This is a genomic window from Pseudomonas graminis (assembly GCF_001705435.1).
GTDB lineage: Bacteria > Pseudomonadota > Gammaproteobacteria > Pseudomonadales > Pseudomonadaceae > Aquipseudomonas > Aquipseudomonas graminis_B.
In genome coordinates this window covers 1-57,671 of sequence record NZ_MDEN01000053.1, presented here as the reverse complement: position 1 = coordinate 57,671, position 57,671 = coordinate 1, and the positions used below count along the sequence as shown (strand labels likewise).

Below are 57,671 nucleotides of genomic sequence, written 5' to 3'. Positions count from 1 at the left end.
TTTTGAGGTATGCTGGGGTGTTTTATGGTAATGAGATGTTCGTTGCATTGGAAGGAAATATCAGGATCGAATACCGTGAAGTACGCATTAAATCTAAATCTGGCCGACTCATTGTCAAGACCTACCTATATCACCACTCGTTTTCCTCTGGCAGCAGTGTCAAACGTCGCGATCCGATCCCTTCCGCTCATATCTCTAGCCTACGTCAAGCAGTTGATGAGCTTGAGAGTTCAAGGTTCGTGAACAGGCGGCGCAGTATCATGTTGTCCTTGCTAGAATCCATTGGCTGTCGTCGAGGCGAGCTCGCCGATGTCCTAGTTGACGATATTTTTGCCGCTGCTGAGCAGAAAGAGCCGATGTTGACCCTTACAAACCTCAAACAGGGAGACGGCAGTCAGCGCTCAGTCCCTATATCGAAGATGCTACTTCAGGAGGTAAAAACGTACATTCGATATTTTCGCCGTCCGATTATCGACAATAAGATTGGATTAAAAAACGATCATGGGTATCTATTAATCTCTGAAACGACTGGAAGGCGCCTGGATGACAATACGATAACCAGCGAAATTTCGACACTTCGAAAACAAGCGAAGATTCCGGAAAAAGCATGCCCTCATATGTTTCGGCACGCATATATCACACGCCTGTTTATTACAATGATCCAACGCCACAGGTTTGAAAACGAGGATAAGTTTCGTTTTGCGTTGCTGACATGGGATAAATTTGCGGCGGACATCATGCAGTGGACTGGCCACACGGACGTCATGTCATTATTTCGGTACATTCATATCGCATTTGCTGAGATTTCGGGATACGCGAGTATCGTCTCGAGCGTTCACCTCGTCGAAGTCATACATGCCTACGATTCTCAGCTGGATAATCTCATCACCAGGATGCTCGAAGGCCCTGCTGTTGAACTATTCAAGGATGAGCTTGAAAAGCTTCGCATGCTTCGCAACGAGGATATATCCATAGCTTACCGACGCGCCGGCGTGCCAGAGCATGCGGCCGATGCGGATGGTAGCGTCAGCAGTCCAGACTAGAGCGCCAACATCTCTCAACCCCGAGGCGCACGTGCGCGCCGCGGCCGACAGCGCAGCCTTTTTTAGGCCACCTGTTTGCCTGCACCAGCTGTGGAACGTTCATTCAATCTCGGCATAATTCCTAGAGACCAAGGAACAGAGGTACAGAGGTACAGATACCTTTATATACCTCTCCTCAGGGGCAACACATTGCGACAAGTTGGGACACCCAGCGCTCCTCGCATGCGGCCCATTTGCCATCGAGCCTCCGTTCCATGCTACCCAAAAAAAGGTCGCTCAGTGGGTATGGTCGACTACGAACAGCCTGCGCTCCTGAGCTTCAAGTTCACCAGCGCTTACCCAAGCCCACGATCCTGGTCGGTCATCGTGCTGGAGCACGCCAAGGCTGGACAAGGTCAGATGTCGCTCCACGCGGACTAGTTCGTAAGGCAGCAGGCCATCGGCCGCTGAAGTCATATTAGCCTCTGCACGACAACTTCAGCAGCAGATACAAACCAAGTGAAAGGACTATCCGATACCACACCTGTTGCTTTGAGCACGTATCCGATGACGGCAAAGTCGTAGTGCTTCCACGCTCCAAGTCCAACATCCCAACATCCCAACGCCCAACGCCCAACACACAACGCCCAATGCCAATGTCCAAAGTCCAAGTCCCAAGCCCCGTGAGCGCCGATGGCGCCCACTCAAAGCTGATCGAGTTGCCCGCTATCCGCTTTCCTGCAAAGACGTTTGTTTTGCCCCCGCTCGACGGTAGATCACGAAGTCTCAAAGCGACGTTCCGAGACAGTGAGTGAGGCTCGCCATGGGTACAATCACCGGGGGTTACCCGAATTACTCCGCGATCAGCCCGTGCGTTCTCCACCGCCTACGAACGAAGGTCTCGAACACATAGTTGCCCTTCAAAGGCAAATTATCGGCGTGATCGCATACGATGATCTGCGGAATCACCCCTGTTTCCTTAAAAGTGACATCACAGAACTTTGCGAGGTTACTAAACATTCTCGAAACAGCGCTCACGTCCTCGTCGACTGTTTTGGTGGTCTTCCTATCCCCACGCAGCTCGTCAGCGACGAACGCGTTAGCATCGTCGGTGGATGGAAAATACACCTGCGTAGGTTGATCGAGAAACAGGATCGGTGGCACCTTGCATTTTGGGTGTGCAGCAAACTGGTAATGTAAGGCCATAAAAAGGGTCAGATGCGAGTACAGCCAATTGGCGCCACTTCCCATCGACCGTAAATAAACTTTTTTCACGCGCCCACCTTCGATCGGCCTTTCATGCCAAAGGTCGAAGGTTTCCACGTCAAATTTCAATGAACCAGATTTATACGAGTCTTCGAAATCGAAGTCTTTCCCCAAGTACTTCATCGTTCTGTTGATGTCGTTCTGCAGCGCCCAAAGCTTCGATTCAACGTCATACTGGGCCATCTGCTCGTCAAATCGTTCAACTTCTTTCTGCCAAAACTCGACCATTCCTCGGGCTTCGGAAGGAGGATTAGCGATACACCGCTCTATTGCCAGCTCAAGCTTGAGCTTTGCTTTCTGCGCTGCAGCATCGACAGACTTTGATCTCAATAGTCGATCCGCTTCATCGTCTAGAGGCTTCAGTGCGATCTCAATCGCCGCTAGCTCCTTCCGGTGCCCTTTGAGTTCACTGTCAATCTTGCGCCGTTCTTCACCAAAGCCTTCCCGGGCGTAGCTTGAAACTTTGAGCTCCCCGTTCAACCAGTGGATCGCTGCCGACAACTTGTTGGCCTCGTCCTCAGCAACATCAGACTGGGAAGCGCACACGGGGCACGCCGCATGCTCCAGATTTGTCGCTGAAGGAATGGGCAATGCGGTCAGGGATTCAGCGAAACCAGATGCTTGTTCGGTAGAAACCTTTAGCAGGTAACGGGTGTTGAGCGCCTTCTGAATGATGGACATCAGCTCAGCTTTCTGGGCACGCAGGTGAGTCCGTCTGTCATCAAATGCATTTGAAAGCCCATCGACTCTCACAGATATGCCGGTGAGGTGTTCAAGGGCTGATTTAGGCTTCGTCCAGATCTGCCCAGGCTTGAGCTCGGTCAGTGGCTGGCCCGCCAGAGCTTCGTACTCTTTAAGCAAGAGCGCAAACTCGGCCAGGTACCCTTCCTTGATCTTATCTTGCTTGGGTATCTGCGCCTCCGCCCGTTTGAGTTCATACAGCGCCTCGGTGCGCAGCTTCGCAAGGTCGAAGTAATCCTCCCCAACGATATCCATGAAGATCTTAAACTGATCAATCGCCTGATCGCGTTTGCGCTTCTCCTCGAACCGGTAGAAGACCGCGTGCCGGTTAGCGACCAAATTCTGATGCTGCAACATGAATGATGCGAAGCTGCGTACTGAAGGCGTTGCACTCCACTTGCCAGTCATTTCCTTGTGAAGAGGATCAGTGTCGATGTTTTGCAACGTCACACCGAAATAGCGTCCAAGGCTCTTGAGAAAGGCATCCTTGTGCTGGAAGAAATTCTGAGCGAAGAAGGTATCCACGTCCTCGATCAGCTCTAGCATATCGTCCACCGCGGGCCCGGAAACCTCACGCAGGAAGCAGGTATTGCCTGCTGCCATCCGTCCAGTCACGACAGAGACCGTTGGAAAACGCAGCACTGTAAAGAAATACTTTGCACGATCCGTGATGATGCCTTCGGGGATCGTGTCCTCGGAGCTGCCCAGGCAGTAATCAAAGATGTCGAGGATCGCGCTCTTACCCTTGGACGATCTGCCCGTGACAATGTTAAGACCAGGCTTGAAAGGGACGTGATGGACGTCGTGCTTTTTATCTACAACGCCGATGTACTCTACATAACACTTCATAGCGATTTGAGTCCCAACATCCTGTAAATGGAAACAACATTTTCACCGGACAGCACCATGGCCAGCTTTTGGCTGTACTTCACCAGCGACTTGTCTGCATTGATTGAGCGAGGTTTCGCAAGTGAGTGAATTGACAGCTCGCTTGTAATCTCCAAGCTTTTCTCGGCAGCCAGGATAAGCAATGCGGCATTGGTGATTGGCTTAAATTCTTCTACACGCATGGCGAGGCCCACTAGCCTCGCAGGATCTGAGGCCATGGTTCGGACACTGCTGTCTCGCTTAGCCCACTTGAGAAACCCATGCATGGGCTTGTAGGTGACCAAGGGAAGAATTAGATAACTGAGCAGAATATCCTTCTCGATCGGCTCCCAATGCTCGTAAAAGCTCTGGATCACGGGCGACAGCGCAAAGGGAGTGCGGTGCAAGGTGTACAGGTGATCGGAGACCTGAGAGCCCATTACCAAAGCCTCCAGTGAAACTCTTCATCCTTGTCTTCCGGCTGTTCTCCTGCAAGCATGTGGTAAACGCCATTGCGAAATTCGGGCATTGTGTTTTCTAAGCCACAAAACGGCTCAACTGGCAGGCTGTTTCGCTCCAGAAAGAACTTCATGGAGTGGGTACTGAGGGCGGTTGCGCAAGTCACCCCCTTACAACTGAGCATTGCCAGTTCACGGCCATATTGGTGCTGTGTCAGGTGGTTGCCCAAGTAAAGATCCACCATCGACTTGAACAGCACGCCATCTGCGTAGAGATCCGAGATCGTGGTGTGGGCAACCACCCGATGCAGCGCGGCTCTTCTCAGGGTGCTTTCCCCGCCTATCTCCACGATCTTTTGAGCAAATGGCATGGGGCGAATTTCCTCGATATCGATGCTATTTTTCAGCACATTTATATCGACTGCCGGGAAGGTTTTAGGGTGCCTCATGTATCGATGAGTAAGCTCCGACAGTTTGTCAGTAAATGCTTGGTGCGTGATCCTCCACCCACCGATCAAAAGGTCAGGGCTGCCCATGAACCCTAACAGTTCGTAGATGAACTGCTGACACTTGGAAGGGCGGATAGGCTTGAGATGCCGAGTCTCGTATGCCTGAAGACGTTTCTCGAATGAGTCGGCCCCTGTCGTAATGTGCATCCGCTCCAGCACCTCCATCAATGCGGGACGCCGCTCTGAAGCCATTACATACTGTTGGAGAGATTTTGATTTCGAGACCCCGTCAGCGCTTGATTCGGCGACGGATTCGTTTTCTGCCTTCGTATCCGTACCCTGCTGGGACGGCGCCACGATACTTTCCATGATAACTAACCGCGCTGCTGCATTAGCCGTGTTCCAGTCCTTGAGCAGCGTGAGAGCTCCGAATTCCTGAGTCGTCAGCAATATCAGGCTTTTGAAAGAGGTTCGGTCAAAGTTTTCATGGAGCCAATTTTTGACGGTGTTCCAGAAGTTGACATGGCCGTCAGTAAGTTTCTGGGTGTGCAGCTTCACCTCTGTCTGGACTCGGCCAGGAACTGTGACGTCTCCCATCATCTCAAGCCACAGAGATTCTTCAGGCGCCAAGTCGTAACAGTATTCAACCGCTACAAGCAGTTGGTACTGAAGCGCTTTGAACAGGAGCGTTGCATCGAACGGCAGGGGCGCGTCGCCGGTAAGCGGCCGACTCTCAGGCTTCATCGTGTCCATACACATTCCAATGTTGAGTTTGCATCCCTGATCGGCGGCTCCTCTAGCACGACGAGCTCTTGCTTAACCGAAAACCCCGACGCATAGCACTAGATGGCTGAGCTAGAAGGTCTAAACCATTATTGCGACACTGTATATACAGACAGCTCCTGTCCGATCAGGAAGGGTATGCTAACACCAACTTGATTAATGGTCGCAAAAAGCCATCGCTATAATCTAGTCGATGCGAGTTTATAAGATGGCGCTGAATCGTCCGGGGTATAGTCCTTAGCCGATGAACAAGACAGCGAGAACATGGCAGTCAAGGCAGCCGGAAGATTGTCTTGAGTATTGCCTTAGACGGTGCAACGGGCCGATCCGAGTCGCCAGCCGCCAGCCGCCACCGACACCGCACTAGCACCGTGGAGCCATGCCCTCCCCTCATAGCACCTCACCGTCAACAATCTGCATGGTTCAGACGCTTGCCGGCAGGAGCTGACAGATCATCAATGACCGGCGGATCTGGGTATGAAATGGTTTGATCTACAGATTAGGCCACGCTTTGAGGGGTTGCGCGATTGCCAGATTGGGACAATTGGAGCTCCGCGGGGCGGGGCTTGCTAAGACAGGCTAGTGGAAACCTAGGCGACGATGAGGTCTGCGCCGACCACTGCCTTTTGCCCGCCGTTTCGTCTGCTGGAGCTGCGCGTGCTAAGTCGGCACGCGCTGGCACACTGGTCATCCACAGCGCCTCCCCTCCTGATTCCGGGCCCGCAGGCGCTTGCTGGCATGCAGATCGCTGACCGGCGATTGATCAGACGTACACACTTTTAAGTCGAGATCACGTATACTGTGCCCAGGTTATCTACCAACCTCTTCGCCCCGACTGGGGACTCCATGAAAAACTGGACTCTGGTTAGGCATTGTGATCGTCCGTAGCTGGGAACGTCGCCAGAACCTTTAGGTATCAGAGCGGCTATCACTTTCTACTGCGTTCAGCGATGGGTAAGCATGGTGAGATAACGCGAGAAAAGCGGGTCTCGGTCAGTGTGCCGAGCCCGCTTTTTCGTATCAGGCGACCTCATCCATAGTAGTCGTTAGGAAACATGTTTAGGTGTGATCGCTCCTTCACCTCAGCAAGGACGTCATGACAGTCCAAAAACATCCCCGATATTTTGGTAAACACCCCCGCCTCTTTCGTGACGTTGTAATGCTGGTCGGTAGGGATTCTCCATCCAAACCTAAAGTGCCCGTTCAGGACACATAGAGAGTTGTGTGGCTCGCCAGTCGCCACTTTGGAGTGCCGCTCCATTCCGTAATCGAAAAGCCTTTCCTGGTCGTCGATGAAGTAGGTTTTTTCATCGTTGATGCGCCGGCGCGGTCGTTTGCGGGCATTGATTCTGGCGATTAACAGCTCCAGGTCTATCAGAAAATCAGAATCTAGCGCGCGCGCCCGGAAAATCTCCTGGAGCTCGTCAATTTCATCCGCAATAAAATTGCGAAGCGGCAGCAGAAGTGCGTTGCGACTACCTGCTTTTGACATGAGGGTCGCCAGCAGGGCCAAGTGCCTGACGAGCTTGGTGAGCTTCGCCTGTATCAGGTTTTTGTAATTGGTCGCGTGTGGATTGAAATCTACATGACCCACAAAGCAGGATATCGTCGCGTGGGATATCTTGGCCTGCCACGCCGTATCGACGAGCAGCGCAACGATGTCAGATTTTTTTGAGACGCGCAGTACGTGATCTTGAATTTGAACGGTCGCCCGCGTCGGATTAAAGACGCTCATGACGAATTCAAATCCCCAGTCCCTGACACGCTCATGCTTGCGCAAGCTCTGCGGTATCAGTGCCTCTTGATGCTTGTTGAAGAGGTCACAGGCGTTTTGGTCGTCACTAACCAAGACAACGGTCACCCGCATGTTATTTCAGCAGCTTAACGAGGACAGCAACCGGAATATTTACCTTCTCTAGCTCTTCGGGCGACAACCGCGCAAGCGCGCGTAACAACAACAGCACCGGTTCATCTTCCCGAGGTTTGGAGGTGTCAGAGTCTTTCGCGGGCGCCGGTCGCGCCTCCTCTTCAAACTCGTATACGGCTGAAGTAGGCACAACGCCGACCTTGGCTTTGTGGGTTGGATGCATCACAAGCCTTACCTGGCCTTCAGCTGCGACCTCCTTGATCACGCTTTTGAGGGTGCGCTTTTCCAGCATATTCTTGTAGTTCGTTACTTGGGCTTCAACCAACGGGGGCAGATTGCTGAGCAAAAGCGGTCGGCTGTGAGCAGCCCAGTACTCCAAGGTGATGCTATGGATCGCGTCTTTGATTTCCTGTGAAATCGCCATTTGTATTTTCCTTCAAAATGCCTGTGAACCGAGACCACATGGAATGGACGGCACCACACCGAGTCCAGCCGAAAATTATGGCACAGTACCGTCGCAAAAACAGGCTGTCGGCAGGCACAAACTAGGCGACTGCGGATCGCGCATCGCGCATCGCGCATGCGAGCAAGAGGCGCAGTCAACAATCAACCTGCGGTACCCGCTTTACGTTGAAGTCGTCACGCAAATAGATAGCGAGCCGATATTGTTCTTTAACAGAAGCCCCGATCCGAAACGACCGGGACGGCCGTATGCCCACAGATGCTGGGTTACCAGGAATGAATGGCGTCAGACCGCCGACTCTCCGACAATTGACGCAACTTTTCCATGTTCTGACCGGGCATGCAGAACGCCATTAGACGTGTTGGCTAAACACTGCGGTGTCTCTCCCCTACCCCAGCTATGCGATCGTAATTCAGGTTTTCATCAGCCATGCGCCTGGCGGAGCCGCGGTGATAGGAACGATCGCCGACCTCACTTGAGCAGTTGGTGTCTTTCGCACACTGGGCTAGAGTCCCCTAACCCGAGCTGGCGCCCTGCCAGCGGATGCCCATCAAGGACGAAACTATGCGTATCCAGCACTTGGAACTTGCGAACTTCCGCAAGCTGATGTCCGTTCGAATTGACCTTGCCGCCGAAACGACTTTGTTAGTTGGGGCAAACAACAGCGGCAAATCCTCCGCGATGCTGGCCTTGCGTAAATTCCTTGTGAAGCCTTCCACATTCCGGCTCCAAGATTTGACTCTGTGCCACATCGCCACTTTGGACGCGATCGGGCGCGGTTGGGAGGATGCCGATGAAAGCTTCGCGATCCCTGAAGGCAACGAATGGGCGAGCTGGCTTCCGACACTCGACGTCTGGATACAAGCATCACCTGGCGAACTTCACCATATCCGCGACCTCATCCCCAATTTTTCCTGGTCTGGGGGCATGGTGGGGATGAGGTTTCGGTTGGAACCCGATGACCTCCCCACGCTCTATTCCGACTACAGGAAAGAACGCGCCCGTGTCGCAACGCTGCTTCAGGAAATACACATCCAATCTGCAGATGGGCAAATACGACCGACACTGCAGCTTTGGCCGCAAAATCTTCATGATTATCTCAACAGGCGCCTGGTTAAGGCTTTCAAGGTGCGCTGGTACAGGCTTGACCCAAGTAGGCTTTCGCCGCCGAATGCCCAGACCAAAACAGCCAGCCTCCAGCCGTTGACGGACACTGCAGTCCCGCTTGAACGAAACCCGCTTCTAAACCTCATCCGCGTGCACGAAATCAACGCGCAGCGAGGATTCGGAGACAGCGCAGATGAAGGTCAGGACGAAAGCAAGCCTGGCGGCGGCAGAAAGCTTTCTGAGCAGCTACGTACTTACTACCGTCGCCACCTCGACCCGGGTGATAGCCCGGATGTCTCGGATCTAGAAGCGTTAAGGGCAATTGAAGCCGCTCAGAGTGCTTTTGACATGAGGCTTACTACGAGCTTTGCCCCAGCGCTGAGGGAGGTTGCGGGCCTTGGATATCCAAACAACAGTGACCCAAGTATCAAAGTTGCCACACGCCTCGCGCCAACCGACGGCCTGGATCACGAGGCGGCCGTACTCTTTGAGCTGGATTCGGTAGCCGGCGCGCCAAATGAGCCGCGCCTCAGCCTTCCCGAAACCTCGAATGGGCTTGGTTACCAAAACCTCATCTCCATGATCTTTAGGCTAATGGCGTTCCGTGACGACTGGTTGAAAAAATACCGCACTCCTGATGAGCGAAGTAGCGTCGGAGTCGAGCCCATTCATCTGGTGCTGGTTGAGGAGCCGGAGGCGCACCTTCACGTGCAGGTGCAGCAGGCTTTCATAAAACATGCGTACCACGTGCTGTGCAACGATCCCCTGCTTGAAGAATTCCCCAATCTTAGAACTCAGCTCGTCGTTAGCTCGCACTCAAGCCACGTCGCGCACGAGATAGAGTACGAGCATCTGCGGTACTTCCGGCGCCTGCCCTCAGGTATGGCGGACATTCCAATCCCCGTGTCGACGGTCTCCAACCTAAGCACCGTGTTCGGCCAAGCGGGGAAAACAAAGGAATTCGTCACACGGTACTTGCGGGCACACCATGCAGATCTTTTTTTTGCTGATGCCGTAATTCTGGTGGAAGGGGCTGCGGAACGGATGATCCTGCCTCACTTTCTGCGCAAACATTTCAAGTTTTTAGACCAGTGCTACATCACCATTCTCGACATAGGAGGTAGCCACGCCCATCGCCTGAGACCTTTGATCGACGCTTTGGGTATTGCAACGCTGGTAATCACTGATCTGGACGCCGGCAAAGCAAGAGCGGCCCTTCCAGTGGCAAGGGGTAATGAACAGATCACTAATAATCCCACCATACGCCACTGGATGAGGGTTGCGGGTCTTGGGCACGACGTGGACACGTTGCTCGACTTGGACATCGAGCAAAAGGTGCAAGAGATTGATGTTCTGTACTCGATCAGAATTGCCTACCAAACCCCTGTGATGATCCGCCTCCCCAGAACAGCGGAAGAATCCGAAGCGTTGCCCAATACCTTTGAGGACAGCCTGGTGCTCAGCAACATTGAGCATTTCGCTGGGAAGCCAGGACGGGGGCTGCTGCGGGCGTTCAGAGAAGCCATACAAAATGCCGACTCGTCCGAAGCCCTGGGGGCAGTGCTTTTCGAAAAGCTTCGAACTGGCGATAAGGCTGAGTTCGCCCTAGAAGTGCTGGGTGACCCGCAATTTTCTCAGCTAGTGGTGCCTGCTTACATTCACGAAGGTCTGACATGGTTGCAATCCAAGCTAGAGCTAAAACGCAGGGATCTTCTGGTCGTTCCGGCTGCGATCGTTGAGGTCACGCTAACATGAGTCCGACGACGCAGGGCCCCATTGAACATGCCCGCGACGCGGATGAGGTGATCCGCGATTGCCTGAATCTGGATAGCCCAAGAAGCTTTTTTCTTTACGCGGGTGCAGGGTCAGGAAAAACGCATTCGTTAGTTACAGCTGTTAGCGAACTTAAAACGCGTGAGCAAAAGCGGCTGACTTTCGAAGGGCGGCAAATTGCGATCATTACTTACACCAATGCGGCGTGTGAGGAGATAGCTCGCCGACTCGAACATGACCCGTTGGTGGTAGTGTCAACCATTCATGCGTTTTCGTGGCGGATGATTCAAGGTTTCAATGACGATATTCGCGAATGGCTTCGGGTTAAGCTCGCTCAAGACATGGACGAGCTGCGAGACAAGCTTGGTAGAGCTAGAGGCGTCAACAAGACCTCTCGTGCGAACCAAGCTTCTCTAGAAAGCAAAATGCGCCGGCTGTCAGCATTGGACGATGTCACCAGCTTCACCTACAGCCCCACCGGAGAAAACAGAGGACGCCAAGCGCTTAACCATAGCGAGGTCGTTCAGATGGCAGCGGCATTTATCCAGCGCCCTCCCTTACTCGATGTGATGGCTGATCAATACCCGGTGCTTCTAATCGACGAAAGCCAGGATACCTACGGCCCTCTCATGGACGCATTCCTTCTCGCCCAATCCTTGATCCCCACCCGGTTTTGCCTAGGATTGCTAGGCGACACCATGCAGCGAATTTACAACGACGGGAAAGAACATCTGGAGCGTGCAATCCCTCGGGACTGGGCGACCCCCGAAAAACCAGTAAACCGGCGCTGCCCGACGCGGATCGTTGAGTTGATTAACAGGATCCGGCTAGGAGCGGATGCTCACCAACAAACGCCAAAGCCAGGGGCGACTAGGGGCGCTATCCGAATGGTCTGTACTCGACAGGGCGCAGCTAATGGCTTTGAGATTGAAGCCCAGGTAGCTAACCAAATGGCGGAAATCAGCGGCGATGAGCAGTGGTCTGCAGGGCCCTCAGCTCGTAAAACTCTGATTCTGGAACATAAGATGGCCGGCCGACGCCTAGGCTTTGAGCGTATTTTCACCCCGCTTTACGCAGTGGAGCACCTACGAACAAGCCTGTTGGACGGAACGCTGCCAGTACTCAGGCTTTTCTTCGAAAGCATCATGCCGATCCTGGAGGCAGCCAAGACCACTGACTTCAACTTGATGGAAGCCGTTCGATCTAGGTCACCCCTCCTTGATCCGCAGTACATGAAAGAGGCTTCCAATCAGCTGTCGTTGCTTGAACATGTGGGCGCAGCTTGCGAAAGGTTATGCCAGCAGTTCAGCGATCACGATCCATCTTTGGAAAATGTTCTACGCGTGTTTCTGGAGACCGGGCTTCTAGAAGTGCCCGATCGTCTCAGAGCGGCCTTGGAATTAGGTGTGACCAACGAAGATGCGCCAGATACCGTAGACCGTGAAGCCTTGGAGATACATGCCTACCAAGTATTGCTCGAACGACCCTATTCTGAGATGGCCGCATTCGCAGGTTATGCCCAAGGGCTCTCCCCCTTTGATACCCATCAAGGGGTGAAGGGCCTGGAATTTCCGAGGGTCATGGTGATTCTCAACGATGAAGAGGCTGGGGGCTTTCTGTTCAGCTATGAGAAGCTTCTGGGCGTAAAGCCAGCCTCAGACAGCGACATCAAAAACCAACGCGCCGGTAAGGATGACGCGCTGTCCCGTACTCGACGCTTGCTGTACGTCACATGTAGCAGAGCGGAGCAAAGTCTCGTCATCATTGTTTATACCGCCCAACCAGAGGTCGCAAAGCGACAGGTCATTGAGGCGGGCTGGTTTACTGTCGATGAAGTCGATGTGATCTAAGACTAGGCGGTTAACCCCGAGTACTGGCGTCCAGTGCTTCGGCGACAGGGTGAACCTTGGTGAGCCCTGCCGGCGAAGCAACCTCTCGGAAAGCTGAAGCCTGGGATGGTTATACACCGGCACCACACCTTTCAGTATTTGCACCTGCTTCATGTCGCTGATGTACTGCTAAAAATTATGTCCCGATCCATCTTTGCTCGACATGCGGATGCGTACGAGCAGTAGATGAATCCCTCAATGGTAATGCTCAGGCAGCTCAGTACGCTTTCAACGGGCCAGCAATAGCCCCCCAAACAACCGAAGATTAAAGCAGGCCAGCGGCGACAAGCGTCCAACGCGTGTCCTTAACGCCATGCGGGGGGCCGTCACCGCTATTTAGGGGGGTTCCATCATTGAGGCAAAGTAAGTACCTCATTTGACGGGGTAGTACGCTTCGGTTGAGGAGCGCAAGACACCTGCGGAAACTCCTCTGGAATAGCCACAGGCTGTAGCCATGTAGCTTTAGCAGTGGAATAGAGTGACACGTTGGCGATCTTCGGAGCAGTGATGACCTGGCTACGGTCTGGGTTGACAAACAACACCCTCACTTTTGCTTCATCCAAACCAGCACATCTGAATGACGAGTTGAAGTCCGCAAAGTGGGCAATGCGATAGATGGTTGCGGTTTTTTGATTACTGGATTCTACCCAGCCCCAGACGAGCCCAGCGAAAAACAACTGCGCCACAACACTCATGATCAGAGTGAGGAGGATAACTATGCCATCATTTGACCCCGCGAAATCCTGGCGCCACCAGTAAGCGATCCCAACTAATAGGACAGAGATTATCACGACCGGCCAGAAAAGCATGCTCATCACCTGCAGGACAGTTACAGCTATAACCGTCATGGGCAGCAATGATGGATCGACATGAAATATTTCGTTAATTTCACCTATCGCGCGGGATTTTGCTACCCATGCAAAATAAGCAATAATAGTCACCCATCCTACCAGTGAAGCCCGCAAACCGACCAAGTTGCGCAGTAAGGTGGTTTCCAGTGTTCCTACGAAAACATATAGCCCCAAAAAAACGAAACCTACAACTAAGAAAAGCGCAGTATCCGGGTGACTCTCTGCAGCAAAAAAACCTGCTCCTAACAACAACAGGGATACCCAAGCTGTATTTAGCAGCGCAGACCTCGTCTCACTTAATTTAGTTTGCAGCGGTGTTCGACCATGAGATGGGGTGATCGAAGTGGTACCAGGTGTATTTGAGTTAGACATTAGTGACCTTCATTCCTTTGTTAGCGTTGGAGATGCTGTAGCTTGACTATAGCTGTAGCTTGAAAGCTATCAGCCCAGATGTCGACACTACGTCGGCCGACATAGGTTAAACTTGAGCAGCTTTTCTAAATCTCTCTCCAAAACCTCGAGCCCGCATAGCTTTAGTAAGCGCGCCGATCAATAAGAGCTCGAGATTAATATGCTAGACTTATCAACGCTTCCAATAGACGAGCACGACTACGACCTAGCAACCAACATGCCTCATCAGCTAGCGGGCCCACGCAATTCGGGAGGACACCGACGACTAGCACATGGGTGGTAATCTCTCAAACTTAGCAACCGCATCTTCAATCAAAGATCCGGCCTTTACTGGGCTATCCTCTCTAGCTCGCTATGGCGAAATTGATAAAATCTGTCGCTTACTTTGGCAGCGTCCAACTGGCGAGAGATCGCCCTTTGGCAGGTGGTTGTAGTAGCTGCTACGTGAGGAGCCTGGACTGGTTATCATCCAACCAATGCATTTCATGACTGAAGCGTTTATGGCCATCTCCAACGGCTCATCCATGTGCCCAAACACTCAGTGCTATTACAACGTTCGGTCTGGGGCCGGAAACAAGGGCGGCTGGATGCCCAAGCATGGTTCCCTGGAGAACCTGAGAGCCATGAAATCAAAGAACACGCATTGTGGTTGAAGGGATGCGAGAATAAAACGACGATAAACTTCGCCTCGAGCACCCACGCCCCTGCGCTGACCACATCCTGAGGGCAACCCAATGATTCCCCATTGCTTGTTATTCTGCCGATGAGCCTCTACCGCCGGGAACAACCATCCACCGTCACGATTACCCCAGCGCGACTTATACTCTTGGGCGAAGAGCTATGGCGGAAGACGGCAGGGCTCCAGGGTCGGCTTGCTCCTGAGACCACTTCGAGCCTCAGCATGGCGCTCATACAATTAGAACAATATTGCCCAAAACCCGCGGCACGCCTGCCGCAAATCAAATTCAGCCCCAGCGTCATCAGCACAGAACCTGACTATCGACATCGAACCGTCGAAGCCCTGCGCGATTACTGTCGTAGCCTTCTAAATACCGTCGAGGCGAATCCCTCCGCATCAAGCCAAACAGCCACTCGACAAAAACTCGACGAGCTCGGTTTGCGTACAAATCTCTGGTCTCTCGACAGAGCCTTGACCCGTGCCATTGTTGGCTATGAAAAGCTTTCCCGAGCAGATTCCTCCTTGGCACAGCAGCGCTCAGCTGAGCAGGAGCTTGAATTCCTTCAGCTCCTGCTCAGTGCGTGCATCGACGAAGTCAGTCTTACCCTGGATGCGTTCCTCCCAGCGGTTCTACGCACCCGGGTATTCAAGGCATTTGAAAGCAACGGGCGATTTCTAGAGGCGGAAGTCCACAGAGCTGTTGGGCCGGCGCTGCTCTGCTTGATCGTGCAGGGCTCTATGCCTCAAAACGAGTTCGAGATGTTCGTTGGGCTTAATTCGGAATCGTCGAAAATCGAGGTGGTTAAGCTGAAGGCGCTTGGGATTTTAGCGGTGTCGAATGCTAAGCGCGGCTGGGTCGAACCAGCTCTACCGGGCTGGCTCGCGGTTTGCCTAATTCCCCATCTCCAGACGCCATCTGGCAGCTTGAGGCAGTGAATCGCGCTTAGTGCCGCTTGCCCGGCCTCTAGCTTAATTAACCAATGTGTCGGGGCAAGGCAGTGCTATTCACGACGACGGGCGCATGGGTTAGGCATCGTTTACTCTGCATCTCTGACAGACACCGTAACGACGTGTTAGAGGCAGAGCGGCACAGAAGGACGGTTCCAACTAGATCACATCAATCTTGGAAACCCTGATCACCATTTCTTCTTGTGCAAAGCACCTTTCTAGATCGGCTATATAACTTTCCCACCATGGTCGATCCAACTGCTGCACCATTACTTCGTAGATCACAAGGGCGTCGTGACTCCTGCCCGCCTGAGGCGTATTCCAGAGCTCCTCGACTGGCACCCGCGTGAATGCCGTCATTCCGCCAAAGCGTTCCAATAACTCTTCGCGAACGTAGGAAAATAGGTCAGGGCAAAGCTCCTGACCTTCGTTGTCGCGCTGAGGAAGAAAAATTTCCACTAAATACATTTTGCGCTCGTTGAATGAGTGATGAGGTGTCAGGGGTGGCCAACCGTTGATAACTGGAGAGCCCTGCGTCGTCATCACTCTGGGAGGCGATTGAGGAGTCGGCTCAAACGCCCGTGTCGGTAACTCCGATACCTACCCACCGAAGGAGACAGTTGGTGTTCCAATTTTAGATCGTCTTAATCGTCTGGCCTGTCGACGCTGGCGCTTGGCTGAGGGTCGGCCTCGCCTTCGACATTTTTAGAAGCTGCGTCAGGAAACCTTTCCTCGACATGGGCGGGTGCGGAGCTATTTTCGGTTTCGGCCAGCTTGCGCCCCATCTCCCAGTGCCGCGCGTCTTCTCCCTCAGGTTCGCCTTCGGACTGCCAGATGTAGTACGCGAAGTCACTGATGCGCTTTTCGTCTAAGTTCATGTTCAGTTCCTTTGTAGTGGAATCAGCCAAGGTGCTGGTGCTGCTAAGTGTTCATCTGGACGCTCTCATGCTTCGAGGGTAGTCCGCGTGCCGCATAATCCGAGGGTGTCAACGTAGGGACAAGAGGCCACGCGGTCGAGTTCGATAGATAGGCGCAATGCTTTCTGTGATGGTTCCTGCGACTGGGCATGCTTCCGGCATGACATCGCGAGAACCCATGCACCTTGGCAAACCTTCAGACAGGTCGTGCTCTCACGCGGCGTCTTTAAAACGCCAGATCTTCATGGCGGATCACTTTCGCGCCACTGGTTACATGATGTTGAGTGAGCCAAAAGGCTTTCAAACCACTGCAATGTAGAGCTACACGAGTGGTTTCCAGATGCTGAGGACATGACCCGAGCGGCCGACGTTCTTAAAACCGCTTTCGCTAAGCTGGACGAGAGCGCGCGTGCTCGGCTGGACAAATGGCTTGGGTCGCAGCTTCGTAAGCGCTCCATAAACCCATCTAGCCAAAGATGGGTGGCGCGCTTACGAATGCAATTGAGGGGTGCAGTTCAACGGCAGCAAGGCTTCGTAATCTTAAACCGACGTCGCCAGTGGCAGTCGTTCTTATGCGTGGCGCAGCCACGCATAGGGCTCTTGGCCGTTGGCTTTAGCCGTCTCGACCAAACTGTACAGTTGAGCGCTGGCCGTTGCGCCTTTGGGCGTGTCGCTAAACAGCCAGTTCTTGCGCCCTGTTAAGAACGGTCTGATCGAACGCTCAGCCGCATTGTTGTCGATGCGCGAAAATCCGCCTTCGGTATAGCGCACCAGCTTGTGCCAGTTGCTCGGCAGCCTTACCCAGCGCGTTTTGCGCGGTCACTTGAGGCTGTGTTTTCTGCATCCATGCGTGCAACTGAGTCAGCACCGGCAAGCTGTTTTGCTGGCGAGCCTCGTAACGTTGTTCATCGCTACCTTCTTTCACATCCCGCTCGAAGCCGTAGAGCTTGTTGATCAAATTCAAGGAGGTATCAGCCCGTCCGCTCTTGCCCTTGGGTTGCACATTCTGCGCCTCAACAAACATGCGACGTGCATGCGCCCAGCAGCCTAAACGCTCGACACCCGGCTGAGCGCCCAATGCGTTGTAACCGGCATAATCATCAGTCCTCAAGTAGCCGCGCTAAGCTGGTGTTCCATGACAAGAATTGACACTTACCGTTTTCTTCTCGCAAGCCCTTGCATGAGCCCACCAGAGCTGGATCGTTTACAGGCTGGTTAGCCGCGCAGCCGCCGAGCACTGCTGCGACGGCGCCGATGCCGAATGAGATACTTCGTTTCACCTTCATCTTCCTCGGAAGCGCAACGCTTGGCATCAAACCAGATAACGTAAACGTCTGTGGAGAGTGGAGACGATTCTCGCCCGTGCAAATAGTCCCAAACCGCGTGTCGATCGAAACCCGCTCCGATTTAGCAATTTGGCAGTTCGAGAGAGCGCACCATTTCAAGTAACCGCGACCGAATGGGGTCATCTGAAATAATCGCTTGGATTGTTGAAACATTGTCCATCAAAGCCCACTTATCCAAGCTAGTCAGGCATCCACAGATGCGGCAGCAACTAATCGATTTCACACGCCGCCGATCTAGCAGGCCAGTGAGATGTCCAAGTCACTACCGGACAGACGGACGCGCGTAATCAAAACAGCCTGACGCTACGCGGCAAGCTGACCGTAGCTAGACTCCCCACCTCGAGTCGTGCCCGAGAACCAACCCCATGCGAATATCAGAGTGGTACGTCCTGCGTCATAACGCCTACCGTGCCACTAGACCAGCCAGCTAGAATTTCACCATCCGTAGTTAGGCAATGATGAAGAAGCTCCATGGTATCGGGGGCTAGTTACCTGTTCTACTTGATGCCCCGTGCGGATCCGGCCTCCTTGGTAAGTACCCCAAATGAAAACTTGTTCGACATGGTAGCGAAATACCGCGCCGGCACCGGGCAGCCTGTGGGTAGAGCGGCGAACATGGCGGTGCGTGCCACCAGGTGGCGATTCCCGATCATGCCCACCTGCAGACAAATCATCTATGTTGGCGTGCATCTATTACGGCCAAAATATGATTAGCAAAGTCGAGAAGCGTGGGGTTAGCACTAACCTCCGCCTCCAATGCCAGAAGACTATCCATTGGGACGCACATTTCGTTTGTATCACTCCCAATCCATTGAGGGTCTGGCATAAATCGAGAAAGCATCATATCCAGCGCGATTAAGTCATAACTAATAGGATGCGGACGGAAAAGTTCACGAAGTTGCTCGGCGGAAATAAGATTCGACGGAATGATGTGAAATTTACCCTTCAAGTCAAGCGCATACAAATGGTCATCTCGTCGTTCGTAGCGTATAACTTCGGACATTGATGCTGCGTAAAACGTTGGGCGACTAAATGGCGGCTTTACGGATATGTAGAGAAATCCGGAAGTGTGCTCCACAAGTTCTCGTATGCAAATTTTTAGCGATTCCCGTGGCACATGGTTTAGCACAGTATGAAGACATAGTGTCAGGTCGTATCTCCTGCTCCGATGGCTGTCCCCTAATCCGTCAATGATATTGCACTTTGTGTATGTGACACGTAAGTCTGGCGAAGCTTTTAGAGAGTCGCAATATGCTAAAAATAACATTTCGGCACGTTGCAGCATGTTATCAGACAGGTCGACGCAATCCACGTCAACGGCAATATTATTACTCAAGCAATAGTTGGCGATGCGGATGGCCCATACGCCGTCGCCACAACCTACATCAAGTAAAGTAAGTGGGGCAGTATCTTTCCGACGTTTCTTCTCGCTTATCAATGCGTCAATGGAGTTTTGAATCGCCTGCCACGTCTTCAAGTCACTCCTGGAGAACGGATGTGAATCGATATTGGAACCCAGGTCGATGATTTCTCCAAGCGCTGCCGATCCATTGGCATAGGATGTGTAGTTTTCTGAAAAAAAATTATAGAAGCTAGCAACGTCGTTACTGATGGAACTCATAAGTGCTACCTGCTGAAATTAACGTAGATGCTAATGAACGATAAATTGGGTTGCGATCGTTATTCGGATAAAAATAAACGTAACGAATTCCAGACGCAACAAGGTGCGCTCCAAACTAATGAAGCGCTTCTCCAAAAGCTTTACAGCTCAACAGAGAGGACTGCTATCTCCAGATTGCAATGGGGTCATCCGCTCGCCATGGCAGTGCAGTGACATTGCACTCGACGCTCTGACCTTTGGGATAGCTTTTATAGAATACATCCTTATAATATTCCTCAATTCCCAAGATTCGAGCGTGCGACTCTTGGTTATCTTGCGTGCCAAGACGTCGGCGAATTTCCTTATCAAAGATATTCTCAAAGTTTTCACCAGCGCCATGTGTCATGCCAAGTTTTTTGCGCCAGACAACCGCTGCGGGGAGAAGATTTTCCATGGCTAATCGGAGGATACGTTTCTCGTAACCATAAACCTGCACGAATTTTTGCTCCGGCGGGATTTGGTTTAGGAGAGTGGTCACTCGTGTGTCCAAATACGGATAACGCATCTCAAGTCCGAAGTAAGAGACCACCCGATCTCCGAGCAATTCAGTCCTATGCATTTCAGCGAGCTGTTTAACTGTTTCTGACTCAAAATCATCAATGGTTGGCGCGTCTCGAAAAAACCAATAGCCACCGAGCATTTCGTCGGGGCCAGTGCCATCGAGCAGTACTTTAATGTCAGTATTCTGTCGTACATACCGCGCAACTAGGTAGACTAGTATCAGGTTAGGTAGCATTTCGAAATTAAATGTTTCAGAGATTTCAATTACCTCGTCAATGAGAGAAAAAATCTCATCCAGATCAGTAACGATTTCATAGTGAACGGAGCCAATATGCGACGCGACCTCCTTGGCATAAGTCGCATCTTCGTTGGGCAGCCCTTCAATCCGAAGTGTAAAGGTGGAAATGGGCTTCCCATAATATTTTGCGGCCAATGCCGCTACAGCACTTGAGTCAATTCCGCCGGACAGAAAACACCCGACTGGAACATCAGCATGCAGCCGAGAAATAACTGATTGCTCAACTGTTGCTCTTAGCGCTTCGGCAGAATCCTCAATACTGAGTGCACTTTTAGGCAGCAAGTGGCTAGACATGTTGCTAAACGGACGGGTTTCTACCTGAGTGAGAGACCAAGACGTCACCTGTCCAGGTGGAAAGTGACGGGCGTCCCCATGGGTTATACCCTTGAGTTCAGAAGAGATAGTCAGACCTTGTATAGACTCATGCGTTGACACGTATAACGGACGCACCCCCACACTATCCCTGGCCGCGATGATTTGAGATGTACTCGCATCAAAAATTACCAGTGCAAACTCACCTTCAAGATGATCTACGAACTCAATACCCAGTTTTTTATAAAGTGGTAGAAGTACCTCGCAATCGGAGCCTGACAAAAATGAGGTGCCAGCAAGAAACGTTTCTTTTAGGGCGGCATGATTGTAGATTTCGCCGTTGCAAATTACAAAGGATCCATCATCGAAGTAAAAAGGTTGATCGCCTTTGTGCGTGCGGTCGTTGATCGCAAGGCGATGGAAGCCATAAGCAATTGAAAATTCCCGGGCTAGGGGAAAAGGAATGTTTTTGAAGGTACTCGAGTCAGGCCCTCGGTGCCTCAAATTTTGGAAATTAGCGTAAGCGGTGCCTATATTATTGTGGGGTGTTACTGATAGAAATATACCGCACATTTTTACTCTCCTTAGTCTGATATTATAAAAAATCCATGTCTCTCAAGTGTCCGAAAGGTATCGTAATCGGCACGTATTTGGTCTGAATCATCGTTTGAAAGCATAAGGAGCCCAGGCTGAGATGCAATGTCGCGGGTAATGCTCAGCTTGCTCCCTATAGCGGGTAGTCCAGTAAGCGTTTTGAATGATGCCAACCCTTTTACGGTATCAAGATTTTTATACCCTTTCAGATAACCATCGACGTCACTTACAAGCGCTACGGCGTAGACAGCTTTCGTCGTAGCCTGATGAGTAAGATCTATCCACTCCAAATCACCTACCAGTACGCTAATCGTGGCATCCACATGTGAAAAGCCTTGGGCATCGGTCATAACGTCGTGCTGGATGCCACCGGCGGGACGGGTACCAAGCTCAATTAAGGTAGGTATGCCTTGGTCAACCATTAATTCAATGTGCGCCGGGCCATAAGTGATATCAAGAGCATCTAGCACTTGTTTGCAATAATCGACTACCTCCTGTTCATGACCCAGTCGAGGCTGAAGCTCCTCACGGTCGTAAACATAAGCCGAGCCTTTATCAAATCTGTGATCTTTCCAGATTTCCACTATGTTGTGTTGCCCGGCGGAACTGGCAGTATTCACCACGTATTGGGTACCGCGCAAAAGCTGTTGTACCAATGCGGTGGAATTAAAAATTCCAAGCACATTTCTTTTTCCAAGAATTCGGCTTAATGCCGCTCGTGCTTCGTCGGGCGAATGGCAAATATAAACATCATCAGAGGCAGCGCTCGAAAGCGGCTTGACCACTAAAGGATACCCAAGGGTGTTTTCTATATTTAGCAATTCATCGATAGACGATACTTCGAACGATTGAGCCGCACGGACACCCTTTGCCAATAGGGCCTGAGCCATCAGCAATTTATTGCGCCGCGCGGTACTGAGCTCGCAACCATTCCCAACTAAGCCTAATGCAGAACTCATGATGTCCGCGAGCTCAACCCCGGTTTCACACCCCGCTACGATATAGCGTAGACCTTCGATGCAAGATATTTGGCTGAGTATTTGATCAACATCACCATTATGATAAAAGGTGCGATCATAATCATCAGCTACAAAAGTGCTAGTTAAACGATCAGCGTGTTCGCTTCGTTCCGTGGAGGATAAATGATAAACATTGTAGCCTTTTTTTCTCAAAAGCGGAGCATAGAGCGCCCCACTTGAGTAACCGTCCACCACCAGCCAACTTTCAATCTGGATCGTATCTAAGTCAGAACAACTATTATTCATGTCTTTATCATCATGTTGGAACGCGCTTTATAGAAAGCATTGGTCATGGATATCAACGTAACGGCCGCTGCCGCAAAATAGGTGCTAATTGATAGGCTTGATCCCCCTGAAAGAATAGGATACATGGCCAACGTAATGACAGGCCCTGCGGATATAATCAAGTTAGTAGTCATGGGGTCAGTTTTTTCGATCCCTTTTTGTAAAGCCCACAAACTGACAACTGTTCCTCCCACAGCTACGAACAACACTACCAAAATATTGTCAAAGAGCACGCGTATAATGGATGAAATAGGCGAGGCCAGTGCAAGAGCGACTAGAAGCAATATATAAAATCTATGCGCCATGACTACCGCGGTAGGTACTTGAGCGTCAGACAATTTTTTTGAGAGAACAGTAGTTGAAGCAATTGTACATGCAGACCCTATCAAGAAAGTTAATCCCAGTACAGTATTTTGGTAAGCTGTAACTGACAAGCTTTCCGCAAACCAATAAAATGCAATTAAAAACAGCCCCCCTGCGCAGAGAAGCTCACGTCGGGGTGCGATAGTTTTTCTGATCGCAGCGTTGATGATGAGAGTCGCAACAGGAATGACCCCTGCATAAAGCACTGAAACTGCTGGGGCTGATAGATATTTTAATGAATAATAAAGCCCGAACCAATTTCCCAGCGTCACGATATTGAGCGCTAGCATCGCAGGCAAAACTGCCTGTGTCGAAAAGCGCTTGGGCGGTACGTAAGGTGTAACTTTACCTACCAGCCAGTAAATTACGGTTGCGATGCCAAAAACTATCACCAAATAATCAGCCGGATTGGAAATGCTGAGAATTCTTTCTAGAATTATATCTTTGGTTGACGATAAAATGACGTACGAAAGCACTAATAGCAGTCCCAGTGACTCGCCTTGAAAAATTCTGATGCGTGTCATACATATATGCTCGGCTAAAATAAACGATGCGTCGCGCAGCCAAATGCTTAAAGCTCAGAATGCATTCTTAGAGTAATTCAGCATTCGAGGAATTTGCTATGGAGCCCCGATAAAGTCGGAATCTCTAACCCGATCATTGCTTGTAATGCAATGCAATTAAGGTATCTGAGATGACACTCGATGAGGTGCACGATCCGAGATCATGAGCCAAATTATTAAGATGTGTGATGTGGGAATGGAAGGGTATAGACATTTTCAGCCGTCCTTTTGCTAAAATAAATCGACTGCCACGCTATCAGCACGCGCGCCGGTCGTCAAGCGCTTGTTCAGCGGCGCAAGTAGGCAGACGGTCGAATAAGACTGACGGCCGCATTTCCCCCTTCGCCATAACCTGCTGGTATAACCATTCCTGGCTTAAGCTTGGAAGTCCTAGTGACCTAGGCGCGGCCCACACCCTTTTTGCTACTTGAAGCACTGGTGAGGGCAATCTAGCAAGTACTGCGCATTGACGAGCCTCAACGGATCTGTCACAGCATGGCACCGATAGCGGACATCTCGGCTACCAGTGTGGATAACTTTTGGTTCTTAACGACTAGATGGATATCAAACACACGCCATTAAACTCCCCAGTAATGCGCGCTACCTGGAGAAACGTATGAGGTTCACCGGCATGTATATCTAACTCTGCCATTGAAGAACTTTATTTCCGTGTTGCAATTAATGAGTTCAATGCAAGCGTTTGAAATATTCAGCGCGGCTCTGTTACGGAGAACTGCTGGATCCGCAAGGGTGCGCACCGCGCCGTCTCTGTTCAGATCATGACGGCAAGCAGCAAGGCAAGCAGGCATCACTCTGAACACAAACCGCCGCTTGAGATCGCTACTCTAGGCTAGAGCTGTCTGCCATTTATACAATTTAGAGAGTTTAATGTATTATTTTTCGCTACCACATAATCTCTTTAGACGAAAAAAAATAAGGAGTTGGTGGCGGTTAATCAGCCCAATCGAAACCCCAAAAATTACAAGCGCCATTGATGTAACCTGCCCGGAGCTTATACTTTCATCGAGTATAATCACCGATAGCAATAAAGTGAAAATTGGTATTAAATTAAAATACATTCCGCCTTGCGTAGCGGTAACAGAGGTCATGCCGATGTTAAAAAGAATGTAGGCTCCCGCTGTGACTATCACCCCAAGATAAACAACTGCTACAACACTTTGCAAGCCGATTTCGCCGGAAGCATCAGAATCCAACCATGCAAAGGGAAGAAAAAATATTGTACCAATAAAGCTCTGAACACCAGCAAGAAAAAATGGAGAATAATCACCGGACAGCTTTTTCAGCATTATTGTATATCCTGCAGCGCAAGCTATTGCGAACAGCTCTAGCAGATTGCCTTTTACAGGATTCACTCCATGCTCACTTTGAGCACCGTACAGGTTTAAGACAATTACTCCTAAAATTGCTAGCCCCCCCCCCACACATTGGAACAGTGTCGGCCTTTCACCAAAGAACATTAGGCTAAAAATTATTATGAAAATAGGCAGGAATGCGAAAACGATTCCCGCCTGCGATGCTGTTGTGTATTGAAGCGCGGTAGTTTCGCACATAAAATATAAACATGGTTCAAACAGCCCCATTAGCAACAATAGAAAAATATCCTTTCGCGCAATGCGGGCACATCCTTTGAACCTCCAAAATATCAAAAAGAAAATGCTTCCCAACACCAATCGAGAGAATATTAATAAAAAAGGCGTTATTTCCAGTAAAGCTATTTTTACAGCAATAAAAGCACTTGACCACAGCATCATTGCCAATATTAAACAGACACAACCCTTCAAACCTTTGATTGTCAACTTCATAAGCTTCATCCTTGTATCAACAGTAATCGACGACAAAACATCGATTCAATCCAAATTTGTGACTTCATGCACGGCCTTGCCGAATCCTATCTAACTAACCTCATTGGCGATATTCGCGTAGGATACATGCACGTCAAAAATACTAGCAGCTGAAGTTGTTTTTCACAAGCCTCGATCGGCGCCTGATCTAAAGAATCGCGCGGAACATGTCGGTTAGCAATATTAAGTTTTCTCGAGTTACCACTTTGAAATCTGCGCCTTTCTCATCTCATAGCAAAAAAGGGGCACTGATCGCAATATATTTAAGTTACTTTCCGATTATTATAGCTAACTCCAATGTTGGTTGGTAATAGAAAAGGGCGCCCCGATAAAATTGAAGGCCAAATTCTCCTGCCGCAAGGTGATTGGACAGTGTTCGCGCGCGTTGTCTCGCGTCCGTTACTAACCAAGGCCCACTCTGTAAGATCGAGGCAGCGGCGCACGCTCGGGTTGCTGCGCGCTCCAGCGTGGGGTACGGGAGAGTTTTACTCAGAAATAGATCATAAGCGGCCCGTTGCCTAGAGCCAGCTTAAGACCGTGTTTATCGAGATCCTTGACGTTATTGTACGATGAGCCATTAGCCCTAAACTCCTAAATTGCGATCTCCAGGCACAACATTCGCTGGCCGGTAAGACGGGTGGGCAGATCTCTGATGTTCGACAAGCTCACATATCGGCGCGGGCAAATGTCCTAGCTGCCGATATCAGCTCAGCCCGGAAATCACGGAAAATTACCGAAGCTGAGACTGAGCAGATAACCAACCGTGTCAAGGATATGCAGCTGCAGAATCAAAGCTTGGTGACCCAGCAGGGATTCTTGAACGCCTCAGTGAAAGCAAGTTTCGATCGAGATTTCGACCCTATTGCAATTCGGTGATGTCGATGACGACAAGTGGACGATGTCGTACGTCGCGAGTGCTAGCAGCTTGGTAATCCCCCGGTGCGATAGCTCGACAGGGCCCACGTGAACTGCCACGCGCGTTCAGTTACGGGGGGGCGCTTGATATACTTCCGGTTTGAAGGGCGCATCTCGGATGATCGCCGCTGTGCTTTCCTCTTATTGGGTTAAAAGAAATTGGAGATCGAAAAAAACCGTCTTATGACGGCTGATTCAAAATCAATAGCTCACCTGACGAGCCAATTCTCGACCTCATCGCCGAACTGGCCTTTCCAAGCTTTCAGAAGCTTGTGGTTGCCGCCCTTGGTTTGAACGACCTCACCTGTCAGCGGGTTTTTATAAACCTTCATTTCGCGGGCCTTGTGAGTCTTTTTCTCGGCAGCGACTGGAGCAGATTCCCGACCACTAGCTGCCTGCGGATCGAGAATGCCGACAACTTCTCTCATGCTGAAACCGTATTCACCCAGCAGGCCGCGCAGTTTGCTTTCAAACTCGATTTCTTTCTTCAAACCACTGTCGTTTTTCATCGTTTCAAGCTCGGCGAGCTGAGCTGCGAGCTGTTGTTCCAGTTTGCGGAATTCGGCAAGACGCGACATGTATAGCTCCCAGGATGTTATGACATCACCGATGTTAGCCGTTCGCGTGTGAGCAGTCACTTGCTCAGTTTGCTACGGTCGCGCAGCTAGCGCACTTGGTTGACCTCGATCACGTAGGGTTCTCAAGGTACGGATCGAAACTAGATTATCAGCGCCAGGTGAGCAATTGTTCTTAAAGCCAGCCCAGTAGCGCGTCGACTTCAATACGCTCATCTGCACCGCTTTTTTTATAAACAGAAATTGCATGCGGGAGATGAACACTTTCTTCACAAGGTTGCATCAAAGCCCCCTCTTGAATAAGCTTCCCGGCAGTTCGACGCCATCCTAATGCAATCCCATGCCCTGCGGCTGCCGCCTGAAGCATCAGCGGCTAGCTCGAGAACCTGTGGCACGATCATATCCAATTAGGCAGCTCGACCGTTGGTGCGATAGACAAAACCAGGTCGTTGGCCCCGTTACGCCGAAGACTGAGCGGGTCGAGCTGATAGCCAGTCTGCGACAGCTCGCATTGATAGGTATCATTCTCAGGGCGAAGTTCGCGCAGGTCCAGGGATGAGATGGGCCTCCAGTGAGGAGCATGCGCAGCAAGCCAAGCGCCCAGCTTTCTGGCTGTGGTATCGGCGGCGCCGTGAGGCGTCAAGCACAGCACTCATACGTCAGATAATCATGTGCGCCGGTACCTGTGCATACAAAGCCAAAGCGCTCATACATGAACCTCGCAGGGTTGTCTGCTCGCACAATCAGGCGCAATCGACTAAAACCCTGATTCTTGGCATCTAGCGCAGAAGCTGACAACAGCGCTGTTCCAACACCGCTACGCCTGTAGCTTGGGTCTACATTGATTGTGCAAATCTCGGCGCAATTGTCCTCCTGAGTCCTAAGTGAATACCCTGCAAAATGATCGCCCATGACCGCTACGTTTAGACGATGGAAATTATCCACCCAGCGTGTCAGGTGCTTCTCAACTTGGGAATTCCAGGAAGCCTCGTGGTCGGGCTCCCAAGAACGGATATAGCTCTGCTCTCCTCGGTAGATGGCCGGGAGATCGGCGACAACTGCTTGTCTGAGTATGAGTGTCATTTCCAGCTCTTGATCCAGCGTGAGTGGAGCATCGCCCGTTTGATCTCTCAAGCTAAACTCGCTTTGAGCCTGAGCTCACTTAAACCCGCGGCGTGCCGTGAGAAGCGCAGTCGCCCGCTATACCGCTCAATGCCCACATACGAAGGCCGCCCCCTTCCCGTTAAAGAACATCTGTGCAAAAGCAACGACGGCAAATACATGCTTTGAGAGAGCTCACCCCCAAGCAGAAGCCACTTCATTGATTTCGAGCGCTGTTGACGCAATCAGAACAAACCACTGATTCCTATCAATGTCGGGCTAGCTGCTAGAATGCACATTGCTCCATGACTACCGAGACGCTATATGAATCAAGAATTGACCGAAGAAGACATGCGTCGCGCGCTGTTCGGGGATCCGATCACCCCTCCTCCGCAACCGCAACCCATTGAGGAAGAAATCGTCCCGGATACCGGGACAATTTCCCCGCTCAAGCCACCATCAAAGAAGAAGGCCGCCAAAGCGTTTACGCCAAGGCTTAGGGTTACACTGCGGGCGGGCAATGAGTTCGAAGGCGAAACGTTCGAGCTAACCCATGACGCCGACACACTGAGCACCCTCCTCGCCGAACAGGAGGCGACGAAAGCTGCTCGAAAAAAATACAGGTATGTCGAAGTCATCTCTGTCAAACCTGTGTAGCTCAGACACCTCGATCACGCCCGAGACTTGAGAATACCACTAGGGTTCATTGGTAATTTCCCGGTATCGATACTGGTATTCCTCATAGCTAATCCCTCCATTCTGCTGGAGCTCGTAGATTTGCTCATCTTTGCTTTTGGGGCCCAGCATCGTTGAAGAAGCGGGAACTGGGGCACCGGGGGGCGGGATGTACACCGACGCTGAAGATGACGTGCATTTGGTAGAACGAAGCTTGTCCAGCTCCGCCAGCCGTGTAGTGGCACTGGCCAGCGCATTGTGCTTCTCCATGGTGTTTCCGATACCGAAGTCACCAAGAAAAGACAGAACCGACCGACCGTCAAACCCGCTCTCCTGGTTGACGTGCTGGATAAAGCCCTTAACCTTTGCCTGCTCCAAATCGATTTCCCTGCAGCTCAGCGAAGTCTTTTCGAAGCTTGTCAGATCAGGCTGCCGTCCATAGTTCTTTGTAGAGCATCCGGCCAAAGCGACTGCGGCGACAATGACGCCCAGAATTGCCAAGCTCCTTGAATACATATCGATTCCCTGCGGCAAAAAGTGGGTTGAATGTTCATGGCCTAAAATCAGCACCATCGGCTGGCAGCGTCGTCTTCAAGTTTGGCAGCCTGGCAAATTAGCATTGCCCACCTGAGCAACCACAGCACAGTGCGACGACTTCCTCGTCTGATCGTTTCACGTTTCCCCAATCCAGTGAAGCTATTGCACAGACAGACATGGGCAGATCACGATCATGCAGTCATCGAGCAGGAAGGCGCTAGGTGGCGCGTCATGCTGAGCCCTAAGGCAATCCATAGGCACGGCGGTAGGCGGGCCCATCTAATCGCACTCCTTGATATCTCCCTTGTGGTAGCGTTTAGGAGCGAATGCCTAGGTAAACGCAGGACAAATAAGCAAAGGCCAGCGCGTCTTCACTCCTGTCAGGCTTAGAACGGGAGCGATATAGACGTGACCCCAAAAGCATCGTTAGAACATGGATAGGTATGAGCCAGTGAACAAATCAGGAATCACGAACGCTCCGACTGAAGAGCTTATCAAGAGCATGAGCCAGGTCGCAGCGACACTGCGTAGCTCTTTCACTTTGCTACTGAGCGCAGCGGTAAGACTTGCTGAGGCTGGACAGGACGAAGAAGCCAGCGGGCTGGTTAAGCTGGCCAAGGTTATTGAGGACGCCGAAGACACAATGCGCATCCACACCAAAGATGCAAGTGAAGGGAAGATCGTAAAGCTCAATCTGCATTGAAGGACAGGTTTGAACACAGCCTGAATACGATTCACATCAGCCTGTACCTCAAGGGTAGGGCCTCCTCAACGCATGGAGCATGAAATATGGCACCAAGAGCCGCTTTTACAACCTCATACCCACCGCTGATGCTTTGTTCCCCCGTGCCGCTTCAGCTTTAGAGGATTTTTCCTAATGTCTGCCACAGCATGTATTACGTGGTTGCAATGGATTTTGGGGATGATCGCTACGGTCGTGCTGGTTCCTAACATCATGCTTCCTCCCGCATCTAAAAACGTGGATCACCCCTCAAAATACTGGCGGCTCTTCTTCCGGGTCATGGCGGTCTTGGCGAGTAATTTCTTCTCGTGGTGGGTGACTTTCCTTTGCCTATTCGCGTGGTTTGGGGATCTGGATACCGGTGACATGGATGAAACTGCACGTGCACTCCTGGCATTGATCATTCCAATACCATTGCTTGTGCCTTTCTACTGGCTCCTCGTTAAAGCGGCGCGTAAGGCTGAGCGCGATCGATCTAAAGCTTGATGTCAACGGACGCAGACTAGCCGAGCGAGCTCAAAGTCCGCGCATGTTCATCGTAGTCCTCGCTGAGCTGTCAGACGGTATGTCCGCACCAGAGGATGCCGAGCGAGCACACGGAGGCGATTCGTCGAGCTGTTCAGTCGCTTGCATCCAAGTTCCAAACAGCTTTCGCTGACTCAACGGCAGTAGCTAGCACTTCAAAGGAGAGCTGATCGTCCAGCACGCCCGGCAGCCACGGCATCAACGCCAATGTCATTCGCAAATGGTTGCCGCTTTATCGAGACCGGCCCGCAGCAACTTCACTACCGGCATTTATCCCGCTAAAAGCCGCACCTAAACGGCCAGTCGAAGCGTCAGTGATCATTGAGATGCCCATGGCCGGCCAATTGATAACGGTGAAATGGCCAGCCTCGGATCCTGAGGGCTGCGCACAATTCATTCGGGCTGTCGCTCAATGATCCGCATCGATGCGATCTGGCTGGCTACCGAGCCGATGGACATGCGCGCCGGCACCGAAACGGCATTGGCACGAGTAATCGCGGTGTTCGGTGCGGCGAAGCCGCACTGCGCTTATCTGTTCGCCAATCGCCGAGCTAATCGAATGAAAGTGCTGGTGCATGACGGCGTGGGCCTCTGGCTTGCAGCGCGGCGGCTGAATCAAGGCAAGTTCCACTGGCCCGGCATTCGTCATGGCTGCGAGGTCGAACTCGACAGCGAACAACTCCAGGCTTTGGTGCTGGGCCTGCCGTGGCAGCGCGTCGGCGCAGGCGGTTTGATCAGCATGCTGTAAACGCCGGCCATTTGGCCGGTCTACTTGTCGTCGTTATGTGCCTGCTCTGGCACAATCGGCGGCATGACTTTCTCGCCCAACCTCGACCAGATGACCCCGGAACAGCTTCGTGCCTTGGCGGTACAGGCGTTGCAGTTGCAGTCCCAGGTCGAGACGATGGGCAGGAAGATCCAGAACGATGAAACCATCATCGAACAGCTCACGTACGAAATCGCCCTTCTCAAACGGCACAAGTTCGCCAAGCGCAGCGAGCAAATCAGCCCGGCGCAAGGCAGCTTGCTGGATGACCTGCTCGATACAGACCTTGAAGCTATCGAGGCCGAGCTGAAACAGCTTCTTCCCGCTTCGTCACAGGCCGAGCCACGGCAATCGCCCAAACGTGCGCCATTGCCGCCGCAGTTTCCGCGCACTGTGATTCGTCACGAACCAGAAAATACCCAGTGCGCCTGTGGCTGCCAACTTCAGCGCATCGGCGAGGATATGAGCGAAAAGCTGGATTACACGCCAGGCGTGTTCACGGTCGAGCAACATGTGCGTGGCAAATGGGCCTGCCGTCAGTGCGAAACTCTGATTCAGGCGCCGGTGCCAGCGCAGGTCATCGACAAAGGTATTCCAACCGCAGGCCTGTTGGCCCACGTGATGGTGGCCAAGTTTGCCGATCATTTGCCGCTGTACCGACAGGAGAAGATTTTTGGCCGCGCCGGGCTGCCAATTGCCCGCTCGACCTTGGCGCAGTGGGTCGGACAAACCGGCGTGCGGCTTCAGCCACTGGTCGATGCACTGCGTGAAGCCGTGCTGAACCAGTACGTGATCCACGCCGATGAAACACCGGTGCAAATGCTTGCGCCAGGCGAGAAGAAAACCCACCGGGCCTATGTCTGGGCTTACAGCACGACGCCGTTTTCAGCGCTCAAAGCGGTGGTTTACGACTTCAGTCCAAGCCGTGCTGGCGAACATGCGCGCAACTTCCTGGGCGACTGGAACGGTAAGCTGGTGTGCGACGACTTCGCTGGCTACAAAGCCGGGTTTGAGCAAGGCATCACTGAAATCGGCTGCATGGCTCACGCGCGTCGCAAGTTTTTCGATCTGCACGTGGCGAACAAAAGTCAGCTGGCCGAACAAGCTCTGCACTCGATCAGCGGCTTGTACGAGGTCGAGCGCCAAGCGCGGGACATGAGTGATGAAGATCGCTGGCGAATACGCCAGGAAATGGCGGTGCCGATCCTCAAAACACTGCATGACTGGATGTTGGCCCAGCGCGACTTAGTGCCCAACGGATCAGCCACAGCTAAAGCCCTCGATTACAGCCTGAAACGCTGGGTAGCGCTGACGCGCTAACTAGACGATGGGGCTGTGCCCATCGACAACAACCAGGTCGAGAACCAGATACGGCCATGGGCACTCGGGCGCTCGAACTGGTTATTTGCTGGATCGCTGCGCAGCGGTAAGCGGGCTGCGGCCATCATGAGCTTAATCCAATCGGCGCGCATGAACGGGCATGACCCATATGCCTATCTCAAGGATGTGCTGATGCGGCTGCCGACGCAGAAGGCCAGTGAGATTGGACAGTTGCTGCCGCATCAGTGGCAAGCCTAGCTTCAACAAGGTGATATCTGATTGAACAATAGCTCGACAATCCAAGCGATTATTTCGGATGACCCCGTTCGGCGAAGGCTGCTCGAAATAGTACGCTCTCTAAACTTGCCAGACTGCTGGATAGGAGCAGGTTTCGTCCGAAACGCGGTTTGGGATTATCTACATGGTCGCGACTCATCACCGGTCTCAACAGACGTTGACGTCATCTGGTTTGATGGCGAGCGCTGCGCACAGAAACACGATGATGCTCTGGAAGCGCTCCTCAGAGACCTAGATCCGAATGTGCTGTGGTCTGTGAAAAACCAAGCGAGAATGCATGTTCAAAACGGCGATGATCCCTATCATTCAACGACCGATGCAATGCGTTACTGGCCAGAAACTGCCACGGCGGTAGCAGTAAGGCTGCTAGAGAACGGCACATGCGAAATCGCCGCGCCGCTTGGGCTTGATGATCTTTTCGACTTGATCATCCGCCCTGCGGGAAGGTTCGCCACAGAGAAAAATGCTATCTATCAAAAGCGCGTCAAGTCCAAAAGCTGGTTAGAGGTTTGGCCAATGCTCACACTCTTGGAGCTACCTCCCGGCTCTCGCTCGTCAAGGTGACTTAACTGGACGCTTACGAAGCGGGGAAAAGGACTGGTGGTCAGACTAAGCACGAGGGATCTGTTTGGCCTGAGAGCCTGGCCTCGATCAAATCACTACGCTCTTACGTGCGGCATGGCAGAGAACGTCGATGACCGGATCAGCTTGGGCCGTCATGAAGGTCGCTCTGTGCGAGGCTTTTGCCTGTTATCTCTTTTTCTGTCCTCGCCCTCAAACAGACGTAGTCAATGATCAACCGATAGCCGTTTAGGGCTCATAACCGTTGCCTACCTAAGTGAAGCGTAAGCAGTGTACGGATTACCGGCAACGCAGGCATAAGCTGCTAGATTTAATAGGAGCCAGTTGTCTGGATATCTGCGCAGGGAGATATTTCGGGATGTCAGTAGCGCGAAGTTGATGTTGTCTCCACCTCGAATGGCTCATACCTTTTTAACAGAGGAATGACTCATGAAAGCGATTTACATAGCTGCATTCGCAATTCTCCTGATGGGTTGCGCCAGCGGTGCAAGCAGTCCAGCAAAGGACGCTCACTCCCCGCCGCCGCCAGACGCCGTGAAAATCAGCGGTAGCGAAATTACAAATCAATTTATAGGACGTTCGCACCAAAGCGTGACTACGAGCGGGCAGTCTTTCACTGAGATCCTCACAACTGACGGCAAAGCCAAGATTCATATAACAGGAATGGCTGAAGCTGCGGGGAGCTGGGAAATCACAGGGGATGTCATTTGCGTGACCTACACGGCATATGGCGAAGAATGCAGCATCGTCAAAGCGAATGAGCAGTGGTTCTGGTTCATAGACAACGTCAAAGGGACAACGAACAATCGCTTCCACCGCTGATGCTGTCCCGTTACTCCTACCTGCATGCGGCGGCTAAGGTGTTTAAACGGCCGCAAATGTCGTGACGCGGGTCAGCGTATAAATCCGATGCCATCCATTTCAAGCGAAGTGGATGGCATTGCTCATGACTGTGTAACGAACAAGGCTAGAGCTGAAATGTAAGCGGAGCGCGCAGGCGCGAGGATGGAAGCCCGCCAGGGCCAAGACGCCCACGCAGTGAGGCGGCTTGGTTCACGACAGCCGGCCCGACGGGCGCGCACTACAGTGGCAAATAGGCTGGTGGGATGCACGTAGGGCACAAGCATGGTGGGGCGTTTCGTGGGAGGAGACCAGAGAAACCACGAAACGATATAAATCTGCTTACAAACTCCAGATGGATGCTGTGATGGCCGGTTGCCAGCCCCCCCCCCCCCCAAGTCATCACTGCGAGTGCAGCCATCTTGGCCCCAAGCAACGTCAAGCTCCCCTATCTGCGTCTGGCGTACCTATTATGCGGCATCGCCCTCACATTACTTGGCATTGGCGGCCTGATCGTGCATTCGTGGTTCGTTGGTGGGGTGCTGGGGGCAATCGGGTTGACCGCCCTGGGAATCGCCGCGTATCCCGAACGGGAAACCTTTAACCGAATATGGAATGACGGCGCCTGGGTAGACGTGGCAAATCTCGTGGTGCATGTATTGGAGTTTTTGACATCCTGAGCCGGCAGTTAGGTGGTGTTACTTCACCCGAAAGCTTTTTGTTTAAGGGTCAGCTTACCTTCGATGCACGAGCCCCCCAATCAGCACGAGCATCATTGCGTCCTGGAGACATAGGTTCAATCCCGCAGGCTGGGTAGTTCAGTTAGGGGCTGTGCTCGGGTAACCCAAGCGACGGCACAAAGCGCCAGCCCTGCGATATTCAGGCTGACAGGGTTAAAAGCATCAACTAGGAGTGCGGGCTGCACCAGTGCGATATCCACAAGCAACCCCACTAAAACGATAGCGGCGATCGCCAATGGCCCATTGTTCCGGGGTGCGAATAGCAGTAGCGCTGCTAATGCCAGTTCCGCTACGCCTGCGCCACGAGATAGCCAGGGCGCGCCCTCCAGGCCATGGGCCCGCAGCAACAGTTGCTCCCCAGGACTAAGCACAATCAGCTTCGGCACCAGGCCATGGTAAGCAAACATGAATGCGAGACCGCCACGCCCCAGCCAATGTGCTCGGCGCATGGGGGTCATGGCTGCCCCTTGAGAAAGCGACGCTCATGATCTTGAGTCGGCATCAGGCAGACATCGTATTGGCCGAACAACCGATACCTGTTGAGCGCGATACGGTCATAAACCCAGTCCCGCAGCCAGCGTGGAAATACCTTCAGCACTTGAAGGTAGGGCCAAGGGGCCGGCAGCCGACTGATGACCTCAACAAACGCATCCGACCTCACCCAGTATTGACGATCGCGGATAACCGCCATCGTATCGAACGTATCGACGGGTAACCCTGCCCAAGCTAGCAGCGCCTGACCTTCCTCGGACTGAACGGTGGCAAGCCGGACACGGTGATCGCCATCATACCGGATCAAAAACTTCGCCCAGCCATTGCAGAGCTTACAGACCCCGTCGAACAACACTACGGTTTCATCAGGCGCCAGATAGGGTGCAGGGGTGGGACGAGTCAGCGAGGCAGGCATGGGCGGGACTCTAGGGCGATACGATGGCGTCATTCTAGGCGGCAGTAACTGCGCTACAGAACTGTTGATCCATACAGTATCTGGAGCTACTCTAGCAGGAGAACATACGTACTCCTGACGGCAATCTTATGACTCACTCCACTCAATCCACACCTACCACCGCGCTAGACCGTGGAATGCCCACCGAACTCGAAAGCTACCAGCACCAGTGTCTGATGCTGTTGGACGAGCTTCAGGAGGCCTGGTCTGACATCCGAAGGTTGAAAGCTGATGCACATACCTTGATAGCCATAAACGACGGGCTCAAGGCCGAGCTAAAGGCTTTGAAGCTCGCGTCAACAGCGCAACCGATGGAGAGTGATGTTGCGTTGGTCGGCACATCATCTCGACAGCAAGCGCGATGATTGGCGTCCGGTGAGAAAATGCAGATACTCCCACTAAGCCAGCCCATTATCATGGAAGCGCTTAATGGCAAGGAAGCAAAAAAGCAGCCCGAACATGGCGACTATGGCGACCTGGATCTTCATATTGGTCGTGGTCATCGCAGCTGTCCCACCTCGGATTCGGCTCGTGGTAGCGGTTTTGGCGGGGATCGCTGGCTTCATATGGCTAGTCAAAAAGTCTTTTAGATATTCATCAAACGACCCTCCTCGCCCGACGAAGACGATCCTCGCCGACTCAAAAGGTCAGACTAAAAACTTGTCGAATTACGAACCCAAATCAGAAATCGGTCTTGAAGTGGGCAACACCGAAGGTGCCCGCTCGGATTTCCACGTGGTGAGGGTGAGTACACCTGAGCGGCAGTTCTCGATCCCCAAGCCCAAGCAGATCGTTACCAATGCACGATGGATTGGAAAGGATGAAACCTTCTCTGTCAGAGGCCAGATTATCCACGGTGGCATGGTTTATTTCGCTGAAAAAGCAGACCGCACCTTAAACCTTGAGCCCTCGCTGATTGACGCCCAGCTGCCTGTACAGGCTGTGCATGTGGATCTAACCGAAAGGATCACCGGCTACTGGCCCAGTTACAGCGGCATCTCTCCTGCTGCAAGACGTGGCTACCTGCAGTGGCTGTCCGAAGGGCGGAGTACGCTCAATGTGGATATCGGCTACGTCTTCATTTTCTTCTATGGTCTTGAGCGTCGGGCGGTCGTTGACTCGATTACAGATGATGTAGCCCGCGCTGGCCTGCCGGCCATCGTTCAAGAGGTCAAGCGGTTAAGAGCGCTTTATGGTGAGAACACATCGTTTCGAAACTACGCGTCCAACCTTCTGAACCACATCCAGCTCATCAGTGTGGAACCTCAGACGTACTTGAACGTACCGCCTCGAGTCGAATCGGGTGGCCTAGAAATGCCGATGTCGCTGCGGTTGGCATTGCCCTTTGGCCGGCAGCAGCAAAGGATGTGATCGCTGACCTGCAACGGCAGGTCAGCGAGGAGCATCTGGTCATGACCTTCGAGGATCTTGCAGGACGCTTTGGATCTGCAGGCGCTCTTCCGCGCGGAACAATCGTCGCCTTGGCGAGAGCATTCGAGTCCTTGAATATTGGCTTCGAGCCGGACGTACTGTCCGGCAGCCGAACTCCCAAGAATCTGGACACGATCGTATTGTTCGCGGCAGGTGACGAAGACGCGAGTGTACGGACAACCTCGGCCTACCAGGCCGCAGTGGTTACGCTGGATTTAGCAAGTGCGGTCGCGGCTGCAGATGGGGTCACGTCGACTGGGGAAATGGCTCAGCTCGGGCAGCATATCGACTCTTGGAATCATCTTGGCACAGCGCATCGCAAACGGCTGAAAGCCCACTTGCAGATCCAAATTCTGCAGCCACCTACCCTGGCGAGCCTGAAGAAGAAGCTGAGCCCTCTGGGCGCCGACGCCAAGCGCGCCATGGCCAGGTTTCTCGCTCATCTCGCTCAAGCTGACGGAAACGTTTCGCCGCAGGAAGTCCGGCTGCTGGAACGCGTCTATAAAACTCTGGAGCTGGATCCCCAGTTGCTTTACGGGGACTTACACGGCGCAGCCATCACCCCTCCTCAAAATATCTCCACGGCGCCCAGATTTGGTGCCTTGCCTAGTTCCGACCAGACCGGTGAGATGCCAGGCAATTCTGCCGCGACCCAAAGCTTCAATCTGGACATGGATAAAATTGCGCAGCTCCAGCGCGAAACGGCAGTGGTGTCAGCGTTGCTGGCCGAAGTATTCAGCGATGAATTTCCAGAACCGCCTGCCATCGTGGACAGCATCAAGGATCAGCCCACTGACCATGCAGCGACCGTACATGGGCTCGACACAGAGCACTCAGCGTTTCTGCGAATGATCGTGTCACGTCGCGAATGGAGCCGCCAAGAGCTGGAAGATGTGGCCACTGATATGGAGCTCATGCTGGATGGCGCTCTTGAGCAAATCAACGACATGGCGTTTGAGCGGTTCGACATGCCAGTCTCTGAGGGGGATGACCCCATCGAGATCAACCCGGATATCCTGGAAGAATTAGCCCTATGAGCACGATACGCCCAAAGGATCGCGATGCGGTCATCCAGTCATTGCGAGCCGGTGTAGTCCCTCGTGCGGGCCAGCATCTTATTCAGGTGGGTCGAGCGGGTGAACTGGACGCCCTTCTGAAAGACATAGATCGACTCGCTGACGGCGGCTCCGCCTTCAGGATTGTTGTAGGCGAATATGGGGCCGGGAAAACCTTCTTCCTCAACCTTGTCCGGGGCATTGCGATGGAGCGAAAGCTGGTCACAATGCACGCCGATTTAAACCCAGACCGCCGGCTGCATGCCTCATCGGCAACATCAAGACAGTTGTCCAGATAGGTTCGCCTCCATCAGTTGCAAGCCTGCGCCAACGCCTAGGCAGGTCAGGCCGCCGCAACGACGAACCTGCCACTCTCCGGGCCTACTGTCAGGAACGGGAGCTGACTGACCAATCATTATTGTCAGACCTGCTACGCCAGAACCTCGTCCAAACCATCGCGATGATCAGGCTACTAATTGGCAACTGGTTCGAGCCGCCCAGGGCTGAGGGCTTGCACGCCTCGACTCTGGTGCAACAGATTCTGTCAGTGATCGCACAGCAAGGAGGCGCCAGCGCTGCCCACCTGTGGGGTGGGCTTGTTGGAAGCGGGACATTCAAAAGCATTTCCAAGACTGATTTCTTCTCCCTACTGAAAGGTCTCGGCGAGAAGAAATTGATTGTGCAGGACAGCTCAGGTCTGTTGCTTCCAGGAGAGATCGGCGAACGACTCATCAACCATTACGAGTTCTACAGTGCTTTCACCAGCGACGAAGAATTCAGGCTGGTAAGAGAGGGCAAACCGCTTGGCTCAATACCTGTTAGTAGGCCTCTGATGAAAGGCCAGCGAATCATCTTTGGTGGTCGGCGTTGGCGGGTACTGGATGTCGATATCGAAAAAAAGGTGATCGTCGTCACTGCAGCCCGAGGCGGTCAGCCACCCCAATTCGACGGGCTAGGTGCAATGGTGCACGATCATGTCCGCGAGGAAATGCGCGCTGTACTCACCGAAACGACGCCCTGCCCCTTCATCGATAGCAAAGCACAGGAATTGCTCAGCGAAGCCCGGAAGTCATTCGGCTCACTCGGCCTTGCAGACAAATTCACCTATGGGTCTGACTCGAAAACTCATCTAGTGACTTGGCGTGGTGATCAAACCAACGACGCCCTGGTACTCATGTTCAACCATGTAGGAATGGCTTGCGAGAGCTCAGGCCTTGCATTATCGGTGGGCGGCTCACAAAAGGATGTCGCTGACGCGCTCGCCAAGATCGCTGAGCTGGATCCGGACGATATCGAGTCACTGCTGGAAGGCGTCGAGAATCTCATCAAGGAAAAATGGGACTGGGCTCTGCCCCGCTTGCTGCTGATGAAATCTTATGCCTCGTCTCAGCTCAACTTCAAAGGCGCGGTCGAGTTCGCAAAGTTGTTCAGTACTCGGCGGCTTCACGGTGCAAGCACGTTTGTGAGCACTACCGTCCACTAGGGTAGTTAGCCATCGGCAGCGAAGCGGGATACTAGAGCATTTCCGCTCCAGTTTCTGGATGTGCCCAGAGGTCGAACTCATCGCATCGGTGCATTTGGGCACAAAGTCAAAGCACCGGGTCTCGAATGAGATGACGGCCGCTCTGAAACAGGTATGAATGAGATGTAGCCAACCCACTAGGGCCATAAGATCGCGTTGAGACCGTCAGCAGAGGTACCGAAAACTTGGATCGCGCGGTATTGTTTCAAATCAATCACATGCGCAGGAAGCACCATGTTTTGGAAAAAAGACAACACCTTGAAGGTAGAGCTAATCACTCCGGTCGCTCTGACCATGCCTCCAGCATTGAAGGCCGACACCCCAGAGCAACAAGCCAAAAAGCAAGCGACGACCAACACGGAACTGGCTTTCAAACTGGTCACCTCCGGAGCACTGGTATCGCAGGCAGCGTTGTTAATCTATGGGTACTCCATTCTAGTAGGGCGTTACGAGCAATTCGGGATCGACATAAATGAGCTAGCGCTAGGAACCTCTACCCTACTGATTTATGGTTACGTCGATCTTTTTTCCAGGGCACTCCATGCAGCCAGTCAATTACCGATCATAGGCCCTGCACTGCTGGCTCTGGCGTTCGTCCTAGCTGCGGCAGGCTTTGTCAGCCTGATAACGAAGCGCCTTGCCGCAGGCATCGTGGTTGGGCTCTCGGCATGGATCGGGATGTTCCTGTTCGTGGCCTTTTTCGCTCCGGCACTCGGGGTTCAAATAGGAGTGAAGACGGGCTTGGCGGACTTCACCAAATATACGCATCTGGATGCGTCGCAGGGGCTGGATGATATCCATACGGTGATCACGGACAAGAGTGAGCGGCTTAGCGGCCATCTGATCTTAGCGGACGGCAAAAGCACATTCTTAATTGTCGGAACAAAGGTCATTAAGCTGGATGGCAGTTCGGGCCGAGTGATCCGCGAAACGGAGCTAGCCGTCAAACAGCCCCCTGATAAGCTCAAAAAGTAGACCGCAAGCACTGCCTAGAAACCGTGGGCTTGAATGCTCACGTGTATGACCGCGAAACCATAGGACTGGAAGACCAAGAAAATTCCGGGCTGCCAGCTTCCGACTCAAACGACGTCTGGGCACCACTTTCTTTTCCCTTGGTTTGCGAGGGGTGTCGTTACAGCTGAATCATGTCTTGGTTAGGAATGTCGCTTTGCCACGAATCATCATTACTAAGGATTCACCGCGCTCGCTGTGCGGGAAGTTCAGCGCGCTGCTTCCGATGCCCTTCAGGAGGTTTTTTGTACGGGGTCTGGCGTGCGGCAGTAAGAAAGTTGGGGTCGCGCAGGTACCCACCATCCCATCTGAGCCTGTTCATAGATTAAGCGCCCGGGCCAAGTGATCCTCCATAATCATTTCAGAAGCAACACCAGCCCGGACGACCTGTGACTCCAGGAAATGATAGATGTGCGCCCTGAGGGCAGCCCTCACGGAAACGCACCGAGGCAGAGGTTCGTCGCGAGGTACGTGATCCACATGCCTCAATGCATATCGAAGGGCTTGTAGCCCGGTCTGACCGACATCTGAGGCATAAATCCGCTCAATCCCGGAGTAACCCGGGCGTCTTCTATAGCTGCTAGCAGCGAGCTCTACAACGTCGGTGAACGCTTCCCCGTGAAACGTTGCCTGTAACCGTCCGGGCAAGTCATCTAGCGTAGCTGGCTCTATTGTTTTACGAGATTGCGCAACGATGAAGCTCAGCCCTCAATGTCGATCAGGGACTGCCGGGCATCATCACCCCAGTCAGACCCGATCAAAGCACTTTCTCGTGCTATCAACAATTGAAACGCTTGAGATTCCTTTCAAGCGTTGCTGGATAACTTAAACTTGCCGACTACGCTGCGAAGTTCATTAGCGAGCAATGAAAGCTCGTCAGCCGTTACGGCGTTGTCCTCTACGCCTTCCATGACGATTAAGCTGCTGTTTCGAATGCCGATGACGTTGCGATTGATATCCTCTGAGACCGAATGTTGCTGCACCGCCGCACTTGCAATCTGAGTGTTCATGCCCACAATTCCGTCTACTGCTTCATTGATCTGGTTCAGGCTGCCAGACGCTTGGCTCGCTGCCTGAATGCATTCCCTAGCTCGGGTTTGCCCAGCTTTCATCTGTTGAACAGCGGCATCAGTAGCGCCTTGCAACTGTTGGATGATCCGTCGAATTTCTTCTGTGGAGTTTTGTGTGCGCGAGGCCAGAGTCCGCACTTCGTCAGCCACGACCGCGAAACCACGGCCTTGCTCGCCAGCTCGCGCCGCCTCGATGGCCGCGTTAAGGGCCAGCAGGTTAGTCTGATCCGCGATGGTACTGATGACCTCGATGACACCACCGATTTCTTTGCTGTGTGTCGCTAACGCTTCGACTTTGCTTGCACTGAGCTCCACTTCGTTGGCCAACGCCTCAATAGCGGCACTTGTTTCAATCATAACTTTCAAGCCGTCGTTAGACGCACTGCTTGCAGATTCAGCGGCACGTGCTGCGCCCTCGGTATTCTGGGCCACGTCGGCAACGCTCGCGGTCATTTCGTTGATGGCAGTAGCAACCTGCTCGGTTTCAGCCTGTTGTGAGTTCATTGAGGCTTTGGCTTGGCCTATGGAGATCTCTAGTCGCTTTGCCGCATCTGAGACTGAATGCGAGCTACGCTCCACCTGGCTCAGTGAGCCAGAGAAGGCCGTTACCATGCGGTTAAGTCCCTCGCCTACATCACCGATTTCATCGTGGCTGTTGATTCGGACGCGCGCGCTCAGATCGCCTTGAGCAATACGTGCCGTCACAGCTAGGAGCTCATCAACCCCAATCCGCAGAGCCTTGTAGATGCCGACGAACGCATAGAGCAGCAGTATCGCAATGGCGATAAATAGCTCAGTGCCGAAAGTACGCTCATTACTCAGTGTATTCAGACGCTCATCAATTCGAATTCGCAGCGATTCCTGCATCTGATCCTGAGCTTTGTAAAACTGAGCAACGACGGCGTTTCCACGCTCGCCCAAGGTGTTGGCATTCACGTTTGAGCGCTTGCTCGGATCAAGGTAGTCCACCAGGTCTTTACGCAGATTTTCCAGGTCGGTAATGGCTGTTGTTACAGACGGCTGAACTACACCAGATAATTTCGGCTCTTCTCGGCGAAGCAGGGAAAGGCTCTGCTGCAACTCTTGACGCATTAGCAGCTCCTGTTTCAACAAAGTCTGGGCAAAAATACGAGTGGTGTCGTCCAGAGGACGGTCAGCGCTAAAACCGCTGGCCAGACCGCGAATCTGTCCGACCAGATTTATTTGCCGAGGCAGACGTATAGAGCTTAGATCGATGAGGTACAACGAACCTGCGTCTTCGTCCAAAATCATGCCGGAAGTGGCCGTAATGTAGTAAACGAAATTCATTAGGTCGGTTAACTGGTCGTTCCACGCGGAAAAGATCACCAAAGGTGCTTCGCCTGCTTTGGCGCGTTCAACCAGATGCACACTAGCGGTACGCAACGTCTGAACTCGGTCTGTCGTTGCCAGTTGGGTGCTAAATTTTGCGTCCTGCGCAGCAAGAGTCGCATAGGCATCGTTAAGCTTTTCAGCATTGCGTGCTGCATTGGCTACTGCGTTGGTGTCACCGCTGAGCATGCCGTGTGTCAGCGCCCTCTGAATCATGGTTAGACGCAGGATAGGGGTGACGTCCAACAAGTATTGTTGACCCACCTGTTCATGCTTGATGCCCGTGATGCTCGTGTTCAGTGAAAGCATCACCCGGGTGCCTAGCAGGAGCAGAGGAATCAGGACAATAAATCCCAAAATTGCGAATTTCATGGGGAATCGAACACGGTTGGTAACGAACAGGGCAGGCGCTAATAAATTCATCGGGTTCTCGATCACTCAAGGTCTGTGAGTGCTTTCTTAGGCGTTAAAAAGTGCCCATCTCTCATTTATGGTTATGAGGTAATGAAAGCATTCCAAGAGATCTTCCTCAAAAGCCGCTTACTCTCCTTTGTTACAGGATCGAATTGCCGCGCTTCTCTTGGTACGAAAACTATCGGCTGAACCGGGCGAAGCTGTAGGGAGGAATGCATGGATAACCAGCATAAAGGCTAAGTAGACCGGTAATGGCACCAGTTGGAGGTGCGTCCGGGCATCCCGTCTTGCGCAACTAAACCGGTCGCCACCTATGCGGTAGTAGCTCCGCAATCTCACTTGCCCGCTGCGTCGGCAGGCGCGTGAGGACGTCCTTCAAATAAGCATACGGATCATGGCCGTTGAGTCGCGCCGATTGGATCAAACTCATGATCGCCGCTGCACGTTTACCGCTGCGTAACGATCCCGCGAACAGCCAGTTCGAACGCCCAAGAGCCCACGGCCGGATTTGATTCTCGCACCAGTTATTATCGATGGGCACGGCACCGTCATCGAGATAGCGCGTCAGCGCTATCCAGCGTTTGAGACTGTAATCCAGCGCCTTGGCGATGGCCGAACCCTCAGGCACAAGCTGTCTTTGGGCGATCATCCAGGTATGAAGTGCGTCGGCGATTGGCGCTGCTTTTTCCTGCCGTATTCGCTGCCGATCACCCGGCTCCAGCTCTCGGACTTCTCGTTCAGCTTCGTACAAGGCCGCGATGTAGTTCAGCGCTTTTTCGGCGACCTGGCTCTTGTTGGTCGCGTGCAAGTCGAAGAACTTCCGGCGGGCATGGGCCATGCAGCCGATCTCCGTAACGCCCAGTTCAAAGCCTGCCTTGTAGCCGGCAAAGTCATCGCAGACCAGCTTGCCGTTCCAACTGCCCAAGAAGGCTCGGGCATGTTCGCCAGCGCGGCTCGGGCTGAAGTCGTAAACGACCGCCGCCAGGTTGGAGAACTGACTGGTGGCATAGGCCCAGACGTAAGCGCGATGAGTTTTTTTCGCACCAGGCGTCAGCATTTGTACCGGCGTCTCGTCGGCGTGAACGACGTCGTGCGTCAGCACGGCTTCGCGCAGCGCATCAACCAGCGGCTGTAATTGCACGCCGCAGTTGCCCACCCACTGCGCCAAGGTCGAACGGGCGATGGGCAGCCCGGCGCGGCCGAAGATTTTCTCTTGGCGATACAGCGGCAGATGGTCGGCAAACTTGGCCACCATGATGTGGGCCAGCAGGCCTGCGGTCGGGACGCCTTTGTCGATGACGTGCGCCGGTACCGGCGCCTGGATCAGTGTTTCGCACTGTTCGCAGGCCCACTTTCCACGGATGTGGCGTTCGACTGTGAACACGCCGGGCGTGTAGTCGAGCTTTTCGCTGGCGTCTTCGCCGATGCGCTTGAGTGCGCAGCCGCACTGGCAGTGGCTGTTGTCCGGTTCGTGATGGATCAGTGTGCGAGGAAACTGCGGTGGCAGCGGTGCGCGCTTGGGTTGCTGGCGCACTTTGGCTTCGACAGGTGCCGGTTGCAGCGCCTCAAACTCGGCTTCGATAGCGGCGATATCCGTATCGATCAAGTCGTCGAGCAGGCTGGCTTGATCCGGGCTCAACTGCTCGCTGCGCTTGGCAAACTTGAAGCGTTTGAGCAGCGCGATCTCGTGGGCCAGCTTCTCGTTGACCGATTTGTGATGAGTGATTTGCTTGTCCATCGTCTCGACGCGCTGGATCAACTGCGCCGCCAAGGCACGCAGTTCTTCAGGGTTTAATTGATCGAGATTCGGATGCGAAGTCATGCCGCCGATTTTGCCAGAGAGGGCTAGTGGCGGCGATAGACTGATGGGCCAATTGCGCTGGCAAGCAGGCCATGGCAGGCGAATTAGAGCACCGAGATGGCTCCTCCGGAACCGACGCGTTGCCAAGGCAAGCCGAGCACCAAGGCTTGAAGTTGCTCTGCATCCAACTCGACTTCAGAGCCGTGCCGCACGCCCGGCCAAAAAAAACGTCCTTGATTCAAGCGCCGGGCAGCAAGCCAAATCCCCAAGCCATCATGCACCAGCACTTTCATGCGATTGGCACGACGGTTGGCAAACAGATAAGCACAGTGCGGCTTCGCCGCACCGAACACCGCCACGACCCGCGCCAGCGCAGTTTCAGTGCCTGCGCGCATGTCCATGGGCTCGGTGGCAAGCCAGATGGAGTCGATGCGGATCATCGCAGCAGGTCTCGCAGGAAAGCAGAACACGCCGCTGCATTTTCTGCCGGCCAACTCACCACGACTACGCCTTTTGAATGCGGCACTTCGATTCGGATCGTGGCAGGAAGGGCCTGATGCATCGGCACCGGCGGCGATGTCTTGACCGGGATGAAGGCGGTTTGAAGTGTCAGGTTTTTCTGTGCATGCACCCGAATCCATTTATGGACGAGGTTTGCATTGAGGTTGTGGGTCAAGGCGACATTGGCAATTGAAGTGTCAGGTTGGGCGCACTCAGCAATGACCTGGGCCTTGAAGGACTTGGAATAGGAACGGCGTTCTTGTGGCATGGGCGTCCGCTTAAAAAGGCTAAAAATGGTGTCCACCTATATTTGGGTGGACACCATCGCCCCAAGCGACGGTGTCAGGAAGGTGTGTTGCCCGGACGGTTACCGTTGCCTGCGCTTCTTTCCAGATCGTTGATTCCAAACTGTAGTCCATCCCGCCCCTCCAATTTTCAGACGTAGTAATCCCAGCCAAAAGGTCTGTGTCAGGCGACAGATTTCTGAAAATTTAAGAGCTACCTGTTTGAACACAAAGATGAAAAGCAGCGACCTAGCGGTCGAAACGGCGACTCCTCTGCCCCCTACCGGGGCTAAAAACATGAAAAGCGAAGCGAGAAGCTGAAGCCCAAGCTGCGTTTAATGATCTCAGAAATTGGGCCAGAAGCGCGGGATTCTGTTGACCCTACGCGCTCTGCTTTTTCTTTGCTCTCAAATATAACAACTCCGTCGTTTTAAAAAAATTTACAGGGGGCAAATTGAAATTCGTCGCATAATGAATCGAGAATGTCTCATTATAGTAAGTTTGGCTAAAATCGGCCGGCGATTTCAGCTATGGCGTCGCAATTCTCACTGCTCTCAAATCCTGCCAACCCCATCGTCTTCAGACCTGGCTTCCAGCAGATTCGTGATGGATTGGCCGTTCATCCTTTTAGCCGCGTAACGCGACATTAAACTCGGTCGCTGCATGAACGTAGGAAAGGAGAACCAAAAATGAGAAGCTAGTTTCAACCGTCACAGGCTGCAATCGCAAACCGATTTCCCTCTAGGGGGTTAGTCTAAATGGCTGAAGCGACTTGGCTGCCGATTCCAGGTCGAATAAAGGTTTTGCCCATCCCAGTAGCTCACCCTCCCCTGATCATCCAATGACCGCTTTACGCGGAAGACCGTACCGGCATTTTTAGAAGACAGTACCTGGTTATCTAAAATTGGGATCTCATGCCCCTCGAGTCCATGTGAGTCTTGGCTGATAATCTGCCGTGGCAGACTCATGAGGAGAGCAGCGTGCTTAGTCTCTTTGAGTACAAGTGCAAAGCTGTTGCCGATTGTTCGATAGCCAGTGTGAGCGTGAACGACCAGCGCGTGACTGCCATCCTCGATACGACGCAGAATTGATAATCGATGCGAATCCGAAACTAATACCGACTTGTCTTTGACAATTCCCTCCTGCGCTTGCTGACACCACTGAGCAACGTCCGCAGAAGTCTTCAGTTCCAGTATTCCTGATGATCGATGTGCAAAATTCTGCGCTCCCTGTAAATAACGGGAGGTGGTGACAAATATGCCAAGATCTACACCGTCATTTGCTACCGCCCCGCGCAAAGCCTGCACGGCCTCAAGACCTATGGGTCGATTAGGGGCATATCGCTTAGCTTGGACATAAGCCAAGGTATCCCCTAACGGACTCCGCTGAAGTAGTTTGACGTCAACCCCTCCATCTCCAACTCCCGGCCCCAGCTCTGATTCATATCCTAAGCTCTGGAATACGCGGTAAAGCAATTTCGAATTCGCGGTGATGCAGATTGTAAAGCCGATCAGGACGAACTTGAAAATACCGATAGAGCTCAGCGTAGACATCGCCAAAGTCTTCGATGATCAGGCTACAGACCCATTTCCAGTGAAAGAATTGGTCGTAAGCTTCTTGGAGTTCTTCGGTTGTGGTGTAAAAATAGTATGAGTAGCCGTCGTAGTTGTCATACCAGAAACCATGCGAGTCAGCGATTGCATCAAGCTCTGCTCGAAACTTTGGATCTAGATCCTCATCGAGCATACGTGCAAGCTCTCCACTGCTGTAGAGAATGAAAACCACCGCGCCTTCGCCAGGCTCTACTTGTACACGCTTCGCATAGGAGGTGAAGCCGCTGTCATACCAAAGATCGTTGGTAACAGCCCAAGCTTGTAAGTCTTTTTGGGCGGCTACGATTTTCCGCTCAAGGTCTCGATCCATGTATGCGCTCAGTCGCCCCCCCCCTATTCCATTGCACCAGCCCCGCCAAGGTAGGAGCAGCCATTGAAGACTAATGACCACCCTCTCCAAGAGTGTCAAGTGAAGCCAGCAACTTCTCAAGCTCTGGCAAGTTCGCTGCCTTCAAAATATCGTACTCTCCCCGACTGCTCAGCATGTACACATCACGAGCCTTCTTGATTCGCTCCAACTGCGGCACTATTTGCCCAGAAGTCATCCCCAGGAAATCATTGATATCAGCCCGTGTTTGGGGAATTTTGTACCCCTTGGACGCACTGGTGATGATCACATCGGAATCGCGAAGTTTTGCAATGCCGCTTGACTTGATTTTCTGGTCGCTGAGATCGCCGAATCCACGATCAGACAAATGACTTTTTATGTCACCCATCGTCACGTAATCCTTACTGACAAACTCGCTCTGGAACCGAAGGTAGTCAAGGATGCAGCGCTGTAAGCGCTCATCTTCGTCAGGATGCTTACCGATCTTGGCGATGAACTGATCCGCCTGTTTAAGTGCTTCCTGATGCACTCGATAATCCGCGTACTGATAATCGTCGGCAGGAGCAGCAAGAAGCGATTGATATTTCGGCGGCCATTCAACGAGACCAAGCGTCAGATCACGCAAAATTCTTTTATAGGCTTTAACGACCTCTTCTCCAGCCTTACCCTCGTAGATCTGGGCGACCGAACCGGCGAAAAAATCTGCTACCTGTATGAGGACGTCGTCTTTGCTGCTCTTGGTCTGAAAGGATTGATCATCGCCGAAGAGATCATCGACATAACGGGCCTGAACATACGCTTTCAGGCTCTCCTGGAACTCTGCACCGCCGTGCTCATCAACGGTCATCTGCAGATTTGGGCGGTCAAAAAAAAGTCGCTGATATAGCATGCCGTTGATATGCTTAATGAAGGACTTTTTGAACTGAAGCCCCCCATCTCTGTACACCCTCGACTTGTCGACGACCGTGAAGTAGAGCTTCAGAGGAAGCTCTGCCAGGTCACTCAGAATGCGGACGCGCCGTTCTGCATTCTTGACCTTAACCTTGCTAGATTTGATCTCACCTGTCTGGAAATGCCGCACTCGCAGCGCTTCAGCGAGCTCATAAGCTCTTCCCAAGCTTGCTTCAGAAACAAGCACTGAGCACACAACGAAAAATCCGGAGCTACCTTGCTTCGAGGTTTCTAGATCATGATTTCCGGATTCGTCGACAAACGCATAAGTCCTTTCCAACCCAGATGCTCCTTCATGCCTTGGGAGGCTTTGCTTACCCATTGATTCACTTTAACCTACTTCGACCCGAGCAGGGTGTGAATTAAGGCCAGATGCCACCATGCAGAATCTGCGCAGCATCGTCATTTGCCTTCCTTTCATTTCGCGCGTTTAAATCGCCTATGCGTGATAAGGGTAGATCTCATGCTCCAGCCACTGCTTGACTTTGATCTCAAGCGTGTTTCGCACAAGCATTACATTACGGGGAAAGCTGCCATCAATTTTCCCCACCGTGGTAGCACGACTGGTGGCTGGCATTTTCCGTCGTATTTTGACCGAGAGCCAGGTGTGGCCAAGGTGTGGCTGGCAGGCATTCACTATCCAGATACCACTGACTTTTTGGGTGACGCAGGAATTATCGACGTGACCGACGAGCTTTCAAAGCGGGGCTGGCCTGAAGACGGTACAAGGCTGTTCAGAGCGGTAGTAGACATGATCGTGAGGTAGGCCCCCAGCGACTCCAAGCACTGCAATAACGAGATTGACGAGTGGTTTCCATCCCTGACGGAAGCAGCGACTACTCAAGATACTAGACTCGGCGATGCTGAAGCTCTTTGAGGTTGGCAGGCTCCACAAAGTAGAGACTTGGCTGGACTCCCAGTGACGTCGCTGCAATGGGGGTGACGTAGCATGAATTGCTAATAGTTGAGCGGACGCATCAAGGTATCCGGGACAGGGCTAAAAATCAGGCTGGAGTACACGTGTTACGATTAAATTATGCTGTTTGAGATTTCTAACGATTTGCCAAGGATGCCAAAATGGAAGTGCCAAAACGGTTGTACAAATACAGAGCATTCAGTGCGCTGACCGTCGATTTACTGGTGTCAGACAAGATCTACTATGCAGATCCTGCTTCGTTCAATGACCCACTTGACACGAAGCCTTGCATTAACCCAGATCTCCCTGTTGACCAGCTCGAACACACACTCCGAATACTGATAGAGAACAGAATCTCTGCTGAGATGAAAGCCGCTGCCAAGGCGATAATGTATCGCGGCCCTAAGACCATAGATCACATCCATCGGCATAGTAAACGTCAAGCAGATAGAATCATTGCGGACATTGCTTACAATGCGACCAATCCTGAATATTCTGCCATCTCACCTAACCCGCAAATTAAGCTCTTGACCTACCAGTTACAGATTGAACTCATTCAAGCATACGGCAAGGGCGTGCTCTCGCTCGCGGCGAGAAACTCGTGTCCACTTATGTGGAGCCACTATGGTGACCAGCATCATGGTCTTTGTATCGGTTACGAGGTTCCTCTGAACGTTCAGGAAAACCTTCATAAAGTAGCCTATGGAGGCAGCAGGCTCATTGATGCAAGCAAAGTAGCCGCGATGCTTAACGCTGATGATGCTGCGCGAAAGGAAGTTGATGCTTCGGTGTTGCTGCGTAAAGCTCAAGACTGGCGTTATGAGAAAGAATGGAGATTGATAGGACGCCGGGGACTATCAGACTCACCACTCGAACTAACTGACGTGACCTTTGGCACACGTTGCATAGACTCAGTTAAGCACACGATTATTAAAGCATTAGAGGGGCGAGATAAACCTATTAAAATGTATGAGATGCGTGAGATTTATGGAACCTTTAAACTCAAAAGATTCGCATTGAACGAACAGGAGCTTACAGTCTCGTATCCCCACCGGGCGCGTTCTGCAGCAGAGTGTTTTGACCAACTTGAATAAACGGGTGTCCGTTAAGTAATTTACCGCTCACCGCTACCTTGCGAGTCCACTGGCTCTATGAGGAGCCGCAGGTGAATATCGAATAAGTTCACCCAACGAGGCTATCTATAGCCATCGACCTATAGTCCTTAGCTGCATCCCCCAGGATGCCTGTTCCTGAGACTGCGGGTACGGACACCCGCCTTTCGAGCTACCCGAGCGATCTTGAAAAGCGGAGCCTGTATTTGCTTTTAAGCCGAGAGAAGGATGTTCGAACCGGTTGGGCTCACTGACGCTTATCGGAAGAGGGAGGGCGTATTAGTTCAGCGGCTATCTTCTGGCTCCTGCACGACTTATGATGACGGCCGCTTGGCATCGCCACCCTCTTAGCTTCCAAACACAGCAACGACTCTGCTCAGCCAGTTGCTCGCCACTGTGTTAATGGAAAACGCCAGGCTCAGCACGATGCCAGTCACTGAACGCTAGGAGCGGAAATTGGCCGAAGAAGAGATCTCACTCATCAGTCCTGAGGAGGAAGCGAAGGTTAGAGCGGACAAGACAATCGCTCCTGATCTGTTCGCTATGGATTGCGGGCAACTCCCATTCGAACGCATGGGTGATGCTCATTTTGAGCTTTTAGTCGCAGACGTATATCGGGCCGAATACGAGCGCGACAATGACACGTGGTACGACGTGGTGGGTCGTCTCAACGATGGAGCCGACCAAGGTCGAGACGTCATTCTCTTCAAGGCAGGCGTTCCAGCTGGGGTTATCCAATGCAAGTGTCTAAAGAAAAAGCTTGATCTCGGTACGGTGATTTACGAAACCTGCAAGTTCTTCCTTTATGCACACATCCGACCGCAAATTGCGCCCCCTATCGGTGAAACGTTCCGATACTACTTTGCGGCGGCTGATGACGTAGCCACGGATGCTTTTGAGTTCCTTCAAGGGGAGGGTATCAAGCGATTCAACGACAGACTGGATGCCTTTCAAGAAGCTTGTGAAAAAGTCTTCAACAAATCCAAGACTTTTCAGAAAAACGATGCCCTCAACAAACTAACCCCTGCCGAACTATGCGCAATTGTGTGGCAGCGAATACCTACCTTAGAAACCAGGGCTCTGAGAAAAGATAGCTTATCGGCCTTGGTAGGCAAGCACCCTTCGGTAAGAAATACATACTTCAAGCTGGACTCGGATGCCGGCGAAACCTTAAAGGTCGTGCGGGATTACTTAGCTTCTCTTGGAGGGACATTGCCTGCCGGAGAAGAGGCTTCCCTGAGCAAGATTCGTACGGAGTACATCAGTTGGGAGCTAAGAGAGGGGGATGACCTCAACGTATGCCTGATCCAAGGCCAAGATCTATTGCCATTCTTGCAGGGCATGCTTAACCCGAAATCCGGAACTCTTAAAGAGGTATTTGGCAGCAGACCTATAGTTGTAACTGCCGGTTCGGCAGCAGCCACGCCAGCGCAGTGGCTAGAAATTAACGAATTGGTAGAAGCGTATCCAAGCCCACTCGTACTTCTAGTGGGGTGCGGGGCAGTGACGGGGTTGCAACTCAACGCCTGGCGAGTTGCAGACAACATCTCTTGGATCGATCCGCTCTGGGAGCCCGCATCAGCTCAAGACTACAGAGCAGGATGGTGCTGGGTTACAAATGGCGCGGAAGGTGAGATCAGCTGCCATGTGCTGGTTGAAACCGCCCCTAAAGATCCGACCCTTGATCACGGCAGCTTCTCACTTCGACTCGCCTTCAAGGACATGATCATATGGCCAACATTAGGTGATGATTTCGTCAATCCGGCCTCGAACAGAAACTCTCATTTACGTAGGCTAATCGCCAGTCAAGCCGAGGATAAATTCAAACGCCCGAATCTGGTTTTAGCCTCCCAGCACATCGACGATCTTATGGATGTCGTGACATCACTCGCCGATTACCATGCACGCCGATTGATTTCCCCGGTTGCGATAGCATCAGCGAACAGCGCCAGACTTCAGAACTGTAAGTTGCAGCTTCACAGTGCTACCGGTATTTTTCCTGCCACCGAAACCGATCTAAATACGCGATCAAGCCCACCTTCCATGCAGCCCCCCAGTCGCGTGATGCGCAGGAGTACGAGCGGCAGCCTTACCCTTACGCTCAGTTGGGGTACGAATATCTTTCTCAAGCGCGTTAGAGGCCATCGATTGCAGGCAGGGGGTATCACGTGTGACCTGATGCCATCAGCCGTCGAGCTGCATGAGCTCTTTGATCGACACCCACCCTCCAGCTACTACATTCCAGAGGTAAGGGATCAACTAGCTATTTTGGACGACTTGATTGAGCAAGGAGGGCTGAAAGACTCCCAGTCGTTTGCGTATCAGACGCGTCATGGCGTGGCGCCAGAAAAAGCATTCTCCTTGGAAGACCTCGCCGCCTCTGGAAAATATGTAATGAAGGCGGTTTGCGCCCTCAGTTATCTCAAGTCCCACGGCAGTGCCAAATGGATAACCGAGCCTGGGTCGAAAGGTCATCTCCAGCTCAGCACACCGAGCGAAGGTGAATACAACGTGCTCGCGTGGACAAACGACGATTACCTCGTAAGACAGATGACGGTAGAGCTTTACGAGTGGGCGAGAGACACTGCCAACCACCCTCACCTCGTGGTCTTTGCCAATGCTGAGGGCAAAATCAAAGACCAAAAACTGGGTGAACTCAAAAATGAAAGCGAAGAACGCCTAGACTTCACGACAGGCCCGCGTCAAAGGGGGTCATTCACGGACGTCAGCATGGTGAATCGAGTCTACGTATTTCCGCTTGATGAAGTTCATTCGTGCTGTGACGAAGAGGAAACAATGGCGGTCGAGGACTTCTTGGATGACATTGCCACTCGCAGGAAAACTCTAGATGCTCAATGAACTAATAAAGCTCCTGGATGAGCGAGCTATCGATGCTGGCTTCGTATCGCCTCAAGAAGAACTCCTGATATTTGATAACGACCCTCACTGGCCTGGCCCACCATTACCGAATCAAGTGAAATATTGGTCTACAAAATTTGCGGCGGTTCTGCTGGTACGGATTGAAGGCACTACGCCAGATGAAGTCTGGGCAGAAACCAGACAGGCTGAAGCTTTCCTGGACGCAGGACTTCTGCGACTGGAAAAAAAAGGTTCAGTCGTAGACGGATACTTAGTCCTGGCGCTCTCAGGAATGACCAATGAGCTGAAGCACTTCATGAACGAAGTCGAAAAAGACACACGATTCGTGAGAAAGCATGTTGTGTACCCTGATGCCACTGGTTGGCAACGTTGTCAGCGCGTTACCCCGCTTGGATTGGCGGCGCCATCAGCGCAGACCGAATTCTCAGCATTCGACACTGACAACGATAGTGTTACTAGCTTGCTGCAGGCAATCGCTGGGTCGACCGGAAAGGTTCTAGCCCGCCAACATGGAAAGAAGTGGGATTTGAATGAATAACTCAGCCATAAAATTCCTCTCGGTCGAGATCAGAAATTTTCGGGGCGTCCCGAAAGTCTTAAAAATCCCTCTCGACGCACGTCTCACCGTCATCCACGCTGCAAATGGAACTGGCAAAAGCACCATTTGCTATGCGTTGGAGTGGCTGCTGACAAACAAAGTGAATGACCTTCCAACGACTACTGATTTTTCGTGCGAGTGGGGATCTGGTGATACTGCTGTCCACGCTGAATGCGAAATAAACGGCGTCAGGTACGAGCTAAAACGAATCAAGGGCAAAGCCTGGATCAAAGCCGCAACCGACAAGAAGATGAGGCAGATTAAAGATTCTGACCTGCTAGTGATGTTAACTCCTACCTCAGTCTCGGGTGGTACCGCGCAGGCTACCAGCAAAGCCAGACGGGATTGGCTGCGCAACAGCCGATGGTTGTACGCAAACTCCTTAGCCCTTCTTGTAGATAACAGCGAATCAGCAACCCGACAGCAAATATTTGCCGACATACTCGGTCTTGGTCATCTCGCTGGCACGCTAAGCAACCTGAAGGAGTACCGAAACGAGTTACCCAAGACCCAGGGTTTGGAGACAAAGCTCAAGAGCGTTTTGGCAAGCATCGAAATCCTTGAGGCGAGGTTGGCTCAAAGTCAGCAAGGGCGTGATCAAGCCATTCCGAAGCTGAACTCAGTGTTGTCTGGATTTCAAGACAGTCAGCCTTCTGGAAACTTGTTGGATGACTTCAAAAATGCCCAGCTGAAAGTCGCCAGACTGCTACAAAGCACCAGGCAACAAAAGGGGATATTAGACCAACTGCTAGAAGGGTGGGCAGGATATGAGTCTAGCATGCAGCAGCTCGTGACTAGCCGAAAGCAGCTTAACGAAATCACAGACACCAGCGAAACTTTGACCAAGGAACATCGCCAACTCTCGGGGCAAATTTCTGAGGTCGATATAAGCGTCGGCCAAGCCAAACTAGGCGTGGGGTGGGCGCAGTCACAAACCGCCATTCTCGCCCAATGGAACAACGTTGCCAAGAGCGAAATCATCGCTCAAAGAGACCATAACACCGTCAATTTTTTCAAGGCTGTGGAGGATGAGTTTGTCGAATACAACTGGGACGATAGCCGACAACAGGAATGGCTGAGCGCCTTGGAGTATCTGATCCACAACAAAGATACGCTGCTTGGCCTCCTACAGCAAAGGTCTGACCTTCTGCGGAGCCCTGTCCCTCCTCCAGCAAACTTCATCCAACTATCAAAATCTGCCAATGACGCCTCGCGAGAACGCGAGAAGGCTCAAGCCGAATTCGACGCGCTGTCAAATGTGGTAGATCGCTTGAGGGTGCTAGGGCATGAAGCAGCGGAGAATTCGATAACCGGTAATTGTCCACTCTGCAGCCACGACTGGGGCGATGCGGAAACCTTGCGCCAGCAGCTCACCTACGCTGCGATAACTCCGGAGATACAGGTCGCTAAGACGAAACTGGAGACTGCTCAGAAAACGGAGAAGCTTTGGAGCGACTCATTACAGGCCGCGCGCTCGCAGCAAAAATCCGCCGAGAACTACACCGCGCTGCTCGAGTCAGTACGCGATAGTTTGAAGGCATTTGAGTCGAAAACAGGCTACCTCTCCATCATGGGTAAGGACGAATTTTTAGAGTCCGACATTATTCACTTTGAAGGCCTAAGAGCTCGACTTATAGTTGTGATCGGGACGAAAAAGGTTGCTCGATCACTGCTAGAGGTTGAAGATTTCTTTAAATCCCCATCCTCTCCCAACGCGATCACCAGAGTTTTGGAGGCGCGTCAAAGGCTGGCTCAGTATTCAGAGCACTACCAGCGCCAATTGGACGCGAATACATTAGAGCGCACAACCCTTGCTCGGTCTGTGGACGAGAAGCTTCGGGCTATGCAAGCCAAGGCCCAAGAGTCCAATCAACTCAACGCCAGCATCGCAGCGATTTCCCAGGTTGTAAATCGGTTTCAAAACCAGTGGAACCAGGTTAACGATGGCCATCCAATTTCGAAAGAGCTGCACGCGGCCACCCAAACTCGCGTAGAGGCGGAACTCATCAGGGCGGAAGGATACGAATCGGAAATCGCCGAATGCCAAGTGTTGCTGAGTGTCGAAGATGACGCTGGAAAATTGATCGAGCTTCAGAAAGAAAAGTCGGCGGTGAGCCAAAAGCTACAAACAGGTCAAAATCACATCCTCACAGCGGATGAAGCTATTAATCGATATGGTGATCATGTTCGTGATGTGACTGTATCAAGCCTGTCTCCGCTCTTGAGTCCGGCGACAGAACTATTCTCGCGAATGCATGCCAATGAGGTGTATCACAAGCTAAGCGTATCTGGGGACGACCTGAACTGGATGGTGCTTGCAGAAGGTAACGATACTCCGCTGGCAGCGCAGGAAAAATTGAGTCAAGGCCAGCGACAGGATTTGGCCCTGTCACTTTACCTGGCCAGGGCTAAGTCCACTGGAGGCAGCTTCCTACTTGATGAGCCAATCGCACACTTGGACGACCTCAACAGGGTCGCCATGCTGGACATATTCAGGCTCGTAGCTACCTCGATGGATCACATGAACCTGATCCTGACGACCGCAAGCGATACCCTGGCAAGACATCTGGCGCAGAAGTTTTCCAGCCTGCCCGACGAATACCTGTTGAATACTATCCACCTCGAGGGCAATCCTCGGACAGGTGTCAAGGCGACGGTGACCAGAAATACCTCAACTACAGCAGGATAGCCCGATACAGGTGTAAGAAACAGCCAGTGAACGGAATGATCACTGGCAGTTCAATTACTCCTCTATGTTTTAGGCACCAGTGCTCGTGGCTCAACGCCTGAGTGAATACTTAAGGATTACGTCGTGACCTACGAACCTACCCAGAAGGGCAATCCACACCGCCTTACTGTAAAGCAGCACACATTCCCCAAGACAAGCATCGCCCGTTTCACCGTAAGCGTTCGGTTAAGTCGCCTTGACGTAAGGGATGGGAGGTAGCGGCGCTGACGCAAGCGTAAGCAGTGGCCATA

The 57,671-nt window shown here is 52.4% G+C and carries 45 protein-coding genes and 7 pseudogenes (1 of these 52 running past the window's edge); 23 read left to right on the top strand and 29 right to left on the bottom strand.

Annotation, left to right across the window (positions count from 1 at the left end):
- A protein-coding gene (locus tag BBI10_RS04220; protein ID WP_065987069.1) for a tyrosine-type recombinase/integrase crosses the window boundary here: on the top strand, positions 1-1,043 show its 3' portion. The gene continues 448 nt to the left of window position 1, outside the view; only the last 1,043 of its 1,491 coding nucleotides appear in the window; its start codon lies beyond the left edge, outside the window; it ends in the stop codon at positions 1,041-1,043.
- Positions 1,044-1,874: 831 nt separating this feature from the next.
- Here the strand turns inward: BBI10_RS04220 and BBI10_RS04215 are convergent.
- From BBI10_RS04215 to BBI10_RS04195, 5 genes are all read right to left on the bottom strand, one after another.
- On the bottom strand, positions 1,875-3,878 hold the full coding sequence (locus tag BBI10_RS04215) for a DUF3732 domain-containing protein (protein ID WP_065987060.1): 2,004 nt from the start codon (positions 3,876-3,878) through the stop codon (positions 1,875-1,877).
- The gene (locus BBI10_RS04210; protein ID WP_065987058.1) at positions 3,875-4,336 is read right to left on the bottom strand and encodes a three component ABC system middle component; all 462 of its coding nucleotides are present in this window, start codon (positions 4,334-4,336) and stop codon (positions 3,875-3,877) included. The genes BBI10_RS04215 and BBI10_RS04210 overlap by 4 nt, the downstream gene beginning before the upstream one ends.
- Positions 4,336-5,556, bottom strand: a complete 1,221-nt coding sequence (locus BBI10_RS04205; protein WP_065987057.1) for a hypothetical protein — start codon at positions 5,554-5,556, stop codon at positions 4,336-4,338. Before BBI10_RS04205 ends, BBI10_RS04210 begins: the two co-directional genes overlap by 1 nt.
- Before the next feature lie 1,060 nt (positions 5,557-6,616).
- Entirely contained in the window at positions 6,617-7,453 is an 837-nt protein-coding gene (locus tag BBI10_RS04200) for a hypothetical protein (protein WP_065987056.1), read from the bottom strand.
- Between the two features lies 1 nt (position 7,454).
- Positions 7,455-7,877, bottom strand: coding sequence for a hypothetical protein (locus BBI10_RS04195; RefSeq protein WP_065987053.1), 423 nt, complete (start codon positions 7,875-7,877; stop codon positions 7,455-7,457).
- A gap of 603 nt (positions 7,878-8,480) precedes the next feature.
- Here BBI10_RS04195 and BBI10_RS04190 point away from each other — a divergent pair.
- Both BBI10_RS04190 and BBI10_RS04185 read left to right on the top strand, forming a co-directional pair.
- Entirely contained in the window at positions 8,481-10,778 is a 2,298-nt protein-coding gene (locus BBI10_RS04190) for an AAA family ATPase (protein ID WP_065987048.1), read from the top strand.
- On the top strand, positions 10,775-12,646 hold the full coding sequence (locus BBI10_RS04185) for a UvrD-helicase domain-containing protein (RefSeq protein ID WP_065987047.1): 1,872 nt from the start codon (positions 10,775-10,777) through the stop codon (positions 12,644-12,646). Before BBI10_RS04190 ends, BBI10_RS04185 begins: the two co-directional genes overlap by 4 nt.
- 389 nt (positions 12,647-13,035) lie before the next feature.
- Here BBI10_RS04185 and BBI10_RS27085 read toward each other — a convergent pair whose 3' ends face one another.
- Complete coding sequence (locus BBI10_RS27085; RefSeq protein WP_141695113.1) at positions 13,036-13,908, bottom strand: hypothetical protein; 873 nt, start codon at positions 13,906-13,908, stop codon at positions 13,036-13,038.
- A gap of 940 nt (positions 13,909-14,848) precedes the next feature.
- Between BBI10_RS27085 and BBI10_RS04175 the strand changes: the two genes are divergently transcribed.
- Positions 14,849-15,562: a hypothetical protein gene (locus BBI10_RS04175; protein WP_141695112.1), complete on the top strand. Its 714-nt coding sequence runs from the start codon at positions 14,849-14,851 to the stop codon at positions 15,560-15,562.
- Positions 15,563-15,733: 171 nt separating this feature from the next.
- On the opposite strand, the gene BBI10_RS04170 is transcribed toward BBI10_RS04175, so the two are convergent.
- The 12 genes and pseudogenes from BBI10_RS04170 to BBI10_RS26425 all read right to left on the bottom strand — a co-directional run bounded on the left by BBI10_RS04170 (position 15,734) and on the right by BBI10_RS26425 (position 27,918).
- Positions 15,734-16,042: a hypothetical protein gene (locus BBI10_RS04170; protein ID WP_065987040.1), complete on the bottom strand. Its 309-nt coding sequence runs from the start codon at positions 16,040-16,042 to the stop codon at positions 15,734-15,736.
- Between the two features lie 176 nt (positions 16,043-16,218).
- Positions 16,219-16,452: a DUF2934 domain-containing protein gene (locus BBI10_RS28515; RefSeq protein WP_065987039.1), complete on the bottom strand. Its 234-nt coding sequence runs from the start codon at positions 16,450-16,452 to the stop codon at positions 16,219-16,221.
- Between the two features lie 579 nt (positions 16,453-17,031).
- Positions 17,032-17,611 (bottom strand): annotated as a pseudogene (gene tnpC / locus BBI10_RS04160) (IS66 family transposase); the annotation flags it as partial.
- A 95-nt stretch (positions 17,612-17,706) separates the two neighbouring features.
- Positions 17,707-17,859, bottom strand: a complete 153-nt coding sequence (locus BBI10_RS27900; RefSeq protein WP_244160308.1) for a hypothetical protein — start codon at positions 17,857-17,859, stop codon at positions 17,707-17,709.
- Between the two features lie 281 nt (positions 17,860-18,140).
- Positions 18,141-18,527 (bottom strand): annotated as a pseudogene (locus tag BBI10_RS27895) (hypothetical protein).
- Positions 18,508-19,458, bottom strand: coding sequence for a class I SAM-dependent methyltransferase (locus BBI10_RS04155; protein WP_065987038.1), 951 nt, complete (start codon positions 19,456-19,458; stop codon positions 18,508-18,510). Before BBI10_RS04155 ends, BBI10_RS27895 begins: the two are co-directional and overlap by 20 nt.
- 163 nt (positions 19,459-19,621) lie before the next feature.
- The gene (asnB, locus tag BBI10_RS04150; RefSeq protein WP_065987036.1) at positions 19,622-21,181 is read right to left on the bottom strand and encodes an asparagine synthase (glutamine-hydrolyzing); all 1,560 of its coding nucleotides are present in this window, start codon (positions 21,179-21,181) and stop codon (positions 19,622-19,624) included.
- Between the two features lie 11 nt (positions 21,182-21,192).
- On the bottom strand, positions 21,193-22,467 hold the full coding sequence (locus tag BBI10_RS04145) for an ATP-grasp domain-containing protein (RefSeq protein ID WP_065987035.1): 1,275 nt from the start codon (positions 22,465-22,467) through the stop codon (positions 21,193-21,195).
- The gene (locus tag BBI10_RS27080) at positions 22,464-23,393 is read right to left on the bottom strand and encodes an EamA family transporter (RefSeq protein ID WP_141695111.1); all 930 of its coding nucleotides are present in this window, start codon (positions 23,391-23,393) and stop codon (positions 22,464-22,466) included. Before BBI10_RS27080 ends, BBI10_RS04145 begins: the two co-directional genes overlap by 4 nt.
- Before the next feature lie 932 nt (positions 23,394-24,325).
- On the bottom strand, positions 24,326-25,255 hold the full coding sequence (locus BBI10_RS04140; RefSeq protein ID WP_065987033.1) for a DMT family transporter: 930 nt from the start codon (positions 25,253-25,255) through the stop codon (positions 24,326-24,328).
- 1,163 nt (positions 25,256-26,418) lie between these two features.
- Positions 26,419-26,787, bottom strand: coding sequence for a histone-like nucleoid-structuring protein, MvaT/MvaU family (locus BBI10_RS04135; protein ID WP_065987031.1), 369 nt, complete (start codon positions 26,785-26,787; stop codon positions 26,419-26,421).
- Between the two features lie 636 nt (positions 26,788-27,423).
- On the bottom strand, positions 27,424-27,918 hold the full coding sequence (locus BBI10_RS26425) for a GNAT family N-acetyltransferase (protein WP_244160307.1): 495 nt from the start codon (positions 27,916-27,918) through the stop codon (positions 27,424-27,426).
- A gap of 291 nt (positions 27,919-28,209) precedes the next feature.
- Here BBI10_RS26425 and BBI10_RS04125 point away from each other — a divergent pair, with 291 nt between their 5' ends.
- Positions 28,210-28,542, top strand: coding sequence for a hypothetical protein (locus BBI10_RS04125; RefSeq protein WP_065987027.1), 333 nt, complete (start codon positions 28,210-28,212; stop codon positions 28,540-28,542).
- A 39-nt stretch (positions 28,543-28,581) separates the two neighbouring features.
- Here BBI10_RS04125 and BBI10_RS04120 read toward each other — a convergent pair whose 3' ends face one another.
- Positions 28,582-29,133, bottom strand: a complete 552-nt coding sequence (locus tag BBI10_RS04120) for a hypothetical protein (RefSeq protein WP_208600731.1) — start codon at positions 29,131-29,133, stop codon at positions 28,582-28,584.
- 415 nt (positions 29,134-29,548) lie between these two features.
- On the opposite strand from BBI10_RS04120, the gene BBI10_RS04115 reads away from it, so the two are divergent.
- The 7 genes and pseudogenes from BBI10_RS04115 to BBI10_RS04085 all read left to right on the top strand — a co-directional run bounded on the left by BBI10_RS04115 (position 29,549) and on the right by BBI10_RS04085 (position 34,849).
- The gene (locus tag BBI10_RS04115; RefSeq protein WP_141695110.1) at positions 29,549-29,800 is read left to right on the top strand and encodes a hypothetical protein; all 252 of its coding nucleotides are present in this window, start codon (positions 29,549-29,551) and stop codon (positions 29,798-29,800) included.
- 174 nt (positions 29,801-29,974) lie between these two features.
- Positions 29,975-30,325 (top strand): hypothetical protein, encoded by a 351-nt coding sequence (locus BBI10_RS04110; protein ID WP_141695109.1) that lies wholly within the window; start codon positions 29,975-29,977, stop codon positions 30,323-30,325.
- Between the two features lie 451 nt (positions 30,326-30,776).
- The gene (gene tnpB, locus BBI10_RS27890; RefSeq protein ID WP_065987020.1) at positions 30,777-31,112 is read left to right on the top strand and encodes an IS66 family insertion sequence element accessory protein TnpB; all 336 of its coding nucleotides are present in this window, start codon (positions 30,777-30,779) and stop codon (positions 31,110-31,112) included.
- A gap of 63 nt (positions 31,113-31,175) precedes the next feature.
- Positions 31,176-32,708 (top strand): annotated as a pseudogene (tnpC, locus tag BBI10_RS04100) (IS66 family transposase).
- A 21-nt stretch (positions 32,709-32,729) separates the two neighbouring features.
- The gene (locus BBI10_RS04095) at positions 32,730-33,311 is read left to right on the top strand and encodes a nucleotidyltransferase family protein (protein ID WP_065987018.1); all 582 of its coding nucleotides are present in this window, start codon (positions 32,730-32,732) and stop codon (positions 33,309-33,311) included.
- Between the two features lie 447 nt (positions 33,312-33,758).
- Entirely contained in the window at positions 33,759-34,151 is a 393-nt protein-coding gene (locus BBI10_RS04090) for a hypothetical protein (RefSeq protein WP_065987016.1), read from the top strand.
- 440 nt (positions 34,152-34,591) lie between these two features.
- The gene (locus BBI10_RS04085; RefSeq protein ID WP_065987014.1) at positions 34,592-34,849 is read left to right on the top strand and encodes a hypothetical protein; all 258 of its coding nucleotides are present in this window, start codon (positions 34,592-34,594) and stop codon (positions 34,847-34,849) included.
- A gap of 116 nt (positions 34,850-34,965) precedes the next feature.
- Here BBI10_RS04085 and BBI10_RS04080 read toward each other — a convergent pair whose 3' ends face one another.
- Complete coding sequence (locus tag BBI10_RS04080) at positions 34,966-35,316, bottom strand: DoxX-like family protein (RefSeq protein WP_347876460.1); 351 nt, start codon at positions 35,314-35,316, stop codon at positions 34,966-34,968.
- A gap of 47 nt (positions 35,317-35,363) precedes the next feature.
- Entirely contained in the window at positions 35,364-35,816 is a 453-nt protein-coding gene (locus BBI10_RS04075; RefSeq protein WP_065987010.1) for a thiol-disulfide oxidoreductase DCC family protein, read from the bottom strand.
- A 176-nt stretch (positions 35,817-35,992) separates the two neighbouring features.
- Here BBI10_RS04075 and BBI10_RS04070 point away from each other — a divergent pair, with 176 nt between their 5' ends.
- From BBI10_RS04070 to BBI10_RS04050, 6 genes and pseudogenes are all read left to right on the top strand, one after another.
- On the top strand, positions 35,993-36,220 hold the full coding sequence (locus BBI10_RS04070) for a hypothetical protein (RefSeq protein WP_141695108.1): 228 nt from the start codon (positions 35,993-35,995) through the stop codon (positions 36,218-36,220).
- Positions 36,221-36,284: 64 nt separating this feature from the next.
- Positions 36,285-37,226, top strand: a complete 942-nt coding sequence (locus BBI10_RS27885; protein WP_244160306.1) for a TerB N-terminal domain-containing protein — start codon at positions 36,285-36,287, stop codon at positions 37,224-37,226.
- Positions 37,223-38,323, top strand: coding sequence for a tellurite resistance TerB C-terminal domain-containing protein (locus tag BBI10_RS27880; RefSeq protein ID WP_244160305.1), 1,101 nt, complete (start codon positions 37,223-37,225; stop codon positions 38,321-38,323). The genes BBI10_RS27885 and BBI10_RS27880 overlap by 4 nt, the downstream gene beginning before the upstream one ends.
- Positions 38,320-38,631, top strand: a pseudogene (locus tag BBI10_RS04060) (BREX system ATP-binding domain-containing protein); the annotation flags it as partial. The gene BBI10_RS27880 and the pseudogene BBI10_RS04060, both read left to right, overlap by 4 nt.
- Positions 38,610-39,824, top strand: a pseudogene (locus BBI10_RS04055) (DEAD/DEAH box helicase); the annotation flags it as partial. The pseudogenes BBI10_RS04060 and BBI10_RS04055, both read left to right, overlap by 22 nt.
- Before the next feature lie 273 nt (positions 39,825-40,097).
- Positions 40,098-40,838: a hypothetical protein gene (locus tag BBI10_RS04050; RefSeq protein ID WP_065987004.1), complete on the top strand. Its 741-nt coding sequence runs from the start codon at positions 40,098-40,100 to the stop codon at positions 40,836-40,838.
- Between the two features lie 842 nt (positions 40,839-41,680).
- Here the strand turns inward: BBI10_RS04050 and BBI10_RS28510 are convergent.
- From BBI10_RS28510 to BBI10_RS04020, 8 genes and pseudogenes are all read right to left on the bottom strand, one after another.
- Positions 41,681-42,397 carry a methyl-accepting chemotaxis protein gene (locus BBI10_RS28510; RefSeq protein WP_370445645.1) on the bottom strand — a complete coding sequence of 239 codons (717 nt, stop codon included), beginning with the start codon at positions 42,395-42,397 and terminating at the stop codon, positions 41,681-41,683.
- Between the two features lie 159 nt (positions 42,398-42,556).
- Positions 42,557-42,811 (bottom strand): annotated as a pseudogene (locus BBI10_RS28505) (HAMP domain-containing protein); the annotation flags it as partial.
- Between the two features lie 1,192 nt (positions 42,812-44,003).
- Positions 44,004-45,530: an IS66-like element ISPsy43 family transposase gene (locus tag BBI10_RS04040; protein WP_017707762.1), complete on the bottom strand. Its 1,527-nt coding sequence runs from the start codon at positions 45,528-45,530 to the stop codon at positions 44,004-44,006.
- 83 nt (positions 45,531-45,613) lie between these two features.
- Positions 45,614-45,949, bottom strand: a complete 336-nt coding sequence (tnpB, locus tag BBI10_RS27875) for an IS66 family insertion sequence element accessory protein TnpB (protein ID WP_065987000.1) — start codon at positions 45,947-45,949, stop codon at positions 45,614-45,616.
- Positions 45,946-46,278, bottom strand: a complete 333-nt coding sequence (gene tnpA, locus BBI10_RS04030; protein WP_003317539.1) for an IS66-like element accessory protein TnpA — start codon at positions 46,276-46,278, stop codon at positions 45,946-45,948. Before tnpA ends, tnpB (BBI10_RS27875) begins: the two co-directional genes overlap by 4 nt.
- A 765-nt stretch (positions 46,279-47,043) precedes the next feature.
- A complete protein-coding gene (locus BBI10_RS04025) occupies positions 47,044-47,847 on the bottom strand; it encodes a restriction endonuclease (RefSeq protein ID WP_083233011.1) in 804 nt (267 codons plus the stop codon).
- Positions 47,735-48,217: a hypothetical protein gene (locus tag BBI10_RS27070; protein ID WP_141695107.1), complete on the bottom strand. Its 483-nt coding sequence runs from the start codon at positions 48,215-48,217 to the stop codon at positions 47,735-47,737. The genes BBI10_RS04025 and BBI10_RS27070 overlap by 113 nt, the downstream gene beginning before the upstream one ends.
- 70 nt (positions 48,218-48,287) lie before the next feature.
- Positions 48,288-49,508 carry a DUF3800 domain-containing protein gene (locus BBI10_RS04020; RefSeq protein WP_244160304.1) on the bottom strand — a complete coding sequence of 407 codons (1,221 nt, stop codon included), beginning with the start codon at positions 49,506-49,508 and terminating at the stop codon, positions 48,288-48,290.
- A gap of 141 nt (positions 49,509-49,649) precedes the next feature.
- On the opposite strand from BBI10_RS04020, the pseudogene BBI10_RS04015 reads away from it, so the two are divergent.
- The 5 genes and pseudogenes from BBI10_RS04015 (at position 49,650) to BBI10_RS03995 (ending at position 57,381) form a co-directional block, all read left to right on the top strand.
- Positions 49,650-50,109, top strand: a pseudogene (locus BBI10_RS04015) (hypothetical protein).
- A 154-nt stretch (positions 50,110-50,263) separates the two neighbouring features.
- Complete coding sequence (locus BBI10_RS04010; RefSeq protein ID WP_065986995.1) at positions 50,264-51,196, top strand: DUF2971 domain-containing protein; 933 nt, start codon at positions 50,264-50,266, stop codon at positions 51,194-51,196.
- A gap of 474 nt (positions 51,197-51,670) precedes the next feature.
- Positions 51,671-54,073: an ABC-three component system protein gene (locus BBI10_RS04005; protein WP_065986993.1), complete on the top strand. Its 2,403-nt coding sequence runs from the start codon at positions 51,671-51,673 to the stop codon at positions 54,071-54,073.
- Entirely contained in the window at positions 54,063-54,632 is a 570-nt protein-coding gene (locus BBI10_RS04000; protein WP_065986991.1) for a hypothetical protein, read from the top strand. Before BBI10_RS04005 ends, BBI10_RS04000 begins: the two co-directional genes overlap by 11 nt.
- Positions 54,625-57,381 (top strand): AAA family ATPase, encoded by a 2,757-nt coding sequence (locus BBI10_RS03995; protein ID WP_065986989.1) that lies wholly within the window; start codon positions 54,625-54,627, stop codon positions 57,379-57,381. The genes BBI10_RS04000 and BBI10_RS03995 overlap by 8 nt, the downstream gene beginning before the upstream one ends.
- The last annotated feature ends 290 nt before the right edge of the window (positions 57,382-57,671 follow it).

Excerpts from the sequence above, each read along its gene's own strand:
- BBI10_RS04040 (WP_017707762.1), bottom strand. The coding sequence starts at position 45,530 with ATGACTTCGCATCCGAATCTCGATCAATTAAACCCTGAAGAACTGCGT.
- BBI10_RS27885 (WP_244160306.1), top strand. The coding sequence starts at position 36,285 with ATGGCAAGGAAGCAAAAAAGCAGCCCGAACATGGCGACTATGGCGACC.
- BBI10_RS27070 (WP_141695107.1), bottom strand. The coding sequence starts at position 48,217 with ATGGATCGAGACCTTGAGCGGAAAATCGTAGCCGCCCAAAAAGACTTA.
- BBI10_RS04010 (WP_065986995.1), top strand. The coding sequence starts at position 50,264 with ATGGAAGTGCCAAAACGGTTGTACAAATACAGAGCATTCAGTGCGCTG.
- BBI10_RS04190 (WP_065987048.1), top strand. The coding sequence starts at position 8,481 with ATGCGTATCCAGCACTTGGAACTTGCGAACTTCCGCAAGCTGATGTCC.
- BBI10_RS27085 (WP_141695113.1), bottom strand. The coding sequence starts at position 13,908 with ATGTCTAACTCAAATACACCTGGTACCACTTCGATCACCCCATCTCAT.
- BBI10_RS04210 (WP_065987058.1), bottom strand. The coding sequence starts at position 4,336 with ATGGGCTCTCAGGTCTCCGATCACCTGTACACCTTGCACCGCACTCCC.
- BBI10_RS27080 (WP_141695111.1), bottom strand. The coding sequence starts at position 23,393 with ATGACACGCATCAGAATTTTTCAAGGCGAGTCACTGGGACTGCTATTA.
- BBI10_RS04200 (WP_065987056.1), bottom strand. The coding sequence starts at position 7,453 with ATGCGGGTGACCGTTGTCTTGGTTAGTGACGACCAAAACGCCTGTGAC.
- BBI10_RS04000 (WP_065986991.1), top strand. The coding sequence starts at position 54,063 with ATGCTCAATGAACTAATAAAGCTCCTGGATGAGCGAGCTATCGATGCT.
- BBI10_RS04075 (WP_065987010.1), bottom strand. The coding sequence starts at position 35,816 with ATGCCTGCCTCGCTGACTCGTCCCACCCCTGCACCCTATCTGGCGCCT.
- BBI10_RS04215 (WP_065987060.1), bottom strand. The coding sequence starts at position 3,878 with ATGAAGTGTTATGTAGAGTACATCGGCGTTGTAGATAAAAAGCACGAC.
- asnB (WP_065987036.1), bottom strand. The coding sequence starts at position 21,181 with ATGTGCGGTATATTTCTATCAGTAACACCCCACAATAATATAGGCACC.
- BBI10_RS04140 (WP_065987033.1), bottom strand. The coding sequence starts at position 25,255 with ATGAAGTTGACAATCAAAGGTTTGAAGGGTTGTGTCTGTTTAATATTG.
- BBI10_RS04050 (WP_065987004.1), top strand. The coding sequence starts at position 40,098 with ATGTTTTGGAAAAAAGACAACACCTTGAAGGTAGAGCTAATCACTCCG.
- BBI10_RS28510 (WP_370445645.1), bottom strand. The coding sequence starts at position 42,397 with ATGACCGCGAGCGTTGCCGACGTGGCCCAGAATACCGAGGGCGCAGCA.
- BBI10_RS04145 (WP_065987035.1), bottom strand. The coding sequence starts at position 22,467 with ATGAATAATAGTTGTTCTGACTTAGATACGATCCAGATTGAAAGTTGG.
- BBI10_RS04175 (WP_141695112.1), top strand. The coding sequence starts at position 14,849 with ATGGCGCTCATACAATTAGAACAATATTGCCCAAAACCCGCGGCACGC.
- BBI10_RS04110 (WP_141695109.1), top strand. The coding sequence starts at position 29,975 with ATGTCTGCCACAGCATGTATTACGTGGTTGCAATGGATTTTGGGGATG.
- tnpB (WP_065987020.1), top strand. The coding sequence starts at position 30,777 with ATGATCCGCATCGATGCGATCTGGCTGGCTACCGAGCCGATGGACATG.
- BBI10_RS04070 (WP_141695108.1), top strand. The coding sequence starts at position 35,993 with ATGCCCACCGAACTCGAAAGCTACCAGCACCAGTGTCTGATGCTGTTG.
- BBI10_RS04135 (WP_065987031.1), bottom strand. The coding sequence starts at position 26,787 with ATGTCGCGTCTTGCCGAATTCCGCAAACTGGAACAACAGCTCGCAGCT.
- BBI10_RS04125 (WP_065987027.1), top strand. The coding sequence starts at position 28,210 with ATGAATCAAGAATTGACCGAAGAAGACATGCGTCGCGCGCTGTTCGGG.
- BBI10_RS28515 (WP_065987039.1), bottom strand. The coding sequence starts at position 16,452 with ATGAACTTAGACGAAAAGCGCATCAGTGACTTCGCGTACTACATCTGG.
- BBI10_RS04020 (WP_244160304.1), bottom strand. The coding sequence starts at position 49,508 with ATGGGTAAGCAAAGCCTCCCAAGGCATGAAGGAGCATCTGGGTTGGAA.
- BBI10_RS04205 (WP_065987057.1), bottom strand. The coding sequence starts at position 5,556 with ATGGACACGATGAAGCCTGAGAGTCGGCCGCTTACCGGCGACGCGCCC.
- BBI10_RS04195 (WP_065987053.1), bottom strand. The coding sequence starts at position 7,877 with ATGGCGATTTCACAGGAAATCAAAGACGCGATCCATAGCATCACCTTG.
- BBI10_RS04090 (WP_065987016.1), top strand. The coding sequence starts at position 33,759 with ATGAAAGCGATTTACATAGCTGCATTCGCAATTCTCCTGATGGGTTGC.
- BBI10_RS04120 (WP_208600731.1), bottom strand. The coding sequence starts at position 29,133 with ATGGTGCTGATTTTAGGCCATGAACATTCAACCCACTTTTTGCCGCAG.
- BBI10_RS04080 (WP_347876460.1), bottom strand. The coding sequence starts at position 35,316 with ATGTTTGCTTACCATGGCCTGGTGCCGAAGCTGATTGTGCTTAGTCCT.
- tnpB (WP_065987000.1), bottom strand. The coding sequence starts at position 45,949 with ATGATCCGCATCGACTCCATCTGGCTTGCCACCGAGCCCATGGACATG.
- BBI10_RS03995 (WP_065986989.1), top strand. The coding sequence starts at position 54,625 with ATGAATAACTCAGCCATAAAATTCCTCTCGGTCGAGATCAGAAATTTT.
- BBI10_RS04155 (WP_065987038.1), bottom strand. The coding sequence starts at position 19,458 with ATGAGTTCCATCAGTAACGACGTTGCTAGCTTCTATAATTTTTTTTCA.
- BBI10_RS04185 (WP_065987047.1), top strand. The coding sequence starts at position 10,775 with ATGAGTCCGACGACGCAGGGCCCCATTGAACATGCCCGCGACGCGGAT.
- tnpA (WP_003317539.1), bottom strand. The coding sequence starts at position 46,278 with ATGCCACAAGAACGCCGTTCCTATTCCAAGTCCTTCAAGGCCCAGGTC.
- BBI10_RS04025 (WP_083233011.1), bottom strand. The coding sequence starts at position 47,847 with ATGTCTACGCTGAGCTCTATCGGTATTTTCAAGTTCGTCCTGATCGGC.
- BBI10_RS04170 (WP_065987040.1), bottom strand. The coding sequence starts at position 16,042 with ATGTATTTAGTGGAAATTTTTCTTCCTCAGCGCGACAACGAAGGTCAG.